The following is a 56,409-nucleotide window of genomic DNA, read 5'->3' as shown; positions in this document are numbered from 1 at the left end:
CACCACCAGCGCAAGGCCACCGCCGACGCCCCGCGCGGCCAACGCCCCACCCTCGACCGCGTCTACGGCTCCACCTGGATCACCTCCGGCGCCGGAAGCGTCCTGTTCATCGCCGGAGAAGCAGGCGACCCTGCCGTCACCCTCCACCACCTCAAGACCCCCACCGGCGAGATCGGCCCCCTCCAGCTGATCCACGACCACACACGAGGCACCACCAGGATCGACCCCGCCCTCGACCCGTCCCAGCTCCTCGCCGCCCACCCCGGCGGCATGACCACCCGCGACCTGGCCACCCTCCTCAGCGGCGAGGCCACACCCACCCGCGGCGCCGTCGAGAAGGCCCGGCGAGCCCTGGACAGGCTGGTGGCGAAGGGCAAAGCCACCAAGAGGGAAGGCACCGCCGGCGGGAGCGGAGGCGGCCAGCAGGCCCGCTACTACTCCGCACTGCGGCACATCAGCGCCGTCTCATAGGACCCGCCGACAATCCAGGCGGCCGAGGCAGAAAAACCACGCTTCGGCCGCCAGTGCACTTCCCGTGGGCGGGCCTGCGGCTGGGACCCGGAGCGTACACAGGACCGTACACGCACCCCCTCCCAACTACCCCCGGCAAAAAGCGTTCACACCGTCCACGGACAACACGAAACCCGCAGGTCAGACGATCACGGCACCGTACACGCCGTGCACGCGCCGAAGCGTTCACGCGCTTGCCCCCTCTTAAGAAGGGGGCAAGCGTGTACGCCCCCTCCGTGAACGCCCCACAGGCCCGTCTGCAACCACCAAAAACACCGGCCCCAACCACCCCCAAAACCGGTCCGCGCAGACCGCACCGGTCCGCCCGGACCAGCGGACCAGCGGACCAGCGGACCAGCGGACCAGCGGACCAGCGGACCAGCGGACCAGCGGACCAGCGGACCAGCGGACCAGCACCCAACGCGCCAAGGAGCCCACAGGCTCCCTGGTACCCCGAACCGACACGAGAGAACGATGGCGCCCGACCGAACCACCCCGGCACCCCCCGCCCCCGAATACGAAGCGGCCCAAACAGCCGGCCAGGCCACCGAGCAGAACCGCCCACAGCCCACGGGGCAGATCCCGGGCAGCAGCGACAGCGGCGAGCAAGTTATCGGCGAAGACGCTCTTCGCCGGGCCGCCCGAGGGCGAGCAAGTTGGAGCTTTGGATACTCCCCCGGTGGGGGAGCATCCAAAGTCGCCTCCGCCCCGGGGGTGGCGGAGGCAGGCCGGCGCAAGGGGCGCCGGCCCGAGCTGGGTCACCGGATGGCTGCGGCCACGTGTCGTCGCAGCCGTTCGTCGGTGAGGGCTTCCACATCGCACCAGGCCGCGTCGGTGACCTCTTCGGTCTGGAGGTTGTGGACGTCGGCCGTGGTGCGGAAGAGGAACCGGAAGTCGATGTGCTGGTGGTCGGGCTCGCCCTTGGCGCCGTTCGCCGGGATCGGGTGGACGTCGATGTGGACGGGCCGGTCAGCGGCGGCGGTGACGGCCTCGGCGGGGATGCCGGTTTCCTCGGTCAGCTCACGCAGGGCGGCGTCGAGGAGGGTGTCGTCCTGCGGTTCGAGGTGGCCACCGGGCAAGAGCCACTTGTCCAGCGCGAGGTGGTGGATGTGCAGGATGCTGCCGTCGGGGCGGGTGAGGATGGCGCCGGCGGTGGCGTGGCCGCGGAATTCCTTGCGGCTGGCCAGGTCGGCCCCGTCGTCCAGGAGGGCGAGGACTGGCGCGAGGGCGGGTTTCTCGTCGGGGTGCTCGTCGACGTAGTCGTTGATGGTGGCGCGGATGTGGTCTGCCGTGATGGCCAAGTCGATCACCTGTTGAAGTAGGAGAGCCAGGTCGCCGCAATCGCGGCTCGGTCTTCCGCGCTGACCTCGTGGAGGCCGGGGGCCAGATCGGCGCGGGTGAGCATCCTGATCGCGGCCAGGATCTCGGCCTGGACCAGGAAGATGAAGGGCCCCACGCTCGCGCCGTGCAGGAAATTGACGGCGTCGCCGCCGTTGGCGAGGTAGAAGTAGTGGCCCGTGGTCTGGTAGCGGGTGACGTGCTCGCCGACCATCGTGCGGGTGTAGACGTCCGGCAGAGCGTCTAGCTCCAGCTCGTCCTCCCGCGAGGTGACGGTGGCGACGTAGGCGCCGTTGCGCAGGTGCGGGAAATCCTCGCCCGTAAGGGACCGGGCACCGGTGGCGCAGAGCACTAGGCCGGCCGAGGCCAGGGCGGCCTCGCGGTCGCGGGCGACGGCGAAACCCTGGGAGAGGGCCTGGGTGCGGCGGACGGGGTCGATGTCGCAGACGGTGACCTGGACGCCCTTGGCGTGCAGGAGCCGGGCGATGGAGGAGCCGAGCTTGCCGAAGCCGATCACGAGGGCGGGGCGGCCGTGGAGGATGTCACCGCGGTCGCGCAGGACGGCCTCGGTGGAGAAGACGACGGACTGGCCGACCAGGAAGTCTTCGGGGTCCTTCAGTGGCGAGCGGGCGACCGAGACGGCCGGGCAGGGCAGCTTGTCGAGCTCCAGGTAGCGGCGGTGGCCGTTCTCGGTGTCCTCAATGACGCCGAGGATCTGGCCGGTGAAGCGGCTGTGCAGGTCAGCCAGTGCAGGGGCGAAGTAGCCGCCGACGTCCAGCAGCACTACCGGCTCGCCGACGGCCCGGGCTTCGAGGTAGTCGAGGGCGGTGTCGGGGCCGGTGAACAGCTCGCGGGAGAGGGTGTCACAAAGGGTGGTCTGTTCGACCTCATGCCGGGCGGCGGGGTGGATGGACTTCGGCTTGGGGAGCACCGCCCGCAGCCGGGTCATGGCCGCGACGGCGCGGACGAAGGCGGGCCGCTCGGCCAGTAGGTGAGTGATCAGGAAGGCGGTGGCCTGCTCGGTGGGGGCGAACTGGGCGGCGATCTTGGTGAAGTAGGCGTCCAGCCGGGCGCGCTCGATGGGTTCCATGGCAGTTCCCTCTCGGTTGAGTGTGGGGTCGTGCATGGGCGGCTGGGTCAGGGGGTGCGGGCGAGGCCGAACAGGAGCCGGTCGGCCTCACGGGCCGTATCGAGGTAGGTGTCGAGACGGCTGGCGGTCGTGGACTGCGGCAGTGGGTCCAGGCCGAGGATGAGGACGGCCCGGCCCCGGCGGATGATCAGGTCGGTCCAGCCGGGGCGGATCGGCAAGCGGAGGCCGTAGCGGGAGCCGCCGAACTTCAGCAGGACCCGGCTGCTGATGACGCGCAGGCAGCCGTTGAGGTCGGCGATCGCCTCATGAGCGCCGACGAGGGGGCCGAGGCTGGCGCCGACGTGCCGCATGCGGGTCTCGATCGCGGACGGGGTGTCGTGGCTGGTGCGTCCGGGCGGGTGGGCCAGCAGGATGTGGGCGATGTCCTGCCCGTCCGGACCGGGGCCGGACCACGTCCAGGTGCTGAGCGAGAACAGCAGACTGGGGCCGGGGCCGGTGGAAGGCGCGGGTGCGAGGGGGCGGGTCAGCATGGCGACTCCTGCAAGGCGGGCGCGATGAGGAACCGCGACCAGACGATCTTCCCGGAGGGGTGGAGGGCATCGACGCCCCAGCAGACGGAGAGGGCGGCGACCAAGTGCAGCCCGCGGCCGGAGGTGACGTTGCGGGTGAGGTAGCGGACTTCGGGCCAGCGGGGGTGGTCGTCGTGGACTTCGAGGTGGAGATAGCGACCGTCGATGGCCAGCCGGACCAGGAAGCGTCCGTGGGTGTTGGCGTGGACGACCGCGTTGGTCGCCAGCTCCGAGACACACAGCCGAACGTCGTCGGCGAGGGCGTCCAGGCCCCAGGCCAGGAGAGACTTGTCGGCGAAGTCACGGGCCAGTCCGACCGAGGCGGGCGCCGAAGCGAAGAACCGTTGATCGGACGGGGGCATGGAGGACTTCACGACTCGGCCTCCAGTGCCGGTGCGGACCCGTGGCCGCGCTGCCGGGCCTGGGAGCCGCCGCGGCCGGGGCGCCGACGGTGGACCGGGCCCGGAAGCTCCTTGCGGACCAGCACCAGCCGGGCACCAGTCAACGCGATGCGTTTGCTCCGTGCGGCGGCTATGGCCCTGGGGCCCAGGTGAGAGGCGGAGGGCAGCACGACGCCGTACGTGCCGGGCACTGCCAGCACGTCCATCATCCCTGTGAATGCTGCGGAGTTGACCGTAGTGACACGTTCGGTGAACACGCCGGACAACGAGAGCTCATGTTGCCGGCAGTACTCGGCCAGCGACCCTTTCAGGGCCTCCTCACGGGCTGTGGAGACGTTGACCAGCCGCAGGAAGCCATAGACGACCGGGCCACTGACAAGGCGATGCTCGGTAAGGGGTTCCATGGAGGGGGACCGTCCAAAAGATCGGGGGGGACGAAACAGGAAGGCCGCCCCGAGCAAAGCGAGGCTGTGACCCGCGTGTTGAAGCGTCCTCCTGCTCGGGCGGCGACGAAATGACGCGGTGTTGCACTTGCGTTGCACTTCCATCCCCCCGCATACGTGTTCCGTGCTTGCATGAGCTCTCGGAAGGGAGCGACGCGTGGCGACCGTGCATCACTGGACCGGTCTGGAAGCCCGTGCCCTGCGGCTCGCCCTGCGGATGAGCGTCCGCGCGTTCGCCCAGCACCTGGGCGTCGCCGTGCGGACTGTCTCCAACTGGGACAAGTACCTGTCCGCGACCGAGCCCCGGCCGGACACCCAGGCGATCTTGGACACGGCTCTCGCCCGCGCGGACGCATCCGTGCACTTGCGGTTCGAGACGTTCCTCTCCGAGGCCGGCGGGCCGCCCGCGACCACCCGTCGCGTCAGCTCGGCAGGTCCCAGGGCCTGGGAGTACGAATCGTGGACCGATGACCTGGACCGGGTCGTGGTCGCCTTAAGCCGCCAGAACTTCGCCTTCGCTGACAACCTGCTGGGCCGGTGGCTGAACAGCTTCCGCCCGCCGGAGCTGGACGACAAGGGCCTGTATCTCCTCGCCCGCTCGACCGCTCTGATGGGAGACCTCAAGCGCGACCAAGGCGCTGTGATCGGACCGCTCTCAGCCCAGCACGCGTATGCCGGAGCCCACTCGATCTTCAGCCAGCTCGACATCCCCCGCCGCGTCGCCCAGCTCGACCTCTCCCTAGCCGTCGTGGCTGAGATGTCCGGCCGTTTGGAGAGCGCCGCCCGCCACTATGAACACCTGGCCGTCGACGACCGGCTCGCCCGCCGTGACCGCGCGCGGGCGCGACTGTGGGTAGGTACCGCGCTGAGCAAGGAAGGCGAGCACGACTATGCGGGGCGCGTCATGCTGGCCGCAACCCGCGACTTCGAAGACCTCGGCGAGCCGGACGACTGGTCCGTCGCCCACCAGAAACTCGCCCTCGCCTACCGAGGCGCCGGCGACCTGAGCAAAGCCCTGCACTTCATCGGCGTCGCCCGCAGGACGGGCGTGACCGACTCGCCGATGCAGCGGGTGCGTCTGGACACCGCTCACGGACACATCCTGCTGTCCGACCCTGCCACCCGGGATGATGGCCTGACGGCCCTCGATGCAGCTGCGAAGCTGGCGGCCCAGTACGGAATGAGCCACCAGCTGGCCAGCATCGAGAGCATTCGGACGACCGCCGGGGCGACGAGTCCCGGGCGGCGGTGACCAGGGAGACGCCAGTGACGACGGACATCCAGCGGGCCATCACCGACGACCAGCGCCACCGAGCCAAGCTGATCTGGGACTACCACCAGATGGGCCACCAGCTCCGGCCGACGGACGCCGCGATCGGCCTGGGCAGCCACGACCTGGGCGTCCCCGCGTTCTGCGCCGAGCTGTACCGAGCCGGACTCTTCCCCACCCTCGTCTTCTCCGGCGGCCCCAACCCCACCCGCCCCGGCCACTTCCCTCGGGGCGAGGCCGTGCACTTCCGCGAGCACGCGCTCACCCTCGGCGTCCCGGACGAAGCGGTCTTGCTGGAACCCAAGGCCAGGAACACCGGCCAGAACATCACTTTCGCCCGCGACGTCCTGGCCGCCACCGGCCTGGACGTGAAGACCGTGCTGCTGGTTGCCATGCCTTACATGGAGCGACGCGCGTTCGCCACTGCTCGCAAGGTCTGGCCCGAGGTGGAGGTGTTCTGTGCCTCGGCCTCACTGGAGTTCGACGACTACTTGAAGACGATCGGCGACGAGAAGCTCGTCGTCGACCAGCTCGTCGGCGATCTGCAACGAGTGATCGAGTATCCGAAGCTCGGCTTCGCCATCGAGCAGGACGTCCCGGAGGACGTGCATGTCGCCTACCGATCTCTCCTCGAAGACGGCTTCGACAGCCGCCTACTCAACCCCTGAGCCGCCGCCGGGTGGGCTGTGCGCCATCCACCAGCCCAACTTCTTCCCCCGGCTCTCGACGCTGGCCAAGCTGTTCGCGGCGGACTACTGGATCGTCCTCGACGACGTCCAGTTCGCCCGCCGCGACTACCAGCACCGAGCCCGCCTCGCTCCCCTGGACAATCCGGCCGACCGCCGGTGGCTGTCCATCCCCACCCACCTGCCCCAGGGCCGGAATACGCTGATTCGGGATGCGGTGATGGCCGAGCCCACCCGATCCCGGCAAAGGTCCGCCCGCGTACTCCAACAGCACTACGGGGCCAGCCCCCACTGGCCGACCCTCCAGCAAGCCCTCGTCCCCATCCTGAACGCCTTCACGACCAGCGACCGAACCGCGGCCGTCGCTGAAGCATCCACCCGGGCCCTACTGGACCTCCTCGGCTGGAAGGGCCGCGTCTTCCGCAGCAGCGGCCTTCCGGCCCGGCAGGGACGCTCCCAGCGGCTCGCCGACCTGGCCGCCGCCATCGGAGCCCAAACGTATCTGTGCGGAACCGGAGGTATGCACTACCTGCACCCAGCCCCCTTCGCGGCCCACGGCATCACCGTCATACCGTTCACCACACCGGACACCGGCGTGTGGGAAAGCGGTCGCACGATCAGCGCAGTGCGAGCCCTGATGCAAGTCGGCCGCCACCGCCTGGCCAGCGAATTACGCATGGCAACGATCTGACGCGAGCGTACCCCTGTCCGGACCGATGGCAGGCTGACTCCCGTCATCGGCTCAGGGGCGGCTGGAGCACATCGGATGCGCGCCGAATCCGGCAATGGCTCACGAACACCATCCGGCCTGAACATGGGCACGGAGAATCGTTCCATCAGCGACCAACTCTCCCTATGTCACGGCCCGTTGTCAGTGCCGACGATTACTCTGCTTCACGGCAGGCTCGCTATGTCCAAGCAAGGCAAGGGGTGGCTCGTGCCGGGATTCGACGCGCAGCGATTCTTCGACGTGCGACAGAGACAGTTGATCTACGAACAGGCTGAGGGCCTGTGCCAACGCTGCGACATACCGCTTGGCGCTGGCTGGCACGCAGACCACCGCGTCCCCTGGGCCGAAGGCGGGCCCACGACCGTCGAGAACGGGCAGGCCCTGTGCGAGGCCTGCAATCTGATGAAGGGACAACAGATGCAGTACATGGACAACTTCGTGCCTCGCCCCTTCCAGCGGGAGGTCAGCACAGTCGTCCTCGAAAGCATCAGGGCCAATAAGGACCGCACGATCGTCCTCGCATCCCCTGGGTCAGGGAAGACACTCGCCTATCAGTCGTTGGCCACCCGACTGATCCGTGAAGGGCTGATCGACTACGTGGCTGTCTTCGTTCCCCGTGTAGCACTCGCCCAGCAGTGCGAAACCAGCTGGATGCACAAGGGGCTCGACGGTGCCGTCGGCGGTCTTTGCTTGCTGTTCGACAGCACCAAGCGCCTGGGGATGATCCGCCACAAGATCAGCGACCCCCCGCTGACACATCCGAACGAGCCGGGAAGTGGCTTCGTGGCCACCTACAGCGCGCTGGTCAGCAGCGAGCGCATGTTCATCGAATGGGCCCGCAAGCACGAGGGCCGATTCCTCCTCATCGCCGACGAAGCCCAGTTCTGCGGGGCTGCCGGCGACAAGGAGGACGGCGGCACCAAGGCCGGTGGACTCATCGAACGCGTACACGCCTTCGCACGCCACACGCTGTTGCTGACCGGCACACCCTACCGAGCCGACAATCAGCACCTCATCCTGGCGGACTACGAGCCTGATCCGACCGACCCGCGGCGGATGAGACTGGTTCGCGACGCCGAGGCAACCTACGCTGACGGCATCGCAGAAGGCTACCTGCGCCGGTTCGAGATGCATCTCACCGAGGCCCGCGTTACGCGGCGAACCGTGGGTGCCCTCGATGCCCCTACCGGAGATAACGTCCTGGAATACAACCTTTCGGACGACGGAAGCGAGCTCGTTCCCGTACTGCGGGACGAAAGGATCTGGCAGCCGCTCGTCGACCGCGTCGTCGGAGCCGTAAAGGACAAGCAGAAGTTCAATCCCGCGTATCGGGCTCTCATCTCCTGCATGGGGCAGAACGAAGCGAAGAAGGTCCAGAGGTACCTGCACGAGCGCTACCCCAACCTGCGTGTGGGGCTTGCCATCTCATCCGACACCGGCGCCCCGCAGGAACTGAAGAACTTCAAGCACAAGCCGATGGACATCCTCGTCACCGTGCGAATGGCCTTCATCGGCTATGACTGCCCGGAGATCACTGTTGTCGGAGTCCTCACCCACTACCGCGACGGCGGGCATCTGATGCAGCTCGTCGGCCGCGGGCTGCGAGTGTGGAACAAGATGCCACCGCGGGAGCAGTCCTGCGTGATCGTCGCTCCCGACGACCCCAAAATGCAGGGATTCCTCTCTCTCCTCCGCGACGAGAACGAGCAGGGTCTCAAGCTCTTGGACGAACGCGAGGACCGCGAGGCCGGATCTGAGCCGGTTCAGGAGACGTTGTCGTACGTCGAGGCGGCCGTCGCGACCACGACCAGGGCAGCAGGCAACGAGAGCGAGATGGACGCGGATGAGCTCCAACTAGTGGAGTACATCAAGGCAGCGGTCGACTCAGCCGAAACACCGCTCAAGCTCAAGGACGTCGTCGAGCTCGCTGGGATCATGCTGAAGGCAGCGCCGAGCGTTCCCGAACAGCGCGCCGAGCCGGATGGACCGCCCATCTACGAGCCGCCCAAGACAGAGAGGGAGCAGATCGCCGAGATCAAGGCCCAAACCGCAGAGGCCATCAAGCAGTACCTGTACCAGCGGGGCGTCTCACCCGACTCGCCCGGCTACCAGGAGGCGATGGTGCAGGCGACGAAGCGCGTGAACGATGCCGCCGGCTTCAACGCCCAGCAGGCCAACACGCTGGAGAAGGCCAACAAAAGGCTGCGGGCCGTTCTGAGTGCCCTCAAATAGGAGTTCCCATGTCTGTGCGCGTTGAGTCAAACAGCTATCTGACCGACGAACAACACCGCGTCTACACCCTCCGGGAGGCACTCGAACGGAATGGTGGCACGCCTTCAGGCTTCCTCGAGCTTCTCGCCGTGGTGATCGATGACGAAACCTGGCGAAAGGTCCCGACCGGTGTCAACAGCGACGAGCCATTCGAGGACTTCGCCTCCTTTGTCGAAGCGAAGCCGCCCTTCGGCCTTGGGGCCAAGGTTGCGGATGTGCGCGTCCTTCTTCAGATCAAGCACCCCCATGAGGGCGTCCGCCGCGTCCGCGAGCAGATGGACCGGATGCGAGCTGAGGTCAACAGGCTTCTCGGGATCAGCCCCAGTGAGGACCCAGTCACACGTGATGCTCGCGATTTCGGGGGGTACGCCAAGGCTGGAGGCTGGCTGTTCGGATTGAAGGTCGCCCGTTGCGTGCAGCCGGGCTCAAGCCAGAGAGAAAAGCCCGAATCGTCACCTCACGGCAGTCGCAACGAGGCGACGAAGGTGTCAGCAAATGAATTCGGGCGCCGAGCAGGCTGCTCAGCCAACCGTGTGATGCGCTTCTACCGCGCCTGGTCCCGGGCAGTCGAAGACGGCCTCGTCCCTAGCTTCGAAGACCTGCAGCCGGGAGTCGACATCGACTTGCCCGACGCGGATGCCTGGAGCCAGTACTACACCACCCGTTCCAGCGGTGGGTCCGAGCGTGGGGCGCGAATCACTGCTGCTGCAGAAGCAGAGGGCATCCGCCCCACCAAGGCCCTGGAGGTTGCGGAAAACCCCACGGCGCTGCGCGTGGCCATCCTCTCGGACTCCGGCACTGCAGAGGCAGCCAGGAACGCCCTCATGGATCGGCTGGAGGACGATCTCGATCTCCAAGTCGCGATGGCGAAGCACATCTCTGATACGACCACGCTCAGGAAGGCGGTTGCCGCGGAGACCAAGCGTGCAGGCCAGGTCGAGTACGTTCGAACTGCGCTCGAGGAAGGCGTGATCAAGTCGCCAGCCGGCCAGGTGATTCAGCTCCCCGACGATGTCAAGGCTGAAGCTGAGAAGCAGCTGACACACTCCGACCAGGCTGCGCGGAGCGGCCCCGCCGAGGCTGCTGCGGCATACGAGGTGCTACACCAGTTCGTGGCCCAGTCGGTAGCAAAGAACCCGCAAGTGAATGTCCAAGAACGTAGGGCTGCGTTGCACGGCCGTGTGCGTCAGGCATCCAAGGCATTCGAGCAGCTGAGCCTCGACGAAGTCGGGGAACTGTACGACGAGGAACTAATCGAAAGCCTGGAACAACTCAGCGGGCTCCTCGCGGAGTGCCTCCAAAGTATGAGAGCTGCGGCGCAGCGGCCCCCGCTTCGCGCCTTGAAGGGGGCGTAGCGGACCGTGCGTCGTTCGGGCGGGACGACATGACGTCTGGTGGAATCACTTCGGCGTGCATAGCTGGTCTCAGCTCTGGCCTCATTCGCCTCTGTCCAGCACTGTCCATGCGGAGGCGCCACATGCACTCGACCGCAGGTCAGGGATACTTATGACCTTCGCCAGATGTCCGTGCGAACAGCTGGAAAGCGTGTTGGGGGCGACCCCTCACGAGTTCGAATCTCGCATCCTCCGCAGCCGCCCGGCAGGGCAGGCGAAGGTCCCGACCACTCAGCGGTCGGGACCTTCGCCGTTCCGTGGTTGCCGTTCTGTTCCCGATCTACGCCCCTCGCCCCCTCGGATGGCCGAGGCCCTGCAGGCGTCACAGGCCATCGTCGCGCTTCGCCCATAGCAGCGCATCAGCTGCCGTCTTCAGCAGCCAGTTCCGGTTCATCAGGCCATGGGCAAGGAACTGCCAATCTCGCACAGCCCAAACGTGCGGGACAGGCTCGGGAGAGCCGCCGGAAATCGCCTTCTCGGGCCGCATCCATCACTCCCAGCACGGTACGCCTACACCGATTCCCGCACCGGAATTCGTCACCCGGATCTCCCGAGCCAAGAGCCGCCACCGCCCAAACGGGCATCACCCGGGCTGCCAAGTCTCACGACGAGACTCGGCTCAGGCCCCCGTCGAGAGCTCGGGACGCGCGTCGAGGGCGGTCCGACAGACGGCTTCCTGCACGTCCGTGTAGGCCAGCAGATAGACGACCCGGATGCGCGACGCCGGATGGGCTTCAAAGTAGCTCATGGTGGCCGCCAGCAGGGTGTCCACGGTGCAGTGCAGATCGCTGTTGCCTCCGCCGGTTCCCAGCAGTGGCACGACGACCGAGCGCAATGGCTCCCCAGCCTCGGCAAGCCGGTCAACCTCAGCCAGGATATTGCGGGCGCACCGCGCCAGGTCCATCACCTGACGGTAGCCCGAGCCGGGTTCCCCCTCGACCGCGGCAACATGCACGATCTTCCGAACCTGATGGCTCTCCAGCAGCTCGCCCGGCCCGGTGACCAGCACCTGGCCCGCCGACACGTACTGCCGCCCGTCCATCCGCTCGGCGAGTTCCTTAGCGATGACGTCGTCGACCATATGCCCAGCGTCATCCCGGCGCCCCCCGTGGTAGCGGATCGCAGCGGAGACAGTCGGCTCGTCGACGCGGGACATCTCCATGCGTGTGTTCTCTGGATTGACCCACACGTCGACGCCGAGCACATTCGCAAGATTTCCGGTAACCACGCCGATACGGTGCCGCCTACTGCCGCGCAGGGGGACCTCGTACCGGGTGGACTGCGCGAGCGGGCGCTGGCCTTCCCTCGTAGGATCCTCGGCTGCCAACTGCCGCCGCAGAGCCGTGTTCTCGCGCTGGGCCTTCTTCAACTGGGCAGTCAGTTCATCCCGTCGGCGGGTCTTCGCGAGCCAAGTGAAAGAGATCAACATGAAGAAGGCGGCGAAACCCGCCGCACCGCTGAGGCCGAACCCCAACGCCCTGCCCTCCGTCAGCGAAGCCGGAAAGATCGAGAACAGGAAGAGCGCCGCAGCGAGCGAGTACAGGAGGACGGAAGGGAGTTGAAGGGCGTACTGCCGTTCGGCTCGGTTCGGCGCGGACGACCAGATCTGCAGAGCGATGCCGGTGACGGTGAGGATCGCCGTGATGGCGAGCTGCAACGGACTCAATGGTGGCGTCCCCTCCGCCTCGGACCGACACGAGCCAATCATAAGTCCCTCCGCCCTCTGGGGTGTTCCGCGCACTCAAGCCGTTCAGAGGTGGCTTGAAATCATTCGTGTGGCGGAGGAGATGCACCTCCCCAGTCGCAGTGGTTGGATCGGTTCATGGGTCCTATCGACTTCGGTGATATCACCGACCTCAAGATCCGCCTCCAGGTCTTGGCCGAGGAGGCCGATCGTCGCCTTGTCACCGTGTTCGGTTCGGGGATCAGCAGCGAGGTCCTCCCCGGCGTCCCCCAGCTCACGGACATCTTCCGAGACCATGTGCCGAAGGCAGGCCTGGCCCGGTTCGACGCGACCGTCGCAGACGCCCCAGACCCCGGCGTCAGATACCAGAGCGCGGCAGCAGTTTTGACCAGGCAAGCAGGTGAGCACACAGTCATGCGGGCGATCCGGACGGCTGTGCTCCAGGCATGCCCCGACGTGCCTGAGAAGGACGTGGCGGAGGTTGCTCGGGACGAGGAGCGCTGCCGGGAGCACGCAAGGACGGGGAACTGGCTCATTCCTCGCGGGTACCAGCGGTTCGCTCAGTTCTTCGCATCGCTGAGCGGGCGGGTACGGGGCCCGATCATCACCACGAACTTCGACCCGCTGATCGAGATCGCCCTCGGCCAGGCTGGTGTTCCCGCAGTCCCCATCCCCATCCCGACCGACACCACCCCCACAATGCAGCAGCTGCAGGAAGTCAACGCCCAGCCCGTGCTGCACATCCACGGCTACTGGACCGGCTTGGCGACGAGCAACGTCCCGACGAGGATCACCTCCGACCGCCCCGGACTGGACGATCTGCTGAGGAGGCTACTCACTAACTCGGTCGTACTCGTCGTGGGCTACAGCGGGTGGCTCGACGGCTTCATGAGGGGCCTGCGCAGCCAGGTCCTCAACAACAAGGCTGACCTGCTGGAGGCCGAGGTTCTCTGGGCCGCGTATGAGACGGATGCCGCCGCTGTGACGAGCGGCGTTATCGGTGACTTCGTGGAGGCACCCGGCTTCAGCCTCTACCTCGGCGTCGACGGACACGAGCTGTTCACCGACAAGCTGGAGCGGCACGAGGCGGAAACCGAGGAGACCTCTTCTCCCTACGGGTACTCGCGAGTGCCGCGCATTTTGGCCGACTCGGCCTCGTACCAGCCAGGGGCCTTCGCAGAGGGCAGCCAGCCGGTGTGGGCGGACGCCGCGCCTGGCTGCTGGCCTGTCCTCAGCTCAACGGTCTCCCTGGAGCAGAAGGTGGTCGAGTGCCTACGGGTCGGCGGTGGCGGCGGCGCGGTGGCCATCGGCCCGCTCGGCGAGGGCAAGTCCCTGGCCCTGCGCCAAGTGGCGCACGCGGTGGCGGGCTCACGACCGGAGTGGAACGCGCTGTGGCGGGAACCGGGCGCGCCGGTGTTGACCAAAGAGTGGCTGAACGACGTTCGTGCGGCCGGGAAGACCCTGATCTGCGTCGACGAGGCCGACCTGATCATGGACGACATGGTGTCCACGAAGGACGTCTGGGCGGCGGAGGGGTCAGGCATCGCTTTTCTGCTTGCCAGTCACGACCGGCTGTGGTGGCAGGGCGCTGGTTCGACACTGCGACCGTGGATCGATGACGTTCTGTTCCACGGCATCACCGACGGCGACGCCAGGAACATCGCCCTTACCTGGCAGGAGCTTGGGCTGCTGCCAGGCGGGAGCCCAGAGGTCGAGACCGTCGCGGAGCGGCTCACGACGTCGGCCGGCGTCATGGCCGCTGAGAGCAACACGCTCTTCGGAGCGGTTCTCGACGTCCGGTACGGGGCGGATCTGGGCGCCCGTGTGGAGGATCTGGTGCGCAAGCTGCACGAGATCAAACTGACCGACTCCGTCGACCTTGGCGACGTCTTCGGGGGCATCTGCGTGATGCAGCACGCGCTAGACAAGGACGGCAACCGCGGCAAGGGGGCAAGCAGGTCGGTGATCGCGGCCATGGCGGGGCTCGACCCCGCCTTCGCCGACGGAAAGATCCTTCAGACGCTCGGTCGGGAGGCTGCAGTGACTTTTGCCGGCAACCGCGTCTACTGTCGGCACCCGTCGATTGCCGCGACGGTGGTCGACTACCTGCATCAGGAGGGAACCGCCGAGAAGGTCTACGAACTTGTGGGCCAGGCCGGCGGGATGCGCTTGGTAAGGAAGGCTGCGACGCTCGAGGGCTATCGCGACGCCTACTTGCTGTCTCGCTCCCTGTCAGCGCCCGAGTCGGTGTGGGCGGCCAGAGGGGCGGTGAAGGGCACCGGCCAGCAGGTCCTGGAGTCACGGGTGTCTCTACTGCGGGCGCTCCGCCTGGAGAGGGAGCAGCGGACTGGTGCCTTCGCCAGGGGACTCGCGCCTCGGCTGAAGACCTACGACGACTACCACGGGGCCGTCAGGGCGTTCCTGGTGGAGTTCTCGATCTCGCTCCGAGACGAAGGGGAGCCCCAGACGTCGGCCGGTCTGGCGGCGCTCGCGCTGGACGACGGGGTCGGCTATTCGCTCGTCGAGGACCGGGCGGGCTACGCGCTGGTGAGCCTCGCCAAGTCGGCTGCCGCCCTGTACGCCCAGACTGGTGACGTGGCCACCAAGGAGGCCCCCGCCCTCTGCGCCATCCTGTTGGAACGCGTCCGCGGCAAGGAGAACGCTTCTAAGTACCTCAGTCGGTACCGCCCCCCAGCACACCACGAGCTACGGCAGCTGTCGACGGGCAAGCTGTGCGGCCGGCTCGCTACGACATTCGACAAGGCCGCTGCGCAGGCTATCCGCGCGACCAAGGTCGATTTGGAGACACATGGGGTACTGTCCTTCGACACCCTGCGCCGCCTAGCGGACCACTCCCGCTGGTCGGCCAGCTGGTAACCCGCACGCGCTCCTAAACGCGGCCGAAGTTGGCGCCTCGGGCGCGACGCAATTGCACCTGAGCGTCGCCCCAGACAGCCCCCAAAGGAGCGGAACCGAGCGGCCCAGGACCACGTTGCTCGGTCGGAGGCTGGCAGGGGCCGAAACTGGTCTGGTTGCATTTCTGGTTGCATTCGGCTCCGTACAGGGCCAGCCGAACGAAGGCCGTCAAAACGCTCCGCCGCAGGTCAGGTCACACATGACCCCAGACGGACAGCCGTACGAACATTTGGAAAGCGTGTTGGGGGCAACCCCTCACGAGTTCGAATCTCGTATCCTCCGCCAGTGCCTCACCGGGCACTAACCGAAGGCCCCGACCGGGAAACCGGCCGGGGCCTTCGGCGTTCCCCGGTCGCGGTTTGTGTTGCGGTTGCGCTCACGCGGGAGTCGGCGGATGTGAACCAGCCCCTAGCGATACGGGCCGGGGGTATGGTCCGATCGCAGAGCCGAGGCCGTCTCGCCGGTCCCGGCAACTGAGCGATCGCGAAGGAAGAGACCACAGCGGTGATGAGCACGGGACAGTCGCGCAGACGGGCACTCGCCCGGCTGCCGGCCGTGTGCGCCGTCCTGCTCGGGCTCTTCCTCATGCACGGGGCCCCGGCCTCGGCGGCCACCGGCTGCCACGCGGCCATGGAGGAGCAGCACGTCACCGCTCCCGCCGAGCACGCTGCACACGGTGAGCACAGGACGGTTGCCGGAATGGCCCCGGCCGCGTCCCGCTCTTCCACACACATGGACTCGCAGGCCGTCACCGGCGAACACGGAACCCTGTGCGTGGCGACAGCGGCACGTGACCGCTTCCCGCTGCCGACGATCTGGCTCCTGGCCGCCGCGGCTTTCGCGGGCCTGGCCGCCTGGGGCCTCGTGCGGCGGCGGATGGCGGCAGGGGGCGCGGGACGCCGCGGTCCGCCCGATGGCGGGCGCGCCCTCCTGCTGAGGAAGTGCGTAGCGCGGAACTGACAGGCACCTCGCCCACGCCCGTGATGCGGGCATCGGGCCACGTGTCCTGATCAACCGCGCGCTCATACGGCGCGCACGCCCCGAAAGATTCGTGTGATGTCGTTCACTTCTCGTCTCTCTCCCCGTCGTCTCTCCTCCCGTCGTCGCACCCTGGCGGCGGCCAGTACGGCCGTCGTTCTCGCGGTGACGCTGGCGGCCTGCGGATCGTCCAAGGACTCCGACTCGTCCATGCCCGGCATGGACCACGGCTCCAAGCCCTCCGCCTCGGCCTCCTCGGCCGGCATGAACCACGACCACGGTTCGATGCCCGGCATGGACCACGGCAGCATGGGCGACGGCCTGGCCGACACCAAGGACGGCTACAAGCTGACCTCCACCGCCACCGAGCTGCCCGCCGGCAAGGAAACCGCGTACAAGTTCCGGATCGCCGGTCCGGACGGCAAGCCGGTGACCGCCTTCGCGGTCGACCAGACCAAGCGGATGCACTTCTACGCCGTCCGCGCGGACCTCACCGGCTTCCAGCACCTGCACCCGTCCATGGCCGACGACGGCACCTGGACCGCCGACCTCGCGGCCCTCGAGCCGGGCACCTGGCGCACCTACGCCTCGTTCACCCCGGACAACGGCCCTGGCAAGGGCGCGGACTTCGTCCTCAGCCGCACGGTCACCGTCCCCGGTGACGCCGAGAAGACCCCGCTGCCACAGGCCACCACCAGCACCGAGGTCGACGGCTACACGGTCACGGTCAAGGGCGTGCTGATGGCCGGGATGGCGCACCCCGCGACGGTGAGCATCGGCAAGGACGGCAAGCCCGTCACCGATCTCCAGCCCTACCTGGACACCTACGCGCACCTGACCGCCTTCCACGAGGGCGACCAGGCGTTCGCGCACCTGCACCCGGAGACGAAGGTCGAGGGTGATCACGGCGGGCCGGACCTGTCGTTCCAGGCCATGCTGCCCAAGGCGGGCAACTGGCGGATGTTCCTGCAGTTCCAGACCGGCGGCAAGCTCCACACCGCCGCGCTGACCCTGAACGTCAGCTGACGTACCCATGGGGCGGCACCACGGTGCCGCCCCATACCGGGGTCAGGGCGTGGCCGTCGCGGACGGCGAACCGGTGCCCAGCATCTTGCGCATCCGGGCGATCTCGGCGGTCTGCGAGGTGACGATGCTGCCGGCCATCTCCTTGGCCGGGCCGTAAGCGCCTTGCCGCTTCTCCGTGTTCGCCATGTCGACCGCGCCCTCGTGGTGCTTGATCATCATGGTCAGGAACATGGTGTCGAAGGCGTTGCCGGTGGCACCCTTGAGCTGGTCCATGTCGTGGTCGCTCATCATGCCCATGCCGGGCGTCGCGGACGCGTTCCCGTGGCCCATGCCGCCCATGCCCTGGGGGACCTGTTCGCCCCAGGACTTCAGCCAGGTCGTCATGGTCTCGATCTCCGGCGTCTGCGCCTTCTTGATTTTCTGCGCGAGGGCTTTCACGTCGCTGGACGAGGCGTGTTCTTGCGCCATATCGGCCATGACGATGGCCTGACGGTGGTGCGGGATCATCCCTTGCGCGAAGGCGACGTCGGCCTGGTTGTGCTGCCCTGCCGGCACTGAGGCCGACGCGGACGCGGTGGGGCCGGCCTTGGTGACCGACGTGCTGGGCGAGCCGCCGCCCTTACTGCCGTCGCCGCCGCAGCCGGTCACGACGAGGGCTGCCGTGGCTACAGCGGCGAGCATGGCCACACGGTGGGACGGGCAGCGGCGGATGCTCATGACGCGGACTCCTGAAGCCTGAGAGTGGGGCCGGCCCACTGATTGAGAGCGGCTGGCGGGCAGCGGCGTGCTTCAGGCCGCTCCCGTGATCGTGTCGTCAGTCGTAGCGGCGTGGGGTGACGATGGAGGGGTCTTTGTAGGTTTTCGGGATGCCCAGCTTCTCGGGGTCGCACCAGGGGCGGATCAGGTTTTCCTGCCCGGTGACTTCGTTGAGCGTGTGCCCTGTCGACCACGGCTCGATATTGGCGTTGAGTTCCGGGTCCGCTTCGAGGCTGCCGTAGACGTGGTCGGGCTGGAGCCGTTCGGGGTGATCTGGCTGCAGCTGCCACAAGGCGAACAACCGGTCCACGTTTGAGTGCAGCAGGAAGACGAACGGGTCGCGGAAGGCGATGTGCTGGTTGCCCATGTTCACGAAGCCGTGCATCTTGTTGTGGCTGTCCTCGAGCAGGACCGCCATCTGGGCGAAGTCCCCGGCGGCCAGCACAGCCTGATCCCGGGCCGCGGTGATGGGCGAACCGTTGACCTGTCTGTTGACCGCCCGTGGCTTGTCCGCAGGGTTGTTGTTCGGGTCGAAGGCGTTGTCGGAGCGGAACGGGTTCGCCTGCGGGTCGTAGAACCCCGCAGCTTGCCACGGCTGACCGATGGGCTGGAGGACTTGCCCGCCGTAGCCCATGAAGTCGGGAGTGAAGAGATTCAAGGTCCCGGCCTGGCCGTTGCCGAGGTTGGCGTTCGGGATGTTCCGGGGGTCCTGCGCCCAGTCCCAGTAATGCAGGGACAGCCGCGGGTCGATCACGCGCAGCTGGTCTTCACACCGGTTGACGATCTCCCGGTGCCACGGCAGGAACTCGGGGCCGCCATGGACGTGCGTGACCTTATGGATCTCGTCCTGTTTGAACCACCAGGTCACGCCCCCAGGAACAGCGTCGTCTCGTTTGCCGTCCCACCGCGGCGTGTTCATCTTCAAAAAGGCGTTGCGCAGCAGGGTGCGTTCTTCGGGGGCGACGGTGGCGATGTTCCGGCGAATGCCGTCTCCCAGGGGCATGGCCACTCCTCACGTGCCGCCGGTCCCCCTGCTGTCTCTTCTGCAGTGCCGCAGGCTGTCTCAGCCCACTGTGGCCGCAGGAGGTCGCAGTGGCGACTTCGACGGGCCGAATGGGGGCGGAGCACGAGCGTCCGCTCAGGCGCTCGATTCCGCATCTTCCGGAATACCCCCTGGGGGTATATCGTTGCGGTCAGCAGGAGGCGCCGGGAACCCGACCCGGCCCCTCTCGGAAGACCTGCGCATTCGCGCACCCGACGACGTGAAGGAAGCAGCCATGACCTCGCAGACGAACTCCGGCTCCTGCTGCACCCCCGGCGGCTCCTGCGGCAGCTCCGCGGCCGCCGACGTGCAGGTCGGCGTCACCACCGTCTACAAGGTGACCGGCATGACCTGCGGCCACTGCGAGGGCTCGATCTCGCAGGAGGTTTCCGCCCTGGCCGGCGTGACCTCCGTCAAGGCCGTGGCCGCCACCGGGCTGGTGACCGTCACCTCCACCGGCCCGCTGGACGACGAGGCCGTGCGCGCCGCCGTGGACGAGGCGGGCTACGAGCTCGCCGGCCGCGCCTGAGGCACCCCGGATACCCCCACCCCGTACACAGTTCCCGGTACCGCCGGATCGTGCCGCTCCACTGATATGGACGCCCGCAGCTCCGGCCCTCCTCCAGGAGACTCCGTATGACCAGCACCGCTCTCGAGAAGGCCCCGGCAACCGCCGCGCCCGCCGCCTCCGAAGTCGAACTTTCCATCGGTGGCATGACCTGCGCGTCCTGCGCGGCGCGCATCGAGAAGAAGCTCAACCGCATGGAAGGCGTCACGGCCACGGTCAACTTCGCCACCGAGAAGGCGAAGGTCTCCTACGGGCCGGAGACCGGGATAGCCGACCTCATCGCCACCGTGGAGAAGACCGGCTACACGGCGCAGGAGCCGCCGAAGCCGGTGGCGGCGACGGAGACGGGCCGGCCGGAAGCCGCCGAGGCGGCCGACGGTGGGGAGACCGGAGCCCTGCGGCAGCGGCTGCTGGTGTCGCTGGTGCTGTCAGTGCCGGTGGTGCTGATGGCGATGGTGCCGGCCCTGCAGTTCGACAACTGGCAGTGGCTGTCCCTGACACTGGCCGCGCCGGTGGTGGTGTGGGGCGCGCTGCCCTTCCACAAGGCGGCGTGGACCAACGCCCGGCACGGGGCCGCCACCATGGACACCCTCGTGTCGATCGGTACGCTCGCCGCGCTCGGCTGGTCGCTGTGGGCGCTGTTCTTCGGCCACGCGGGGATGCCGGGCATGCGCCACGGCTTCGACTTCGCCGTTTCCCGCACGGACGGCTCCTCCTCCATCTACCTGGAGGCCGCCGCCGGTGTCACCGCCTTCATCCTGGCCGGGCGTTATCTGGAGGCGAAGTCCAAGCGCAAGGCCGGCGCGGCCCTGCGGGCGCTGCTGGAGCTGGGCGCCAAGGACGTGGCCGTCCTGCGCGACGGACGCGAAGTCCGCATCCCTGTAGCGGAACTGGCGGCCGGCGACCTGTTCGTCGTACGCCCCGGCGAGAAGATCGCCACCGACGGCACGGTCACCGAGGGCGGTTCGGCCGTCGACGCCTCCATGCTGACCGGCGAGTCCGTGCCCGTGGACGTCACCGTGGGCGACGCCGTCACCGGCGCCACCGTCAACGTCTCCGGCCGCCTGGTCGTCCGGGCCACCCGCGTCGGCGCCGACACCCAGCTCGCCCGTATGGCCCGGCTCGTGGAGGACGCGCAGAACGGCAAGGCCGCCGTCCAGCGCCTGGCCGACCGCATCTCCGGGATCTTCGTCCCCGTCGTCCTGCTGATCGCCCTCGGCACGCTGCTGACGTGGCTGTTCGTGACCGGCGACGCCACCGCCGCATTCACCGCCGCCGTGGCCGTGCTGATCATCGCCTGCCCCTGCGCCCTGGGCCTGGCCACCCCGACCGCCCTCATGGTCGGCACCGGCCGCGGCGCCCAGCTCGGCATCCTCATCAAGGGCCCCGAAGTCCTGGAGTCCACGCGCCGCGTCGACACCGTCGTCCTGGACAAGACCGGCACCGTCACCACCGGCCGCATGGCCCTGCACGAGGTCATCACCGCCCCCGGCGTCTCCGAGCAGGACCTGCTCCGCCTGGCCGGCGCCCTGGAGCACGCCTCCGAGCACCCCATCGCCCGCGCCATCGCCGACGGCGCCGCCGAGCGCACCGGCAGCCTGCCCGTACCGGAGAGCTTCGAGAACATCGCCGGGCTGGGCGTGCAGGGAGTCGTGGAGGGTCACGCGGTCCTCGTCGGGCGGGAGAAGCTGCTCTCGGAGTGGGTGATCGAGCTGCCCGCCGAGCTGGCAGCGGCCAAGGCGACCGCCGAGGCCGAGGGCCGTACCGCCGTCGCCGTCGCCTGGGACGGCAAGGCCCGCGGCGTCCTCACCGTGGCCGACGCCATCAAGGACACCAGCGCCCGGGCCGTCGCCGAGCTGCGCCGCCTCGGCCTGACCCCGGTCCTGCTGACCGGTGACAACAAGGCCGTCGCCGAGAGCGTCGCCCGCGAGGTCGGCATCGACGAGGTCATCGCCGAGGTCCTCCCCCAGGACAAGGTCGACGTCGTCAAGCGCCTCCAGGCCGAGGGCCGTTCGGTCGCCATGGTCGGCGACGGCGTCAACGACGCGGCCGCCCTGGCCACCGCCGACCTCGGCCTGGCCATGGGCACCGGCACCGACGCGGCCATCGAGGCCGGCGACCTCACCCTCGTACGGGGCGACCTGCTGGTGGCCGCCGATGCGATCCGGCTCTCCCGCCGCACCCTCGGCACCATCAAGGGCAACCTCTTCTGGGCCTTCGGCTACAACATCGCCGCCCTCCCCCTCGCGGCCGCCGGCATGCTCAACCCGATGATCGCCGGAGCGGCCATGGCCTTCTCCTCCGTCTTCGTCGTCACCAACAGCCTCCGGCTCCGCCGCTTCAGCTGAGCCATACGACGCGAGACTTCATGAACCGGCCAGGGGCCGGGTCCGGTGATCGCCGGACCCGGCCCCTGGCCGACTTGGCGCCTCAATGGCTATGCCGCAGCGCCGTCCCCGTACCTCTCAGGGCACCGGGCACGGTCCGCCGTCTGCGCACACGCTTCCGCGAAGGCCGCCGTCACAGCGTCCCGAACACTTCCATCTTGGTAATGGTTTCCGTTTTCAGATAGCGTGACGGCACGTACCGACGACGGAGGTCCCGTTCCCATGGCCGTGCCCAAGCGGAAGATGTCCCGCTCCAACACCCGACACCGCCGCGCCCAGTGGAAGGCGAGCACGCCCCAGCTGGTGCCCGTCACCGTGGAAGGCGCCGTGCACCTGGTGCCGCAGCGCCTGGTGAAGGCGTACGAGCGCGGGCTGCTGCACCCGGAGGGCTGACGGCCATGGCTGATCGACGGCTGCCGGTGACCGTCCTGTCCGGCTTCCTCGGAGCGGGCAAGACGACCTTGCTCAACCACGTCCTCGCCAACCGCGACGGGCTGCGCGTCGCCGTGATCGTCAACGACATGAGCGAGATCAACATCGACGCCGCGCTGGTGCGGGGCGGAGAAGGCGCCTTGTCGCGGACCGAGGAGCGGCTGGTCGAGATGACCAACGGCTGCATCTGCTGCACGCTGCGGGACGATCTCCTCGAAGAAGTGGACCGGCTGGCCCGCGAAGGCCGCTTCGACTACCTGCTCATCGAGTCGAGCGGGATCTCCGAACCGATGCCCGTCGCCGCCACCTTCGCCTTCCCCCGGGACGACGGCGCGACGCTGAGCGACCTCGCCCGGCTCGACACCATGGTCACCGTCGTGGACGCCGCGAACTTCCTCCCCGAGCTCGGGGGCGGCGACGGCCTGGTGGAGCGCGGCCTCGACCAGTACGAGGACGACGAGCGGACGGTGAGCGATCTTCTGATGGACCAGGTCGAGTTCGCCGATGTCATCGTGGTCAACAAGCTCGATCTGGTGGACGCGGCGGATGCCGAACGGCTCCGGGCGGCGCTCGCCCGTCTCAATCCGGCCGCCCGCATCGTGCCGGCCGAGCACGGCCGGGTGGACGCGGCAGCAATCCTCGGCACCGGTCTCTTCGACCTGGAGCGTGCCCAGCAGGCGCCCGGGTGGGTCATGGAGCTCAACGGCGACCACACCCCCGAGACCGAGGAGTACGGCATCTCCTCGGTGGTCTTCCGCGCCGAGCGGGCCTTCCACCCGGAACGGCTGTGGAGGTTCGTCACCGAGGAGCTCGACTCCGGGGCGTACGGCCACGTGCTGCGCTCCAAGGGGTTCTTCTGGCTGGCCGGGCGTGACCGGGTGACAGGGCTGTGGTCGCAGGCCGGAGCCGTGGCCCGGTTCGAGCCCGCCGGCGTCCGAGAGCACGGCGGTCAGGGGCAGGAGCTCGCCTTCATCGGCACGGAGCTGCGCCCGGAGACGCTGCGGCAGGCGCTGTCCGCCTGCCTTGTACGGCCGGACGAGGCGGGGACGTCCTGGGCCGACCCCTTCCCCGCCTGGGACGCTCACGGGCTGGACGACGCCGCGTGCGAGCACGCCCACGGCCTGGCGGAAGCCCGGGCGTGAGTGCCCGAGCATGAGTGCCCGGGCGTGAGGCCGGACGTCAGCCGTCCCGCCGGGGGTGACCCGGCGGGGCGGCACTCTGCGAGGCGGCGCCGGCATCCGTCCCGTCATCGTTCATAGGCGCAGGAGGACCACACCGACTACGTCCACGACGGGCACTGGGACGACCACTGACCTTCAGGGTCTTCGTTCCTGATCCGCCTTCCGGCCGCAGTCCGGGCAGACGCCGGAGAGCTCGACGGCGTGCCGGACGTCGGCGAACCCGGAGGTCCGGGCGATCCGGTCCGCCCATTTCTCCACCGGGCCCGACTCGACGGGCAGGCTGACTCCGCACTCGGTGCAGATCAGGTAGTGGCGGTGGTCGGGGCCGGGGCGGTGACGGAAGAGCCGCTCGCCGTTGGTGTCGCGGACGACGTCCGCACGGCCGGCCCCGGCCAGCGCGGTGAGGGTGCGGTAGACCGTGGAGAGACCGACGGGCGAGCCTCCGGCCACAAGCCGCTTGTGCAGGGCCTGCGCGCTGATGAAACCTTCCGCCACAACAAGGGCCCCCAGCACGACGGCGCGTTGTTGTGTGGCGCGGCCGATCGGCGCCATGTCGTGCACGGTTGCCCGCTGTCGGTCGTCTGCCATCGCGGTGCTCCTCCGCTAGTACCTCTCGTACCTCTCGTGGCTCAGCAAGTACGCGGGACAGGGCGCCGTATGAGGAAAGTCGCGGCGTAGACGGTAGTGGCTGTGGCCATGATGGCGAAGCTCGGCGGCATCTGCGGCACCGTGTACGAGGCGAACAATCCCGCCCACATCTCCGTCACCCCGAGGCCGACGGAGAGGGCGAGCGCCCGGTAGGGGCGGTCGGTCAGCCGGATCGCGGCTCCGGCGGGGGCGGCGAGCAGGCCGAGCAGCAGCAGGGAGCCGACCGCCTGGGTGGCCTCGGCGGCGCTGGCCCCGGCCACGGCGAGGAACCCGTAACCGAGCAGCCGGACCGGGACGCCACGGGCCGCGGCCACGGCTTCGTCCACCGTGGCGAACAGCAGCGGGCGGGCGGCGACCAGCATCACCAGGCAGACACCGGCGGCCAGCAGGGCAGCAGTCGCCGCGTGTGCCGCGGAAATGCCGAAGATCGAACCGAACAGGACGCTGACCCCGGCCGAGCCGTCGGCCGTGCTGCGGGAGGTCGTGTAGAGGGTGACGAAGAACGCGCCCAGGCCCAGCACCCAGGAGAAGACACTCCCTATGACCACGTCGTCCGGGCGGGCCCGGCGGCCGAGCGCGCCGAAGAGCAGCGCGCCGGCGACCGTCGCGGCCAGCAGCCCCAGGCGCAGGTCGCCGCCGAAGGCGAGCGCGGCCATGGCGCCGGTGAAGGCGACGTGGCTGAGCGCGTCGGCGGTGAAGACCTGGGCCCGCAGCACGAGGAAGTAGCCGACCAACCCGCAGGCGGCCGCTATCAACGTTCCGGCCAGCACGGCGTGTTGGAAGAACGGCTGAGACAACGGCGAGGAGGACAACAGGGCGGTCATGCGGCGACTCCCCTGGACGACAGGGACCCGTGCAGTGCGCGCACGCCCAAGGTGAGGACGTATCCGGAGAAGGCGAACGAGGTCACGAAGAAGCCCAGCGGGTAGGGCGCGTAATAGGCGGCGATCAGCCCCATCCAGATGGCCGTGAGCGAGAACAGCACGGCCAGGGCGAGGCTCACGGCCGGGCGGGCGGTAACGGCTCGGGCGGTGGCGGCGGGCATCACCATCAGGGCGAAGACCAGCAGAGTCCCGGTGATCTGGCTCGCCTCGGCGGTCGCCGCCCCGAGCAGCACCAGGAAGACGACCGAAAGCGCCCGCACCGGAACACCACGCGCCGCGGCGACCCGCGGATCGACGGAGGCGAACAGCAACGGCCGGCCGATGAGCGCCAGCACCGCGAGTACGGCGATGCCCACGCAGAGCAGGACGGTCACCTGGGTGGTGGTGATGCCGAGGAAGGTGCCGAACAGAATCGCCTGCGGCCCCTCCAGCAATCCCCTGTACAGGGCGATGAAGAGAAAACCGCAGGCGAGGAGGAACGCCTGGACGGTCCCGGTCAACGCGGACTCCTCGCCGTCGCCACCGCCCCGGACGGCCGCGATGACCAGGGCCGCGGCGACGCAGAGCGTGAAGTACCCGTAGGCCGCGCCGAATCCGAGCAGCACGGCCCCGGCGGCACCCGGGAACGCGACGGCGGAGACGGTGTGGGCCGCGAACGTCTGCCGCCGCAGGACCACGAACCACCCGGTGACCGCCGCGACCACGGCCACGATCGCCCCGGCGCGGAAGGCGTTGACCATGAACGGGTACGACCACATCTGCTGAAAGTCCGCCACGATGTTCCACGACCAGGACGGCGGGATGACGTCAGCCGACAGCGGCATGACCACCTCCGGTCGTCTCCGGCCGGCCGACCACGACCAGCCGCCCGTCGGAGGCCCGCAGCACCTCCACGCGTGCTCCGTAGAGCCGCGTCAGAGTGGTGGAGGTGATGACCTCCTCCGGCGTTCCGGTGGCAGACCCGCCCTCGGCCAGGTACAGCACCGTGTCGAGGTGGTGCAGTATCGGGTTCACGTCGTGGGCCACCATCACCACGGCCACACTCTCCCGATGGCAGATGCGCCCTATCAGCGCGGCCACCCCGCCCTGGTGGGACAGGTCCAGGCTGTCCAACGGCTCGTCCAACAGCAGCAATTGCGGACGGCGGACAAGGGCCTGGGCGATGAGCAGGCGCTGCTGCTCGCCGCCGGAGCACTGCCCGATGGGCCGGTGCGCGTACGTACTCGCCCCGACCAGCTCGACGACCTCGTCCACGCGTGCGCGGGCGGCCCGGCGACGCGGGCCCGGGAGCGGCAGCGGAACGCCCCAGCGGTCGCCGTCCAGACCCATGCGGACGACGTCGATGCCGCGAATGCGCATCGAGGCGTCGAAGCTGCGACGCTGCGGCAGATATCCGATGCGGTGATTGGCCTGGCCGGGACGGGATCCGAGGATCCGTACCTCGCCCGCGGCGACGGGCGCGGCGCCGAGCAGCATCTTGACGAGGGTGGACTTGCCGGCCCCGTTCGGGCCGAGGACGGCGGTGAACTCCCCCGCCCGGACCGTGAGGTCGACTCCGGACCACAAGGTGCGGCCGCCCGCCCGCGCGGCGGCGCCGCGCAGTTCGAGCACGGGGCCGCGTTCCCCCTTCGGGGCGGGCAGACGCGGCCCGCCCAGCGCAGTCGCCCGGTCCATGACCCGGCTCATCGCCCGGTGGCCTTGGCCAGCGCCTGTTCGATGCCCTGGAGTTGGCTGGTCTGCCACTGCTGGAAGGTGGCGTCGGCCGGGGCGAGGGTCTCGGTGACGGTGGCGACGGGGATGCCGGCGTCCTTGGCCTCCTTGACCTGTGCCTGCACGTCCGGGGTCGAGTTCTGGGAGTTGTAGACGTAGATCTTGATCTGCTTGTTCTTGATCTGGTCGTCGATGACGGCCTTGTCCTTGGCCGTGGGGTCGGTGCCCTCGCTCATCGCCCCGAGGAACGTCTCGGGGGTGAGCATCTTCAGTCCCAGGCCCTCGGCGAGCGGGGTGACGATGGACTCCGAGGCACCGATGGGCGTGCCCTGATACCTGCCCTTGATATCCGATATGAGCTTGTCGTAGGCGGCCAGGTCCTTGGCTTCGAAGTCCTTCTTGCGCTGGTCGAAGTAGGCGGCATCGGCCGGGTCGGCCTTCTTGAAGTCCTCGGTGATCTTGTCGATCACCTTGTGGACGTCGGCCGGCGCGTACCAGCGGTGCGGGTTGCCGCCGGGTTTGACGCCGACCAGGTCGCCGACCTTGAGCTCGGCGCGTCCGCTGCCCGGGTTGGCGGCGAGGAGCTTGTCGGCCCACGTGTCGTAGCCGACGCCGTTGACGATCGCGTACTGGGCGCCGGCGACCGCACGGGCGTCGGCGGCGGTCGGCTCGTAGTCGTGCGGGTCGGCGTCGGGGTTCGCGATGATGCTGGTGACGTGGACGTGATCGCCGCCGAGTTGCGCGGCGATGCTCCCCCAGAAGTTCTCGGCCGCCACCACCTGGATCGCCTTGCCCGAACCGTGGCCGCTCGAGTCCGACGCGCCACCGCTCGCCTTCGAGCCGGAGGGAGACGAGGTCGAACAGGCGGTGGCGGTCACGGCCGTCAGGGCCGCCACCGCTGCGACGAGGGCGGTTCGTGTGGATGGTCGCGGAAATCGGGACGGGGCGGCGGTGGGCATGGGGGGCTCCTTCGGACGGTGCCGGTGTCGCTGGGGCCCGCTCCGGCGTGCGGGACTCACTCACGAACGTAGATGGGAATGATTTTCATATCAACTACAGATGAAAACCGTTGCCATCCTTTGACCGGAGTACAACCATCCGGGCTAGCGCCAGAAAGCCCCCTCCGCCCGCGTTGCGGCGGGGCGGAGGGGGCTTTCACGGGCGGTGGCCGGAGAGACGGGGGTGCCCGGTCATCAGTGGGCTCTCTCCGGGGGCACCGCCTGGGGTGGTGGATCAGGGGTTCGTGGATCAGGAATCTGTGATCAGGGGTTTGTGATCAGGGGTTTGTGATCAGGGGTTCGTCGTGGCGGGCGGGGTCGGGGCGTGGGTCTGCGGCGGGGTCGCCGGTGGGGTCGAGCGCATGTTGCGGGCGCGTTCCAGGGAGCAGATCTGCATGCCGAAGGAGCGGAGCCGCCACATCTTTCCCGACGTGCCCTTGATCTCGTCGACGCTCGGGTAGCCCTTCTCGTCGTGGGCGACGTTGTTGAGGGCGTAGATCTTGCCGTCGGGCGCCGTGAAGGTGATGGCGAAGCCGCTGTACGGCGTCGTGTTGCAGGCCACCTTGCCCTTGTCGGGCTTGAGCGGCCACGCGGCGCCGAACTGGTCGGAGGTGACCGCCTGCGGGTTGCTCTCGGCGCCCGGCCACTTCAGGACGGCGTCGCGCTCCTCGGAGCAGCCCGTGACGAGTACGGCGCCGGCCAGCACCCCGGCCGCCAGGGCCAGCGCGCGGACCCTCGTCCCGCGAGTACGAGTGATCATGAGTTTCCCGCCGCCTTTCGTGCCGCGTGAGTGATGCCGAAGGTGAGGAGAGCGATGGCCGCGACGCTGATGGGGACGGTGACGAACATGCGGTGCAGGTCGAGGTAGTTCGCCCAGGAGTAGGGGATCACCGGCCACAGCGTCTGCTGCATGGTGGTGCCGCCGACCAGCACGCCGACGAGGATCCCGATGATCCCGACCACCACGGCCACCGCCTGCGACGTGCGCATGGCCAGCCACAGGCTGAACGAGGTGAGCATGCCGCCGACCGCCGCGCCGGTGACCGCGAGGGGCCAGGCGTGACCGGCCGGGATGCCCGCCACCAGATAGACGAGGGCGATGACCAGGGACATCGCGACCGCGATGCCGACCGTTATGCCCGTGAGCGCGAGGGCCGGCCTGGCCGCGCCGGTGGAGCGGGCGGCGACCGCCCGCCAGCCCTGGCCGACGGCGCTCCACGCCACCAGGCCCAGCACCAGCGTGCCGATGGGCAGGATCAGCAGCGTGAACAGCTGGATGCTCACGTTCGGGTCGTGCCAGGACAGCCACAGGGCGATCAGCCCGACCGCGGCCGGGCACATCCACGTCAGCGACGTGCCGCGCAGCATGCCGGCCACGGCCGGCAGGACGCGGGGAGCACCCGGGCGGATGTCCGGTGCGGCGGCAGCCGCGGACGGTGCCGCACCGGCGGCCCGCGTCGGCGTCGTACGGTGCTTGGCGGTCTGCGTAGCGGTACGAGGCAGGTGCAGCTGCGGCAGCAAGAGGAACGGTACGGCCAGCAGCGCGCCCAGGATCGTGGGCGGCCACGGGGAGGCTTCGGCGAGCGCGGAGTGGGCCTCCAGGGCCACGCCGTTGGCGTGGGTGCCGATCAGCGGCAGCGCGCCGCGGTCCAGCCAGGTGAACGGCAGGGCCGCCCAGGACGCGGACTCGGCGTTCACGACGGCCAGCATCGTCCAGGCGAAGCCCACGCCGAGCACGACCGACCACGGCGTCTGCCGGGCCACCCAAAGGAGCAGTGCCAGCATGCCGAGTTGCGACAGCCAGGGCACCACGACGGCCTCGACCGCACGGTCCAGGGGGACCCGTTGCGCGGAGTTCATCAGCCCGACGATCAGCAGCGGGGTGACGCCGCCCAGCACGTTGAGCAGGAGTGACCGCAGGGCCAGGACGCCGAACCGGCTCATGTGCCGGTAGAGCGGGTTCACGGGCCGGTACCAGGTGGATCCGCCACGGGCGGTGTCGTCGACGCGGGTGGCGGTGGCCACCAGCAGCGCGGTGAGCATGGGGCCGACGAACATCGCCCACAGGTTCTGGTAGCCGAGGACGTCGTGCCAGGTCTTGCCCGTCCCGGCCTGGGCGGACCCGGTCGAGACGTACAACGCGGTGTTCACCAGCCCGAACGCCAGCCCGCCCAGGGGCAGATACGTCACGGCGCTGCGCCGCCAGATGGCGAATTCCGCGCGGAGCGTGGCGGGCAGGCCCGGTACGGGGGACGGGGGCAGGGCGGTGGTCATGACGTCATCGCCCCTGCCCCGTGCCCGGCGCCGGTCAGGGTGAAGTAGGCGCGCTCCAGGTCGCCGTCGGGCGCGAGGTCGGCGAGCGGGCCCTGGTAGCGGAGGCGGCCCTGGGCGATGAGGCCGATGTCGTCGGCGACGGAGGCGACCTCGCCCAGCAGGTGGCTGGAGAGCACGATGGTGCGGCCGGTGTCGGTGAAGCGGCGCAGCGTCGTGCGCAGCGCGGCGATGCCTTCCGGGTCGAGGCCGTTCTGCGGTTCGTCGAGGATGAGGACGTCCGGGTTGCCCAGCATGGCGATGGCCAGGGCGAGGCGGCCCTTCATGCCGGTGGAGAAGCTCTTGGCCTTCTTGCGGTCCGAGGCGTTCAGCTCGACCGAGGCCAGCACCCGGTCGACCTCGGCCTCCGGGACGCCGAGGAGGTGGCCGTGGACCATGAGGTTCTGGCGGGCGGACAGATGGCCGTAGAAGCTGGGGCCGTTGATGCTCGCCCCGATGCGGGACAGCGCGGGCCTGTTCCACGACTGCCCGAACAGCCGTACTTCCCCGGCGCTGGGGGGTAACAGGCCCAGGATCATCTTCAGGGTGGTGGACTTGCCGGCACCGTTGGGGCCGAGCAGGCCGTAGATCCGGCCCGGTCGCACGGTGAGGTCGACGGAGTCGACCGCTGTCGAGCGCCGGAACGCCTTGGACAGGCCCCTGGTCTCGATCACCGGTGTGCCCCCGGTGGGCATCTCCGGAATCGCCGCCGAGTACATGATCTCTCCCTTCTGCTACATGGCGTAGCACTTGTGAGTGTGGGGATGCCCCACCACACACGTGATTTCTTTTACGACAAGCTCAAGTCTTCGGAGGAATCAGCGGAAATCGCCGCCACAATCGCCGTCACAGCAGGATGCTCACTGCGCTCACCAGCACCCCCGTCGCTATCCGCACCGGCCACGCCTGCCACGCCGGCATCACCCGCGGCGGCGCCGCCAACGCCCGCGCGCGGTGGGCGAGTTCGATCCCGGGGTCGAGGAATCCGGTGCTGGCACCCGTGGCCGACAGATCCGGGCGGCCCGGCCGGGCCTTGGCCTCTATCTGCGCGCACAGCGCCTTCGCCACAGCAGCGGCGCCGTCGGCCTCACGGGCGTTCTGGTCGGCCCACAGCTCGGCGGTGAGCCGCACTTCGGCGAGGACCGCCTTCCGGCCGGGAATCCACCACCACGACCGCAGGGCACAGGTGGCCAGGAAGATCCACAGGGGGTGATACGCCCCCGCGTGGGCGCGCTCGTGCTCGATGATCGCGGAGGCGTCCGAGGAGTCCGCCACCGCGGAGCCGAGGATGATCCGGGGCCGTACCAGGCCGACCGTGCTCGCCAGGCCCTGCTCGGCCTGGCCCTCGCCGTGCACGATCCACACATCGCCGCACTGCTGCGGCGCGAGCAACGCGACCGTACGCCCCGTGCGCGCCACCTGGATCGCCCCGGCGACGAACGACACGGCGATCGAGGCCAGCGGCACGACCGACGCGGCGAGCATCAGCTGCGCCCCCAGGGCCTGCAGCACATGCTGTCCGTCGATGCCCGTGATGCCATTGCTGATGCCCCAGGCCATCGGCGCCCGCCACGGCAGCGCGTCGCGCAGCGGACTGTGCGGCATATAGGGAACGGCCGTCGCCAGCAAGGGCGTCACCGCGAGCCCCACCGCGAGGGCGAAACGCTCCCGGGCCGGTAACCGCGCCGACAGCCGCCGCAGCGCGTGCCACAGCCCGACGGCGACCAGGGGGCACCACCAGGCGAGCAGCACCTGTGGGTAGCCCAGCCAGCTCATATTCACGCGGATACCCCCGCCGTGCCCTCGGATTCGTCCTTGCCGGAACCGGTTCCGGAACCCATTCCGGAACCGGTGCCGGACGGATCGGCGATGCCGGCCAGCAGCGCGCGTACCTGCGCGAGCTGATCGGCATCGCCGCTCACCGTCCGGACGAAGTTCGCCACGGCGAGGTCCCCGAAGCCGTCGACCACCTGGCGCACCTGCTCGGCCGCCACGCGCTGCTCGACCTCGCGCCGGGTGGAGCTCGGCCAGTACACGTACTGGCGGCCCTCCTTGCGGCGGGCCAGCAGCTCCTTGACCACCAGGCGCTCCATCACCGTCTTGACGGTGGTGTACGCCTGGCCGCCGTCGAGCCGCCGGGCGCAGGCGCTCACATCCAGCTCGCCCGACGACCACATGACATCCAGGATCGCCAGCTCAAGCGGCCCGAAGTGCCCTGCCAGGCCCTGGCCCCGAGAACCTCTCCACGCTGACATGCTACGCACCATAGCAGTTCATGGCACGCGTAGGCGATCAGTATTCGCCGATCGAACCCGCCTGTCTGGCACGGGACATGCCCACCGAGAAGGTGATCAGCCCGATGGGCAGCATCACCGCCGACCAGATCGCCATGTGCAGCAGCGACGGCGCCACCTGCGACAGATCCGCGTCCACCAGCAGCGACTTGCGGATCCCGTCCAGCGCCTGCGTGGTGGGCAGCGCCCACGCCACGGACTGGAGCCACCCGGGGAGGATCGAGATCGGGTACATGACCCCCGACAGCAGCGTCGTCAGCGTGGTGATGCCCCAACGCACCGGATCACCGCGCTTGGTGATGAGCAGAACCCCGCAGCCCGCCAGCCCGAAACTGCCCAACGTGACGACCACCAGCGCCAGAACGGCGATCGTGGCGAGCAGGTTCACCGAGATCGGAATGTCGAAGAAGGCCCCGAACACACCGAACATGACCACGGAACCGACCGTGGTGCCGATCAGCCCCACGACGCCGGAGTACAGCATGACCCGCGTCAGCGGCACCGGCATCACCACCACGGATTCTAGCGTGCCCGTCCGCTGCTCCGTCTGGAGATGGTTGCTGAACGAGCCGAGACTGACCGCGACGAAGCCGGTGAACACCGATCCGGACATCAGGAAACTGATGATGTTGCCGCCGTATCCCTGAATTCCGGCGAACGTGTTTCCGTCCTGGAGGAACTTGCCCATGAGGAGGAACTGCACGAAGGAGATCAGGGACGTGACGGTGCCCAGAGCGATGGCGGTCCTGTACGAGCGGCGCTCCCAATAGATCTGGAGTACGTGGACCCCGAACTGCCGCGCGGTGTTCACTGCGCTCACTGCCCCGCCTCCTGAAGGGTCTTCGGTTCCACGATGGGCCCCGCTTCCCGCCCCGCTTCCGGTTTCGGCTCCGCTTCCGGCTCCGGTTTCGGCTCCGGTTTCGGCAGCGACAGGACGCGGCTGTCCGCGATCCGCAGGAACTGTTCCGTGGCCTTTTCCAGATCCCCCTCGGTGTGTGTGGAGAACAGCACCGAGCCACCGCCCTCGGCGTGTTCCGCGATGATCTCGTGGAAGCGGGCGACGTTCTCGGTGTCGAGGTTCGCCGTCGGCTCGTCGAGCAGGAGCAGGGACGGGCTCCCCAGCAACGCCCGGGCCATCCCGAGGCGTTTGCGCTGGCCCAGCGAGAGCCGCATGAACTGCGTGTCGGCGTACTCCGCCAGCCCCACCCGCTCCAGCAGCCCGGCGATCTCCTGCTTGGCCCGCGCGCCGTAGAGGTCGCGCAGCGAGGCGTAGTACCGCAGGTTCTGCGTGCAGGTCAGCCGGAAGGAGAAGCTGCGCTCCGGGTAGAGGGAGACGCCCAGATGCGCCCGCGCGGCCACGGGCCGGCGCACGATGTCCTCGCCCTGGACGGTCACCGAGCCCGCGTTGGGCGTGATCAGCCCGCACAGGATCTTCAGGAGCGTGGTCTTGCCGGCACCGTTCGATCCGAGCACGGGTACGAGACGGCCGGCGGGAACGGTGAAGTCCACCTCGCTGAACACCGGAGTGGTGGTTTTGCGGTAGGACATCGACATACCGGTGACGGTCAACACGGGACACCTCCGCACAGCATGTACTCCGCGCCGGTGATCCGCTCGGCACCCAAGGACACCAGGGCCACGGCCGTGCCGCCGGAACCGGTCAGGAAGCCGGGAGAGTCCGTCCGCGCGCCCGGAACGTTGTCGTTCCGCATCCCGAAGGCGGCGGCCGGGTCGGCCATGGCCAGCAGCCGGTCCAGCGTCTCCTGGCCCGGTCCCGCCCACCGACGGCCGTGCTTGGCGGCCACCGCGGCGATGTAGCGCTGGATGGTGATCTGGCCGGCTATGCCATGGCACAGGGAGGGGTTGTCGATGTGCCGCAGCTCGACCGGCCGCCGCTCGACGGACTCCAGCAGCCGGATCGCGGTGTCGAGGAAACGCGGGTCCACGCTCGCGCAGTTGGCCAGCGCGACCGCCCCGCCGAGATTCCCGTAGCACCACGCCGACCGCGCCAGCCCCCCTTGTTCGCCCTGCCGCTCCGGAGGGAGCTTGAAATAGGGCAGGTCGGGGCCGTAGTCGGTCTCCACCAGACAGTCCGTGATCAGCTCGCCCAGGGCGCTCACCGCCTCCGGCAGCCCGGGTACGGCCGAGCCGCGCGCCGCCGCCACGCCGAGGACGGAGGCGACGCCCGGGACGCCGTGGGCGAACCCCAGGTTGAGGTAGCCGTCGTGGAGATGCGGGGAGCGGTTCCGCTCGATCTCCGTGATCCTGGCCGGGGGCGTCCACAGCCCCAGCGGCGGGGGCACGACGACGAGGCGGCAGAACTGCTCCACGATGCGGTCGGCCGCGTCCCGCCGCCGCTCGTCGGCGTCCCCGGCGGCCAGCAGATACATCGCGGCCCCGGACAGCCCCGAGATCACGTCGTAGGCGTCGCTGGCCAGCCCGCCGGAGGGCGGCAGCGCGGCCAACTGCTCGTCGACGCGGGTGATCAGAGTGGCTTCCACGTCGTGCAGGGCGCGCCGGTAGCGCTCACCGCCGCGCGAGAGGGCGCGCAGCGCGTACGCCACGCCCGCCGTGCCGTTGAACAGCCCCACTCCGAGGTCCACCGCGTGGGTGTAGGCCTCGATCAGGCGCTTGGCGTGCTCGAAGGCCAGCCTGTCCCAGCCGTCGTCCGGGCGCAGCTCGTCGGCGGCGGAGTAGGCCAGGGCCATGCCGAGGTCGCCCGGGTCCGTGCCGAGCGGGTGCCACGCCTTGAGGGGCTCCGCCGTGAACGGGTCGGGGACGGTCAGCTCGGTCCAGTCGCCGGTGTGGTCGCGCATCCGGTGGAGGATCTCCCAGCCGGTGTCCGCGGCCGCGCTCCGGGCCCTTTCACCGATCGGAGAAAGGGTGTCGTCGATCGGCGAAAGGGTGAGTGAGGGGGGCGTTGAGAGGGTCACCGTTGCTTGGTCGTTCACGGCCGGGCTCCTTCCCTGTGGGCCTGGGATCGTCTGAGGGCGCTGAGCAGGAACAACGCCTGGTATTCGCGGTTCCGGGGAAGGCCCATCCGGTTGGCGAACATGTGCAGGAGGCTCTGCAGGGTCATCGCCCGCAGCCGCCACGGCCTGTCGTCCTTGGCGAGCAGCCGGTTCAGCGCCCGGGTGTCCGCCGACAGCGCGTCGCGGAGCAACGGGCCCGCCGCGATCGCCGCCTCGGACGGCCGCTGTCGTACCAGAGGTCGTACCGCCTTGCGGAGTCCCGGGTCGGCCGAGGCGAACTCGGACCGGTAGCCGCCTGCGACGATCTCCAGCAGGTCGGCGGTCTCCTCGTCGGTGAGCTCCAGGGCCGCGAGGTAGTGGTCCATCAGGTGGGCGGCGTCCCGGAGGATCCGGCCCAGCGTGCCGTCGAGCTTCTCGTCCTCCTCCAGCCGGTAGGCCGCCGGCATCGCCTCCGGTGCCAGGCACAGCTCCGGGTGGGCGGCGAGGAAACGGGACTCGGTGCAGAAGATCCGTTCGGCGACCGGCATCGCGTCGACGCCGCCGTACCGCTCCAGCTCCCGGACGTAGGTGTCGACGGAGAAACGATGCGCCAGACCGTCGCGGACACAGCCGCCGATCACCTCGCGCACCCGGTCGAGCGGCACCGCCGAGGAACGCACCCGGATGCGCAGATGGTCGTCCGGGTCCGCGTAGCGGATGTGGAACCACTGGTCGGGGACGTCCGCGAAGGCCGCCGCCATCCGGGTCAGGACCTCCTGTTGGTTCTCCCGGTCTCCGTAAACCCGCAGATACCACCACTCGGTGCCCGGCGGCAGGGTGCGCACGGCGTCGGCCGTGACATCGAAGCGCGGCACGGGCGGGGGCGCCGGTACGGGCACGGGGCGCAGGGCGACGGCCGAGAACACCCCTTCGCTGGCGTAGCGGTGGCCGTCGCGGTCGCGGACGATGCCCATCCGGCCGGGGACGGGCGCCTCCGTGACGCTCTCGTGCCCGTCGGCGACCTCCCGCCGCAGCAGGTCACGGTGGATCCGGTCGGACAGGTTCAGCAGGAGACGGTTGTCCAGCATGCCGATGTACACGTACTGCGGCAGCCCCGCCTCCGCGGCCCAGCGCCGCAGCCGTTCGTCCTGCTCGTCGGGCGTCCCGGACAGCGGCGGGACGCGCCACGTCGGCAGCGACAGGGTCACCCCGCCGAACTCCACCCCGGGCAGGAAGTCCACCAGGGGTTCCATCTCGCCCCAGGTCCAGGCCGGCCGGACGGAGCCGTCGAGGGCGAGCTCCTGGAGGAACCGGATGACGCCGGTGGCTATCTCCGGGTTGACGAGGTTGGCCGTGCGGATGGCCACCGGCTTCCCGGTGGGCGCGTGGACCAGATGGAACCGGCCCCCGTCGGCCCCGACCAGCAGATCCGCGAACGCGATCTGCTCGGGAGCGGGAGCCGAGGGGTCGTCCTCGAACACACCCGTCGTGACCTTGAGTTGGTAGTCGTACACGCTGGGCGCGACGACCACGTTGTTCACCCGCGAACGGTTGCTGACGTAATCGAGCTCGCACAGGATCGCGTCGGGGTGGGCCGCCTTCTCGGCGGCGGTCAGATCACGGACGTGCGCGTCGACGGAGGGGTCGCCGTACGCGAACCTGCCGCTCGCCTTGCCCGCCGGGATGGCCACGCCGATCGGGGAGAGGGTGATACGGACGTCACTCCCCACTCCCTCGTCGAGCTCATCGAGCTGGAAGAACACGTCGTAGCTCGTCGGCGGCGTCCCGGGGGCGGGCGGGAACGCGGCGAGGTCGTCCTCGGTGATCCGCACCGTGCGCTCCCCCGTGCGGCGGGCACGGTCGATCAGCTCGGCCCGCAGCCGGCGGCCGTAGAGGAACACCTCGTCCTCCCCGTACGAGCTCTCGCTCATCCGGTGCGACGAACCCGGATACCCGGCCGGGGCGCCGATGCCCCGCACAGGGTCGAACACACGGTGCAGCGGGACGAGGGTCTGGCCGAACGCCTCGGCGAACCGGTCGGTGTGGCGCTGGAGCTCCGGGAAGCGCGCCGACAGCAGCGACATGCGGATCATCGCGCTCACGGCGGCCTCCACCTTGGGCGCCACCCCGGCGGGTACCTGTCCGGACAGCGCCAGGGTCAGATCGACCTGGAGCTGCTCCTGCGTGGCGTTGGCGTCGGTGCGCAACGCCGCGTACACGGCGTTCAGTTCGTCGATTCCCTCGCCGACGCGGGTCGCCCGGTAGCCGGCGATGGCCTCCCGTGCCGTGCGCAGCCGCCCGGCCACCTCGCCGTTCTCATCCAGGTCGGCGCGGTTCCAGCGGGCGGCGGGGTCGATGTCGAACGCCGAGGGGGTCAACTCCCGGATCAGGATGCCGCGTTCGACGAGTTCGCCGACGAAACGGACCAGGACCTCGCCGGGCGCGTCCGGGAACGCCTCGCCGAGGCTCTCCCGGATCGCCGTGAGCGTCACGGGCCGCCCCGCCATCCCCATGACGTGCCGCACCGGGGGCGTGTACCGGACGTTGGACGTCTCGTGCACCTTCCCGTCCGCCGCCTGGGGGTTCACCATGACCGCGATCCGGTCCCCGGCCAGATACACGGTCGGGTTGGCCACCACCCGCATCCTGCCGCCGAGTTCGGCGACGGCGCGATCGGTGAGCTGTTTGAGCCAGGGGAATCCGACGCGCGCGTGTTTGCGGTGCTCGCCGGGCCGACCCAGGACCAGCGGTTCGTCCCCGAACCCGGCGAGCGCGCTGCCGCCGAAGACCCCGAACGGCGTGGTGCGCGTGGCGATGCGGATCGCGTACTTCAGCAGGGCCCGGTGAATCGACCGGACCTTTTTGTCCGCCTCTTTTCGGCCTTTGCCGCCCGGCTCCTTCCGGTCGGTGTCCCCGGAGCCGTCTGCGGCGGAAAGCAGCGTATCCACCTGATCGGCCAGCACCGAACTGGCCACCCGGACGGATTCCCGGAAGATATCGTCCGCCCAGAGCGCGCGAATTCCATCGAGCGGGTTTTCGTCAGCGGGCCGGTCCGGATAGAAGCCGGTGGAGCGAATGGGGGTTCGGATCAGCACGCGATCCGACACCCGGTATTCAGAACTTGCCATGAATGAGTACCCCGTCACCAATGTGCAGAGACCGTCGCGGCCAGAATGTCGTTGAGGTCCAGCAGCGTTTCGTCCGTGCCGTACCAGGAATGCACGCCGGTCAGATTAAGAATCACTTCGTCCACCCCGGCCGCCGCATAGCCGGCCAGCCCGGCGGCGATGTCGGACGGACTTCCGTAGAGGAATCCACCGCCGGAGATCAGGGCCCGCGCGGCGGAGACCGGGTCGTTCGCCGGTACATCCACCCCGGCCCGCGCCAGCATGTCGGCGTAGTGCGGCAGGACCAGATGCCCGCCCGCCGACAGATGGGCCAGCTCGACGGGGTGGCGCCCGCGCCGCTCCACGGCCACCGGTACGGCGGCGACGACGGAGGGGCGGGGCCGGCCCGCGGACTCCGCGCCCTTGTCCACCGCCGGCAGCACGGTGTCCCGGATGTAGCCGGCCGGCGCCAGCCAGGTGATCGCGGCGTCGGCGACCTCGCCCGCCACCCGGGCCATCGCGGGCCGCAGCACGCCCAGCCCCAGCCGCACCCGTGGATGGGGCACCGGCGTCAACGCCTCGCCCGGGTGGAAATACCCGGGCGCCCCCGCCGGCCGTTCCGCGCCCTGGCCCGGGCCCCCGGCCGGGGGGTCCCAGCGCTGCGCGAGACAGCTCCGGGTGGCGCGGATGAACTCGGCGGCCGCGTCGACGGGCCTGTCGTAGGCGGCGCCGAGCCGCGCCGTCTGCGTCGCCCGGCTGCCCGGCCCGTATCCCATGACGGCCGGCTGCCCGGTGACCGCCGCCACGGTGCGCGCCTCCAGCGCGGCCTGGGCCGGATGGCGCAGCGGGGTGACCAGGACGCAGGTCCCGGCCGGGACCGGATATCCGGCGCCGGCGAGATAGGCGAAGGTCGCGGCGGGCTCGAGCCCGTAACTCTGGCCCTGCCACAGGCGGGAGAGCTGGGAGTCGTGGGCCACGTAGCGCGCGAACGGCACCGCCTGCTCGGCGGTGGCGGGCACGGTGGGGATCAGCAGTGACAGTCTCATCACTGGTCCACCGAGGCCAGGCCGATGCTCCGGAGGTAGGAGCCGGACAGTACGGCGCAGAACGGGTCGTCCCCGGTGGCGGTCGGCTCCGCCAGCTCCCACCGGTCGATCAGCCGGCTCGCGGCCTTGATCAGCTCCTGGTCGCCGGAGTCGAGGACGCTCCGGACCAATTGGTCCTCCAGCGTCTGCCGCAACGAGACCGCGAACGGACTGTCGCACTCCGGCAGACACGGCCCGTGATACAGCGTCAGCGCGTCCCTCACCCGGCCCGCCTTGAGCAGGCCGAGCACCAGGAGCGCGTCGACCATGACGGGCGCGGCCAGGACGTAGCGGCGCCCCAGGGCCTCGTAGCGCACGTCGACCCCGAGCTTCCGGGCCCGGTACGCCAGGGTGGGCAGTGTCGACGCGGAGACGTCCCGTTCGTAGATGCGATGGTGCAGTCCGTCGCGGCTCATCGAGCCGCCCGCCACGGCCAGCGCCGTGATGAATTCCATCGCCCTGCTGCTGGTGACCGGCCGGCCGTCCACTTCGTAGCGGCCCAGGACACTGACCCGCAGCCGGGCCGGAATGTCCACCGTTAATTGCGCATCCAGATCGAAGTGCGGCAATGCCGTGGATGCGGAGGTCTCAGATTCTTTCCATGGCGCTTTGTAATCCGATGCCAATTCTGGCACTCGTCCCCCAAACCCCGTTTATGTTGCGAAAGAACACCCCTTAGAGCGGCCGGTGCACCAAAATCGACCAGACCTGATCAAATGGGGCGGTCACATGCACGTTACACGCTATTCACATGGCGCTTCTTGGGTCAACGGGGTATCGCCCACGTCACACCGAGACATGAGCCAACAACTGTGTGTAGGTGGCACGTTTATTCACGAACCGGACGAGCGTCACCCCATTTGCGGTGCATTCAGGGTCCATTTTTGGCCAACCCCACCCACGTGAAAGCCGTGTGATCGAGGCGTGAATTCCCCCTGGCAGGTTGTGTCTCGGCGAACGGACCGGCCGTTCGCACCGACCCGGTACGGGTACCTCACGAAAGGACACGAAGATGTCTGACTTCGACCTCGACGCCAAGGTTCTGAACGACGAGCAGGCTGCCAACGGCCCGATGATCACCAGCATCTCGCTGTGCACCCCCGGCTGCCCCTCGGCCGCCGGCTGCACCACGAGCGTCTGCACCCAGGGCTGCCACATCAGCAAGTAAGCACATGGGCGCGGGTGTTCGACTGTGCATCACTGCGGTTGAACGCCTACGCGTCTGCAAGTCCGCTTCAGGCGAGACTAGTCCGGGCGTTCCTGTTGCACACGGGAGCGCCCGGCTCTTCGCGTGAAGGCCGCCAACTCGCCCCGGAATCACCTATCGTGAGCATTCACCTGTACGACACCGGCGCCCGGCAGATCCGTGACTTCTCCCCGCTGATCCCGGGCCGCGTCTCGATCTACCTGTGCGGGGCGACCGTACAGGCAGCGCCGCACATCGGGCACATCCGCTCGGGCCTGAACTTCGACATCATGCGCCGCTGGTTCGCCTACCGCGGCTACGACGTGACGTTCGTACGCAACGTCACGGACATCGACGACAAGATCCTGGCGAAGGCCGCCGAGCAGGGCCGCCCCTGGTGGGCGATCGGCTACGCCAATGAGCACGCGTTCAACGACGGCTACGCCGCCCTGGGCTGCCTGCCGCCGACGGTGGAGCCGCGGGCGACCGGGCATGTCACCGAGATGGTCGAGATGATGCGCGGCCTGATCGAGCGCGGCCACGCCTACGCGGCTGACGGCGATGTCTACTTCGACGTGCGGTCCTTCCCCGGGTACCTGGAGCTGTCCAACCAGGACCTGGACCATCTGCTCCAACCCTCCGGCGAGGGCGAGACCGGCAAACGGGATCCGCGCGACTTCGCCATGTGGAAGGCCGCGAAAGAGGGCGAGCCGAGCTGGGAGACGCCGTGGGGGCGGGGCCGTCCGGGCTGGCACCTGGAGTGCTCCGCCATGGCGCACAAATATCTGGGCGCCGCGTTCGACATCCACGGTGGCGGCCTGGACCTGATCTTCCCGCACCACGAGAACGAGATCGCGCAGGCCAAGGCCTTCGGCGACGACTTCGCCTCGTACTGGCTCCACAACGCGTGGGTGACCATCAGCGGCGAGAAGATGGCGAAGTCGCTGGGCAACTCGGTGCTCGTCTCCGAGATGGTCAAGCAGTGGCGCCCGATCGTGCTGCGCTACTACCTGGGCACCCCCCACTACCGGTCGATGATCGAGTACAGCGAGGAGGCCCTGCACGAGGCCGAGGCGGCGTTCGCCCGCATCGAGGGCTTTATGCAGCGCGTCGTGGAGCTGGCCGGATCCGTCGAGCCCGCCGCCGAGGTGCCGCCGGCGTTCGCGGAGGCGATGGACGACGATTTCGGGGTGCCGCAGGCGCTGGCGATCGTCCACACCACCGTCCGCCAGGGCAACTCCGCGCTGACCGCCGGCGACAAGGAGGCCGCCGTCGCCCGGCTGGCCGAGGTCCGCGCCATGCTCGGCGTCCTGGGCCTGGACCCGCTGGACGATCACTGGGCGGGCACCGGAACCCGTCGCGGAGATGATCTCCACGCCGTGGTGGACTCCCTGGTCAGGATGGTGCTGGAGCAGCGCGAGAGCGCCCGGGGCCGCAAGGACTACGCGGCCGCCGACGCCATCCGCGATCAGCTCCAGCAGTCCGGCCTCGCCATCGAGGACACCCCCTCCGGGCCTCGCTGGACCCCGCCATCGAACTGACGGCCGGATTCCGGATGGGGTGAGACCGGCCCCCAAGCCAGCCCTATGTCCGTATTGTGCGGATATTCTATGGACTATGAGCCAGCCAGGTCGGCCGCTGTTCCGTCGTTCCCCCCACGGCGGATGGTCCCCTGTCCAGCTCTCCCCGGTGATCCTCACCGTGGTCATCGCCGCCCTGGCGTACAACACGCCCAGGCGCATGGCCTTCAGCCGCCTCCTGCCCGCCGCGCCCGCCCTCGCCGCCGCCATGTGGCCCGTGCTCCCCACCGTCCTGCTGGGCACGGTCTGCCTGTTTCTCATGATCGGCCTCAGCATCGTGTTCCCCGGCCTGGGGACGTGGTGGACGGCGGGCGGGATCGTCGCGGTCACCGTGGCGGCCGCGTACGGCAGCCATGTCCGGCTCCAGCGGGAACGGATCCTCTTTCAAGTGCGACTCGTCGCCGACGCCGCCCAGACGGTGGTCCTGGGGGCCATGCCACGCTGCTTCGGGGGCATCCAGATCGACTCGCTGTATCTCGCGGCCGCGGCGGAGGCCCGCATCGGCGGCGACTTCTACGAGGCGGCCGACACCCGGTACGGGGTCCGGCTGCTCATCGGCGACGTACGGGGCAAGGGCCTGCCGGCGGTGGGGGCGGCCGCGGCGGTGGTCAACTCCTTCCGGGAGGCCGCCCACGACGAGGCGGACCTGAGCGGCGTCGCGCGCCGCCTGGAGGCCAGCAGCAACCGCTACAGCGCCGCGTTTCCACCGGAAGACCTGGTGGAACGCTTCACAACCGCCCTGCTCGTCGAGATCCCGCACGAGATGGACAGCCTCAGAGTCCTCAATTGCGGCCATCCACCGCCGCTCCTCCTCAACCACGGCGAGCTCCGCACCCTCCAGCCCAGCGACCCCTCACCGCTGCTCAACCTCGCGGAGCTCATCGGCGGCCAGTACACCGTCGACACCTTCGACATCGCCGCCGGCGGTCAACTGCTCCTCTACACGGACGGCGTCACCGAGGCCCGCGGCCACGACGGCGCGTTCTTCCCCCTGGCCGACTGGATGCGGCGGCAGGACGCCGCCCATCCCCGCGAACTCCTCGACAGCCTCCACCGCGATCTCCTCAGCTACAGCGACGGAGGCCTCAACGACGACATCGCCGCCCTGGCGGTACGGATCGGCTGACGGCCGTACGGCGTGCGCCCCGCGCCCCGCGGAGGGACCATCGCCCCATGGACCGTGACCCTGGCCGTCCCCTCCGGCTGGCACAGCAGGAGGACGCCGACGCGCTGCTCTCGCGCAGCCCGCTCGCCGCCCTCGTCGGCATGCTGCTGGACCAGCAGATCCCCATGGAGTGGGCCTTCACCGGCCCGTACACCATCGCCCGGCGGCTCGGGCGCGACGATCTGGACGCGCACGAGATCGCGGCGTACGACCCCGAGGCGTTCGCGGCGCTGTGCGCCGAGAAACCGGCCGTGCACCGGTACCCGGGGTCGATGGCGGGACGGGTGCAGCAGCTGTGCCGGTACCTGGTCGAGCACTACGACGGGGACGCGAGCGCGGTGTGGACCGGGTCGGGATCGGGGCGCGAGCTGCTGGAGCGGCTCCAGGCGCTGCCGGGGTTCGGCCGGCAGAAGGCACAGATCTTCCTGGCGCTGCTGGGCAAGCGGCTGGAGGTGACGCCGGAGGGCTGGCGGGAGGCGGCCGGGAGCTATGGGGAGGCGGGGTCGTACCGCTCGGTCGCCGACATCACCGGGCCGGAGTCCCTGGAGAAGGTCCGGGCCTACAAGCAGGAAATGAAACGAGCCGCCAAGAAGGCAGCGGTCAAGAAGACGTGAGACCACCCCCTCGACCTGCGGCGCGTCGCGCCGCGTGTCGGGAGGGGAGCGCCGGAAGACTGTCCCCATGAGCAGCGCCAAAGCATTCCTCGAAGGCGGCCCGGACGATCTGCCGGAGCGGGTCGTGCCGATCACACCTCCCGGGGTCGAGCTGAAGGTCCCGTTCAAGGGTGGTTACGAGCACTTCAAGGCCACCCCGCGGCATCAGGACACCGCCGAAGGCCGGCTGCGCGTCTTCGAGTGGTGGGAGCGGACCGAGATCGCCGAGTGAGCCGGTGACCAGCGGGTGATCGCGGTGGCCCGGACCGGCCGGGAGATCGGATTCCATAGCCGGGAGTCCGGAATGCGGACTCCCGGGGAAAGAATTCTCGCTCAGGAGTTCCATGCATCACTCCCGGTATGCGGCTGATTGTCGCCATCGCACTCCCGCGCCATGGCTGCGCCGGGAGCCGCTCGCCCGGTAGGCTTTCCGTGTGATCTTCAAGCGCATCGGCAACGGGCGGCCGTACCCCGACCACGGCAGGGAAAGCACCCGCCAGTGGGCGGACGTTGCCCCCCGCCCGGTACGCCTGGACCAGTTGGTGACCACCAAGCAGCAGCTCGACCTCGAGACGCTGCTCGCGGAGGACTCGACGTTCTACGGCGACCTCTTCGCGCACGTCGTGAAGTGGCGTGGCGACCTCTACCTGGAGGACGGGCTGCACCGGGCGGTACGGGCCGCTCTTCAGCAGCGCCAGGTGCTGCACGCGCGCGTGCTCGAGCTCGACTGACCCGTCGAAATTCATATCGAACTCCGCACTCGCATTCGAGTCGAGTGGGTTTCGAAAACGGTCGCATGGGCGGCTATTGGCCCTTTTGGGTAGGGGTCCGGGCAAACCGTTGATCATCTAGTAGGCAGCGGCTCCGCCCGGCACTACGCTGCGCTCATGAGCATGCTCACCCCTCCTGGCATGGGTGGTAAGTACCGCATCACGGGCCATCGGTTCCCGCATACGCGCCGCGCCCGCAACCGCCGAAGGATCGTGCTCGCCGGCACCGCCACGGCCGTCGCGCTGGGGCTGGCCGGGTGGGGAACGATCCAGCTCGTCGACGTCTTCTCGGGCGGGCCGACCACGACACGGGCGGCGGCCCCGGCGAAACGCAACGGCGACTGCAAGAGCGGCTCCGAAGCGGCCGGGGCGGCCGGAGCCGCCGGACGGAAGCTGCCCCGGGACGTGCCCCGGCCCGGCGACATCACCGTCAACGTCTACAACGCCACGCCGCGCGGCGGGCTCGCCAAGATCACGGCGGATGAGCTGGAACGGCGCGGCTTCAGGATCGGCAAGGTGGGCAACGCCCAGGAGGACTACGACAAAAAGGTGAACGGCACCGGGGTGCTGCTGGGGTCCAAGGATTCCCTGGAAGGCGCGCTCCGGGTGCTGGGCACCCAGCTCGCCGGGGCGGAGGCCAAGGGCGACCAGCGCGAGGGGCAGGACGTGGACCTCGTGCTGGGGGCGGCCTATCAGGGGCTGACGCCGCAGGAGGAGGCGGAGAAGGGGTTGGCGGCGCTGGAGCGGGGTGAGGTGCCGCCTTCGCCTTCGGCGCCTTCACAGGCGCCGTCCTCGGCGGCTCCGGCCGCCCCGGCTGCACCGAAGGCCGGCCCGCCCGCCAAGTGCTGACGCCCTTGGCGGGGGGCGCGGTGAGCCCGTGCGGGCCGGTGGGCCGTTTGTGCCCACCCGTTCCGCCCTGCGGAACGACTGCCCACAAACGGGGGTGTCAGCCCGCCGTGCCGTACATTCGGTCGCCCGCGTCGCCGAGGCCCGGGACGATGTAGCCGTGCTCGTTGAGGCGCTCGTCCACGGAGGCGGTGACGACGGTCACCGGGGCGCCCTCGAGCTCGCGCTCCATGATCTCGACGCCCTCCGGCGCGGCCAGCAGGCAGATCGCGGTGACGTCGTCCGCGCCACGGGCGATCAGCTCGTTGATCGCGGCGACCAGCGTGCCGCCGGTGGCGAGCATCGGGTCCAGCACGTAGACCTGGCGACCGGAGAGGTCCTCGGGCATCCGCGTCGCGTACGTCTCCGCCTTGAGGGTCTCCTCATTGCGGATCATGCCGAGGAAGCCGACCTCGGCCGTCGGCAGCAGCCGGACCATGCCGTCGAGCATGCCCAGGCCGGCCCGGAGGATCGGCACCACCAGCGGGCGCGGGTGGGAGAGCCGGACGCCGGTGGTGGCCGTCACGGGGGACTCGATGCTGACCTGCTCGGTGCGCACGTCGCGCGTGGCCTCGTACGCGAGCAGGGTGACCAGCTCGTCGCAGAGGCGCCGGAAGGTGGGGGAATCGGTGCGCTTGTCGCGCAGGGTGGTGAGCTTGTGAGCCACCAGGGGGTGGTCGACGACGTGGATCCGCATGACATCGACATTAACCGAGCTTTAATGCCCGAGCGCCCGCCCGGGCGCCACAGCGGGGCCACGAGGGACCTTCCACAGTCTGTCGCAGCCCTGGCATCAAACCACCACTTAGGGGGAAAGTGGGCACGTACGCCCGGTCTGTCGCCGGGCGAGGACCTCGGCACGAGGTGGTGCTGCCCATGGCTGGCCGTGACAGGCGGGGATCCGGGTCGGCTGCCCGGACGCCCCAGGAGGCGACGGAAGCGGACCCCCGGAAACCGGACTCCATAGACCCGGCGCGCCGGACGCCCGGCGAGCGGAGGGACCCCAGACGGCCCCGGGAGGCCGCCGGCCCCGCCCCGGACGACGGGACGGAGAGCGCCGAGGACCGCAGACGACGACGCGCCCAGTTCCTCCGTGAGCTGAACGAGGCCAAGGAGCTGCGCGACCGCGTACAGCCGCGCCGGGCCCGGGCGGCCCGGATGCGTCAGCAGATGCGGATGCGCACCTTCCGCTGGTGACCGGCGGACCCGCCCGCGCCACGCCCGTACGGCGCCCTCACGGGCCCCACGTGAGCGACATCTCTCGGACTGCTGCACGACGCAGCGCGGAAGACCTCTCGCAACGCCCAGGTTTCTGCCACGATTCCGAGTGGGCGGGGTGGTCCCCGTCCGACCCGGCACCGCCTATGACCAGTGGGAGAGTCACGGTGTACTTCGCCGCAATGCTCGCGCGCACCGAAGACGGGTGGGTAGCGAGCGACACAGAACTCGACAACGTGGAGACCCTGTCCGACATCGCCGACATCGCCCGCGAGGCCTCGGAGGACGACGACACGGTCCTGGTGCTCATCGAGCAGGAGGACGCCTGGTTCGGCGTCGTCCGGGTGGACGGCGAGGACGACCCCCGGGTCTTTCTCTCGAACGCCGCCGTCGCCAACCGCAGCTCGTACGGGACGATGCTCGTCGACGAGCTCCTGGGGCACGAGGACGACGAGGGTGACGATCTGGACACCCTCGACCTCGACGGCACCGAGGACGGCGAACCCGAGGCCGGGGAGGACGACGGCGACGACGGGGCGGCCGGCTCCGTCGCGCCCAGCGGCCCGCTGGGCGACGGCAGGCTGCTGGAGGACCTGGGGGTGAGCGAGAAGGAGCTCCTGGCTCTGGACGGGGACGCCCTCGGCACGATCGCCGAGGCCCTCGGCTGCACGGACGTCCTGGAGGCCGTCCGCTGACGTCCGCCCGGACGGGTGCGCTCACACTGGTGCCATGAACGAAGCCGTCCACGACTCAGCCGTCCCGGTCCACGACCCGGTGCGCGACCCCTGGCTCGCCCCCATGCGGGCCGCCCTGGCGGAGGCCGCGGCGGCCCCCGCCACGGGCGACGTGCCGGTGGGCGCCGTCGTGCTGGACCGGGACGGCTCCGTCATCGGCCGCGGCCGCAACGAGCGCGAGGCCACCGGCGACCCCACCGGCCACGCGGAGGTCCTCGCGATCCGCGAGGCCGCGCGGGCCGTCGGTGAGTGGCGGCTTTCGGGCTGCACCCTCGTCGTCACCCTCGAACCCTGCACGATGTGCGCGGGAGCGATCGTCCTCTCCCGGGTGGACCGCGTCGTCTACGGCGCCGCCGACGAGAAGGCCGGTGCGGCCGGCTCCCTCTGGGACGTGGTCCGCGACCGCCGCCTCAACCACCGTCCCGAGGTGATTTCCGGGGTCCTCGCCGACGAGTGCGCCGAGCTGCTCACCCGCTTCTTCCGCGACAGGTGACCAGGACCACACCCGTACGACCCGGAACGGATTTCAGGGCACGGCCCACCGTCCGCTAAGCTCTCTCTCGGTAGCGTGTCCGAGCGGCCTAAGGAGCACGCCTCGAAAGCGTGTGTGGGGGCAACTCCACCGTGGGTTCAAATCCCACCGCTACCGCTTATGGGAACCGCCCCGATCCGGACACCGGATCGGGGCGGTTCTTTGCTTCCCTGCCGCCCCGACAGCGATTTCACGCTGCCCCGCCGGCGCGACGCGCCCGGGCGGACGGGGCTCGCGGATCGATTCCGGTCATCTCATGGTCCGGACCAAGCGGACGCCCGGCGGCGGAGCCCTTGCCCCCGATCGGTGGCCGCGGCATCACGCTCCGTCAGTCGATCAATTCCGGACCGTGTCGGAATCTCCCGTCTTGTGGCATGGACCCACCGACCGGACGATCGGTCTGCGCTCCCGCGCGGGCACCGCGCGGGCTCTTCGAGGAGGACCGCATGAACGATCGACTCAGTCTCGCGCCCGATGCCGCACGGCAGTTGGCCACGACCACCAAGACCACCCCGCAGATGCGCGGGATCACGCCCCGCTACCTGCTGCGCGCGCTGCCCTGGGTCGACGTCGAGTCCGGCGTCTACCGGGTCAACCGCCGCCGGACGTTCATCCTCGGCGACGACCGCATCAGCTGCTACTCCGAGGGCGGCACCAACCGCGTCGTCCCCGAGGACCTGCGCGAACTGCCCTTCCTGCGCGACGCCGACGCGGCACTGCTGGCCGAACTCGCGGGCTCCTTCGAGCAGATGACCTTCGAGCCCGGGCAGATCATCGGCGCCGAGGGCGAGACCTGCGACAAGCTGACCGTGATCGTCAGCGGTCGCGCCGAGAAGCGGGTCACCGGCCGGTACGGCGAGGACGCGCTGCTGGAGGTCATAGGCGACGGCCAGTTCTTCTGTCTGGACTCCTGGACCCGATGTCAGCCCTTGCCGTTCCGGGTCAAGGCGGTCACCTCCGGTGTCGCCCTGACCGTCGGGCTCGACGCGCTCAACGCGCTGGCCGACCGCGACGCGGGCCTGCGGGCCGCGCTCGACGCCCACATCGCGGGCGAGGCCCCCCTGCCCGGCTCCGAGGTGCCCGTCGACCTCGCCTCCGGCCACACCGGCGAACCCGAACTGCCGGGCACGTACGTGGAGTACGAGGACACGCCCCGCGAGTACCACATGACCCTCGCCCAGACCGTGCTGCGCGTCCACACCCGCGTCTCCGACCTCTACAACGCGCCCATGGACCAGACCCGGGTCCAGGCCGACCTCACCATCCAGGCGCTCCGCGAGCGCCAGGAGGCGATGATCCTCAACCACCCCGAGTTCGGCCTGTTCAACAATGTCGCCCCGGGCCAGCGCGTCCAGCCGCGCACCGGCGCGCCGACCCCCGACGACCTCGACGAGCTGCTCTCCCGGGTGTGGAAGCAGCCCAGCTTCTTCCTCGCCCACCCCAAGGCCATCGCCGCCTTCGGCCGCGAGTGCACCCGCCGGGGCGTCCCGCCGGTGATCGACACCCGCTTCGGCAGCCCGCTGATCACCTGGCGCGGGGTGCCGCTGCTCCCCTCCGACAAGGTGCGCTTCCAGGGCGCCGGCGGCGCCGCGACCACCGAGATCCTGCTGATGCGGGTGGGCGAGGCCGAGCAGGGCGTCATCGGGCTGCGCCCGGCCGGGGTGCCGGACGAGGTCGAGCCGGGCCTGTCGATGCGGAACATGGGCACGGACCAGAAGGCCATCACCTCGTACCTGCTGTCGGCGTACTTCAACGCCGCGGTGCTGGTGGAGGACGCGCTCGCGGTCCTCCAGAACGTCGAGGTGTCGAAGTACCATGACTATTCCTGACGTCGGGACGTACCGGGGGATGCCGACCGACCGGTCGTGGGCCCAAGTGCCTTCCGTAGCCCCTTCCGCGGCACCGCAGTCCGTGCCGCAGTCCACCCCGCCGCGCGGGCGCGGCTTCGACCCGATGGAGGCCCGGGCGGACGTCCCCGTCCTCCACCGCACCGTCAACGGCCATCCGCTCGTCTGGCTGGACAACGGCGCGACCACCCAGAAGCCGCGTCAGGTCATCGAGGCGCTCACCGCCTACTACAGCGCGGCCAACTCCAACATCCACCGCGGCGCGCACACCATGGCCCGCGAGGCCACGGACACGTACGAGGCGGGCCGGCAGGCCGTCGCGGACCTGCTGGGCGCGGCCTCCCCCGACAGCGTCGTCTTCACCCGGGGCACCACCGAGGCCATCAACCTCGTGGCCCAGACCTGGGGACGCGCGAACATCGGCCCCGGCGACGAGATCCTCGTCGCCACGCTGGAGCACCACTCCAACATCGTGCCCTGGCAGTTGCTCGCCAAGGAGAAGCGGGCCCGGCTCGTGCCCATCCCGCTCCTCCCGGACGGCAGCATCGACCAGGCCGCCTTCGCGGACCTGCTCTCCTTCCGCACCCAGCTCGTCGCCGTCAGCCAGGCGTCGAACGTGCTGGGCACCGTGCCACCGGTGAAGGAGATGACCGCACTGGCGCACCGCTACGGGGCGAAGGTGCTGATCGACGGGGCCCAGGCGGTGGCGCACTTCCCCGTCGACGTCCAGGACCTGGACGCGGACTTCTACGTCTTCTCCGGGCACAAGCTGTTCGCCCCGACGGGCATCGGCGCGCTCTACGGCAAGCCGGAACTGCTCGCCGCCATGCCGCCCTGGCAGGGCGGCGGCAACATGATCGACCAGGTCGACTTCGCGGGCAGCACCTACGCGCCGGTGCCGCACCGCTTCGAGGCCGGCACCGGGCACATCTCCGGGGTCGCCGGGCTGCTGGCGGCGATCAACTGGCTGACCGGCTTCGACCGTGAGGCCGTCGCCGCCTACGAGAACGGGCTGCTGGCCTACGCCGAGCAAGCCATGTCCCAGGTGCCGGGGATCGCCGTCCTGGGCTCGGCGCCGGAGAAGATCGCGACACTGACGTTCACCCTGGCCGGGCACGACCCGGTCGCCATCGCCCGCTCGCTCGACCAGGACGGCATCGCCGTCCGCGCGGGGCACCACTGCGCCCAGCCCTCGCTGCGCCACTACGGCGTGGAGAGCGCGGCGCGGGCCTCGCTGGCGCTCTACAACACACGGGAGGACGTCGACCGGCTGGTCGCGTCCCTGCTGCGGCTGACGTCCGGAAGCTGATGTCGGGAAGCTGATGTCCGGAGGCTGATGTCCGGAGGCTGACAGCCCCGAGCCCGTACCCCCTCATGGGGGTACGGGCTCGGGCCGTCCCGGGGATCAGCCGAGCACGGCGGCGAACATGCCGGGCTCGTAGGAGCCTCCCCGCTGGTGCACGATCACGGCGAGCCTGTTGGCCGCGTTGACCAGGGCGACCAGGGAGACCAGCGCGGCGATCTGGTCGTCGTCGAAGTGCTCGCGCACCCGGTCCCAGGTCCCGTCGGACACGCCCTCATGGGCGTCGGCGAGCCGGGTGCCCTCCTCGGCGAGCGCCAGCGCCGCCCGCTCGGCCTCGGTGAACACGGTGGTCTCGCGCCAGACGGCGACCAGGCCGAGCCGCACCGCGGTCTCACCGGCGGCCGCGGCCTCCTGGATGTGCATGTCGACGCACCAGCCGCAACCGTTGATCTGGCTGACGCGCAGCGCCACCAGCTCCTGCGTGGACTGCGGCAGCGACGACTGCTGAATCGCCATGCCGGCGTTGGCGAACCGCTTGGCGAACTTCACGCCGATCTCGTTCCCGAGCATGTTGAACCGGGCGTCCATGGTTTCGTCCTCACTCGTGATGTCGTAACTCGTGGTGTGGCTTCGACGAACACGAGATGCCGGCGCGCCGCTCCCTGTAACGGGGCGGCCGTGTGACGTGCGCCATCGCTCACCGGTGTCACAAAGCCGCGTCCGGCGGCGTCTTGTGCGCGTGAATATCGTGAATACGGAGAACCCCGCCACCGAGGCGTTCGTCGCCCATCGCAACCTGCTGTTCACCGTCGCCTACGAGATGCTCGGCTCGGCCGCCGACGCGGAGGACGTCCTCCAGGAGACCTGGCTGCGCTGGTCGGGCGTCGACCTCGGCGTGGTGCGGGACCGGCGCGCCTACCTGGTCCGGATCACCACCCGACAGGCGCTGGGCCGGCTGCGGACGCTCGGCCGCCGCAAGGAGTCCTACGTCGGCACCTGGCTGCCCGAACCGCTGCTCACCGCCCCGGACGTGGCCGAGGACGTCGAGCTCGCCGACAGCGTCTCGACGGCGATGCTGCTGGTGCTGGAGACGCTCGCGCCGACCGAGCGGGCGGTGTTCGTACTGCGCGAGGTGTTCGACCTCGGGTACGACGAGATCGCCGAAGCCGTCGGCAAGTCCCCGGCCGCGGTCCGCCAGATCGCGCACCGGGCACGGGCGCACGTCGCGGCGCGCCGCCCGCGCGGGTCCGTCTCCCCGGCCGAGACCCAGGACGCGCTCGACGCGTTCCGGAGGGCCACCGAGACGGGCGACATCCAGGGCCTGCTCGACATCCTCGCGCCGGACGTCGTCTTCCTGGGCGACGGCGGCGGAGTCAAACAGGCCGTCCTGCGGCCGATCGTGGGCGCCGACAAGGTGGGCCGGCTGCTGGCCGCCGGGCTGGGCAGGATCGCCGCCACGGGGTCGCTGCGGCCGACCCTCGTCAACGGCCACCCGGCGCTGATCCTCCAGCTCGACGGCGAGCTCGACACCGTCCTGACGGTGCGCGTCGAGGACGGCCTCATCACCGGGTTCTACGCGGTGCGCAACCCCGAGAAGCTGTCGCGCATGGGGCGGGAGACCGCGCTGCGCCGCTGAGCCCTGGTCTTCCCGCTGAGCCTTCGTCTTCCCGCTGTCTTCCCGTGCCGGACAGGAGCACCACGAGTACTGTCTATTTACGCACTATTTCGTACGATTCGAGGAGCGGATCGCCCGTGCCCGGTGACGAGGAGCCCCAGCCCCAGCCGGAACAGCACCGCCTCCGGTTCCATGTGCTCGGCCCCGTACGGGCCGACCGCGACGGCCAGCCGCTGCCGCTCGGCTCCCCACAGGAGCGCGCCACCCTCGCGGTCCTGCTGCTGCGCGACGGCCGCTCCCTCACCGCCTCCGAACTCGTCGACGCCCTCTGGGGCGACGACCCGCCCCACCGCGCCATGGACACCCTGCGCGCCTACGTCACCCGGCTGCGCGCCGTCCTGGAGCCCGGCCGGCCCTTCCGGGGCCGCGCGAAGGTCCTCGTCTCCACCGGCGGCGGCTACGCCGTGCGGGTGCCGCCCGGAAGCCTGGACGCGACCGTGTTCGAGGAACACCTCGCGGCCGCCGCCGGCGCCCGCGCGGCCGGCGACCCCGCCGGGGCGTACACGCGGCTGACCACCGCCCTGGCCCTGTGGGAGGGCACCGCGCTGGCCGGGCTGACCGGCCCGTACGCCGAACGGGAGCGCGAGCGGCTCACCGAACTGCGCGCCACCGCCCGCGAGGACCACTTCGACTGCGCCCTCGCGCTGGGCCGGCACTCCGAATCGGTGGCCGGGCTGCGCGCCCTGACCGCCGAACAGCCCCTGCGCGAGAAGCCGCGCGCCCTGCTGATGCTGGCCCTCCACCGCGCCGGGCGGCAGTCCGAGGCCCTCGCGGTGTTCAGCGAGACCGGGCGCCTGCTCCCCGAGGGGCCCGGCCCCGAACTCGTCCGGCTGCGCGAACGGATCCTCGCGGGCGACCCCGCCCTCGCGGCCCCGGGCGCGGCGCCGGCCGCGGACGTACGGGGGGCGGGGGCGGGTGCGCCTGTACTTGTGTCCGCCGTACCCGACCGTCTGCCGCCGGAACCCGCCGGTTTCACCGGCCGCGAGACCCTCACCACCGAGGTACGCGAGGCCCTCGCCGCCGGGGACGTCGTCGTCCTCACCGGGCCCGGCGGCGCCGGCAAGACCGCGCTGGCCGTGCACACCGCCCGTGCCGTTCGCGCCGCGTACCCCGACGGCCTGCTCTACGCGGACTTGCGCGGCACGGACACGGCCCTGGTGGACCTGCTGTACGCGCTCGGCGTCACCGACGCCGCCCTCCCGGGCGGCGTGGAGCGCCGGGCCGCGCTCTACCGCTCCCTGCTCGCCGACCGGCGCGTGCTCGTCGTCCTCGACGACGCCCACGACCCCGCGCAGGTGCTCCCCCTGCTGCCCTGCGCGCCCGGCTGCGCGGCGCTCGTCACCACCCGCTCCCGGGACCTCGGCCCCGGCCTCGACCTGCCGGGCGTCCGGACGGTCGACGTGGGCGCCATGGAGGAGAAGGAGGCGCTGGCCCTGCTGACGGCGGCCGGCGGCGGCCGCGCCGTCGCCTCGGCCGTCGCCGGGGGCGACGCCGCCCGCGCCGTCGTCGGCGCCTGCGCACGGCTGCCGCTGGCCCTGCGGATCGCGGGCGCGCTCCTCACCACGCCCCCGGCTTGGCCCCCGTCCGACCTCGCCGCCCGGCTCGCCGAGGAGCGGCAACGGCTCGACACGCTGCACGCCGACGCGTCCTGCACCGATGCGCGGCCCGACGCCGACCGCCCCGGCGACCCGCAGGCCGGCGCCGACCTCGCCCTGGAGACCGTCTGCCGGGTCGCGCACGACGCGCTGGAGCCCGAGGCGGCCCGTGCCTTCCGGCTGCTGGCCCTTCCCGACGCCGGGCCGCTCGACGACGACTCGGCCGCCGCCGTCCTCGACCTCCCGGAGAACGCTCGGGCCGAAGCCGTCACCGGCGGGCTCACCCGCGCCGGGCTGCTGGAGTCACCCGCCCCGGGCCGCCACGGCCACCACGCCCTGGTGCGGCTGTTCGCCCGGCGGCAGAGCGAACGTACCGACAGCCCGCCCGTTCGCGACGCGGCGCTGCTGCGCCTCCTCGACCACCAACTGGCCACCGCCGTCACCGCGCTCCTGCGCCTGAACCCCGACAGCCCCCTGCCCCGCCACCTCCTCCACCACCTCGCCACCGCGGGCCGCCCCCTCGCCGACGGCGGCGCCGCCCGCGCCTGGACGCACGACGCCCACGCGCGCGTGCTCGCCACCGTGCGGCAGGTCCTGGCGCAGGACGTCCCCGGCGCCCTGCGCCCCGCCGTCGACCTGCTGACCGTCTGGGCCGACCTGACCGCGGACACCGCCCGCCGCCAGGACCTGGAGCCGCCCGCCCGGCAGGCCCTGGACCGGGCCCGGGAACAGGGCGACGACACCGCCGCCGCCCGTACGCTGCGCCTGCTCGCCGCGCCCCGCCCCGGGCCGGACGGTCTTGACCGCGCCGCGCACGACCTGCGGGAAGCCCTGCGCCTGGCCGAAGGGGCCCACGATCCGCTCACGCCCCTCCTCGCCGGGTACGAACTCGGCGTCGTCCTGCTGGAGCTGGACCGCGCCGACGAGGCGCTGCCCCTGCTCGTACGGGCCGAGGAGGGCCTCGGCCGGGAGGGCTCGACGGGCGCCGCCGCGGAGGCGCTGGCCCACGCGGCGCGCGCGTACATCGCGCTGGGCCGGCCCGAGGAGTCCCTCGCCGCCGCCGACACGGCGGCCGAGCGTGCCCGGGAGCTCGGCCACGGCCGGACCCTCGCGCTGGTGCTCCTCCAGACGGGCCGCGCCCATCTGCGGGCCGACCGGACGTCGGCGGCGGCCGACCGGCTGCGGGAGGCCCTGGCCGTCGAACCGGAAGGGACCGCGCCGCGCCGGGAGGCCCTGGTGTGGGCGTGGCTGGCGCGCTGCCGGCTCGCGCAGCTCCGGCACCGCGAGGCCGTCGCGGCCGCGGACCGCGCGCTGGCGCTGGAGGCCGGGCCGGGGGACGACCGCGTCCGGGGCCTGGCTCTGGCCGCCCGCGGCCGGGCCCAGCTGGCGCTCGGCGAACCCCGGCTCGCGCTGGGCGCGCTGCGGGAGGCGTACGAGGTGCTGGCGCGGGGCGGGGCGGCGGAGGCGGCGGAGGTCGCTTCGCTGCTGGACGAGGTGTTCCCGGTGGGTGGTCGGGGGCGGGGTGGGGCGGACGGGCCCTTCCGGGGCTGACCTCTTCGCGGTGCCTGCTATTGCGGTGCGGGATGCCCGGAATTTGGCCCCAGCGC

Annotated in this window: 54 protein-coding genes and 1 tRNA gene (1 of these 55 only partly in view); 28 read left to right on the top strand and 27 right to left on the bottom strand. The window is 70.2% G+C overall.

Annotated elements, in window-relative coordinates; translation table 11 throughout:
* Positions 1–471, top strand: the 3' end of a protein-coding gene (locus RM609_RS30690) for a DnaB-like helicase N-terminal domain-containing protein (RefSeq protein WP_438828574.1). It extends 1,068 nt beyond the left edge of the window; the window shows 471 of its 1,539 coding nt (coding positions 1,069–1,539); its start codon lies off the left edge, out of view; it ends in the stop codon at positions 469–471.
* A 797-nt stretch (positions 472–1,268) separates the two neighbouring features.
* Here RM609_RS30690 and RM609_RS30685 read toward each other — a convergent pair.
* Genes RM609_RS30685 through RM609_RS30665 form a run of 5 tightly spaced genes read right to left on the bottom strand, consistent with a single transcriptional unit; the run spans position 1,269 to position 4,312 of the window.
* Positions 1,269–1,820: an NUDIX hydrolase gene (locus RM609_RS30685; RefSeq protein ID WP_311615269.1), complete on the bottom strand. Its 552-nt coding sequence runs from the start codon at positions 1,818–1,820 to the stop codon at positions 1,269–1,271.
* The gene (locus RM609_RS30680) at positions 1,817–2,938 is read right to left on the bottom strand and encodes an adenosylhomocysteinase (protein WP_311615267.1); all 1,122 of its coding nucleotides are present in this window, start codon (positions 2,936–2,938) and stop codon (positions 1,817–1,819) included. Before RM609_RS30680 ends, RM609_RS30685 begins: the two co-directional genes overlap by 4 nt.
* Before the next feature lie 47 nt (positions 2,939–2,985).
* Positions 2,986–3,468 carry a hypothetical protein gene (locus tag RM609_RS30675; protein WP_311615265.1) on the bottom strand — a complete coding sequence of 161 codons (483 nt, stop codon included), beginning with the start codon at positions 3,466–3,468 and terminating at the stop codon, positions 2,986–2,988.
* Positions 3,462–3,869, bottom strand: coding sequence for an ATP-binding protein (locus RM609_RS30670; protein WP_311615263.1), 408 nt, complete (start codon positions 3,867–3,869; stop codon positions 3,462–3,464). Before RM609_RS30670 ends, RM609_RS30675 begins: the two co-directional genes overlap by 7 nt.
* A gap of 8 nt (positions 3,870–3,877) precedes the next feature.
* On the bottom strand, positions 3,878–4,312 hold the full coding sequence (locus RM609_RS30665) for a hypothetical protein (RefSeq protein ID WP_311615261.1): 435 nt from the start codon (positions 4,310–4,312) through the stop codon (positions 3,878–3,880).
* A 196-nt stretch (positions 4,313–4,508) separates the two neighbouring features.
* Here RM609_RS30665 and RM609_RS30660 point away from each other — a divergent pair, with 196 nt between their 5' ends.
* The 5 genes from RM609_RS30660 (at position 4,509) to RM609_RS30640 (ending at position 10,663) form a co-directional block, all read left to right on the top strand.
* Positions 4,509–5,603, top strand: a complete 1,095-nt coding sequence (locus RM609_RS30660) for a helix-turn-helix domain-containing protein (RefSeq protein WP_311615259.1) — start codon at positions 4,509–4,511, stop codon at positions 5,601–5,603.
* Between the two features lie 14 nt (positions 5,604–5,617).
* Positions 5,618–6,289 carry a YdcF family protein gene (locus RM609_RS30655; RefSeq protein ID WP_311615257.1) on the top strand — a complete coding sequence of 224 codons (672 nt, stop codon included), beginning with the start codon at positions 5,618–5,620 and terminating at the stop codon, positions 6,287–6,289.
* The gene (locus RM609_RS30650) at positions 6,231–6,998 is read left to right on the top strand and encodes a WbqC family protein (RefSeq protein ID WP_311615255.1); all 768 of its coding nucleotides are present in this window, start codon (positions 6,231–6,233) and stop codon (positions 6,996–6,998) included. The genes RM609_RS30655 and RM609_RS30650 overlap by 59 nt, the downstream gene beginning before the upstream one ends.
* Before the next feature lie 75 nt (positions 6,999–7,073).
* Complete coding sequence (locus tag RM609_RS30645) at positions 7,074–9,269, top strand: HNH endonuclease (RefSeq protein ID WP_311615253.1); 2,196 nt, start codon at positions 7,074–7,076, stop codon at positions 9,267–9,269.
* Positions 9,270–9,277: 8 nt separating this feature from the next.
* Positions 9,278–10,663, top strand: coding sequence for a hypothetical protein (locus RM609_RS30640; RefSeq protein ID WP_311615251.1), 1,386 nt, complete (start codon positions 9,278–9,280; stop codon positions 10,661–10,663).
* 361 nt (positions 10,664–11,024) lie between these two features.
* Here the strand turns inward: RM609_RS30640 and RM609_RS30635 are convergent, their stop codons facing one another.
* Both RM609_RS30635 and RM609_RS30630 read right to left on the bottom strand, forming a co-directional pair.
* The gene (locus tag RM609_RS30635) at positions 11,025–11,189 is read right to left on the bottom strand and encodes a hypothetical protein (protein ID WP_311615249.1); all 165 of its coding nucleotides are present in this window, start codon (positions 11,187–11,189) and stop codon (positions 11,025–11,027) included.
* Between the two features lie 132 nt (positions 11,190–11,321).
* A complete protein-coding gene (locus RM609_RS30630) occupies positions 11,322–12,359 on the bottom strand; it encodes a macro domain-containing protein (protein WP_311615247.1) in 1,038 nt (345 codons plus the stop codon).
* A 165-nt stretch (positions 12,360–12,524) separates the two neighbouring features.
* Here RM609_RS30630 and RM609_RS30625 point away from each other — a divergent pair, with 165 nt between their 5' ends.
* The 3 genes from RM609_RS30625 to RM609_RS30615 all read left to right on the top strand — a co-directional run bounded on the left by RM609_RS30625 (position 12,525) and on the right by RM609_RS30615 (position 17,306).
* Entirely contained in the window at positions 12,525–15,263 is a 2,739-nt protein-coding gene (locus RM609_RS30625; protein WP_311615245.1) for a P-loop NTPase, read from the top strand.
* 546 nt (positions 15,264–15,809) lie between these two features.
* Complete coding sequence (locus RM609_RS30620) at positions 15,810–16,262, top strand: DUF6153 family protein (RefSeq protein ID WP_311615243.1); 453 nt, start codon at positions 15,810–15,812, stop codon at positions 16,260–16,262.
* 96 nt (positions 16,263–16,358) lie between these two features.
* Positions 16,359–17,306 (top strand): DUF8832 domain-containing protein, encoded by a 948-nt coding sequence (locus RM609_RS30615; protein WP_311615241.1) that lies wholly within the window; start codon positions 16,359–16,361, stop codon positions 17,304–17,306.
* Between the two features lie 42 nt (positions 17,307–17,348).
* Here the strand turns inward: RM609_RS30615 and RM609_RS30610 are convergent, their stop codons facing one another.
* Entirely contained in the window at positions 17,349–18,023 is a 675-nt protein-coding gene (locus RM609_RS30610; protein ID WP_311615239.1) for a DUF305 domain-containing protein, read from the bottom strand.
* Positions 18,024–18,120: 97 nt separating this feature from the next.
* Complete coding sequence (locus RM609_RS30605) at positions 18,121–19,065, bottom strand: tyrosinase family protein (protein WP_311615236.1); 945 nt, start codon at positions 19,063–19,065, stop codon at positions 18,121–18,123.
* A 274-nt stretch (positions 19,066–19,339) separates the two neighbouring features.
* Here RM609_RS30605 and RM609_RS30600 point away from each other — a divergent pair, with 274 nt between their 5' ends.
* The 4 genes from RM609_RS30600 (at position 19,340) to RM609_RS30585 (ending at position 23,633) form a co-directional block, all read left to right on the top strand.
* Entirely contained in the window at positions 19,340–19,633 is a 294-nt protein-coding gene (locus tag RM609_RS30600) for a heavy-metal-associated domain-containing protein (protein ID WP_311615234.1), read from the top strand.
* 107 nt (positions 19,634–19,740) lie between these two features.
* Complete coding sequence (locus tag RM609_RS30595) at positions 19,741–22,020, top strand: heavy metal translocating P-type ATPase (protein WP_311615232.1); 2,280 nt, start codon at positions 19,741–19,743, stop codon at positions 22,018–22,020.
* Between the two features lie 261 nt (positions 22,021–22,281).
* Positions 22,282–22,452, top strand: coding sequence for a 50S ribosomal protein L32 (gene rpmF / locus RM609_RS30590; protein WP_311615230.1), 171 nt, complete (start codon positions 22,282–22,284; stop codon positions 22,450–22,452).
* 5 nt (positions 22,453–22,457) lie between these two features.
* Positions 22,458–23,633, top strand: coding sequence for a GTP-binding protein (locus RM609_RS30585; protein WP_311615228.1), 1,176 nt, complete (start codon positions 22,458–22,460; stop codon positions 23,631–23,633).
* Between the two features lie 174 nt (positions 23,634–23,807).
* On the opposite strand, the gene RM609_RS30580 is transcribed toward RM609_RS30585, so the two are convergent.
* The 16 genes from RM609_RS30580 to RM609_RS30505 form a co-directional block, all read right to left on the bottom strand.
* Positions 23,808–24,260 (bottom strand): Fur family transcriptional regulator, encoded by a 453-nt coding sequence (locus RM609_RS30580; RefSeq protein ID WP_311615226.1) that lies wholly within the window; start codon positions 24,258–24,260, stop codon positions 23,808–23,810.
* 41 nt (positions 24,261–24,301) lie between these two features.
* Positions 24,302–25,144, bottom strand: a complete 843-nt coding sequence (locus RM609_RS30575; protein ID WP_311615225.1) for a metal ABC transporter permease — start codon at positions 25,142–25,144, stop codon at positions 24,302–24,304.
* Positions 25,141–26,028: a metal ABC transporter permease gene (locus RM609_RS30570; RefSeq protein WP_311615224.1), complete on the bottom strand. Its 888-nt coding sequence runs from the start codon at positions 26,026–26,028 to the stop codon at positions 25,141–25,143. The genes RM609_RS30575 and RM609_RS30570 overlap by 4 nt, the downstream gene beginning before the upstream one ends.
* Entirely contained in the window at positions 26,012–26,878 is an 867-nt protein-coding gene (locus RM609_RS30565; protein ID WP_311615222.1) for a metal ABC transporter ATP-binding protein, read from the bottom strand. Before RM609_RS30565 ends, RM609_RS30570 begins: the two co-directional genes overlap by 17 nt.
* 8 nt (positions 26,879–26,886) lie before the next feature.
* Positions 26,887–27,873, bottom strand: coding sequence for a metal ABC transporter solute-binding protein, Zn/Mn family (locus RM609_RS30560; protein WP_311615221.1), 987 nt, complete (start codon positions 27,871–27,873; stop codon positions 26,887–26,889).
* Positions 27,874–28,204: 331 nt separating this feature from the next.
* Complete coding sequence (locus tag RM609_RS30555) at positions 28,205–28,672, bottom strand: hypothetical protein (RefSeq protein WP_311615219.1); 468 nt, start codon at positions 28,670–28,672, stop codon at positions 28,205–28,207.
* Positions 28,669–30,186, bottom strand: a complete 1,518-nt coding sequence (locus tag RM609_RS30550; RefSeq protein ID WP_311615218.1) for an ABC-2 family transporter permease — start codon at positions 30,184–30,186, stop codon at positions 28,669–28,671. The genes RM609_RS30555 and RM609_RS30550 overlap by 4 nt, the downstream gene beginning before the upstream one ends.
* Positions 30,183–30,941, bottom strand: a complete 759-nt coding sequence (locus RM609_RS30545; RefSeq protein ID WP_311615216.1) for an ABC transporter ATP-binding protein — start codon at positions 30,939–30,941, stop codon at positions 30,183–30,185. Before RM609_RS30545 ends, RM609_RS30550 begins: the two co-directional genes overlap by 4 nt.
* Before the next feature lie 127 nt (positions 30,942–31,068).
* Positions 31,069–31,998: a M48 family metalloprotease gene (locus RM609_RS30540; RefSeq protein ID WP_311615214.1), complete on the bottom strand. Its 930-nt coding sequence runs from the start codon at positions 31,996–31,998 to the stop codon at positions 31,069–31,071.
* A 2-nt stretch (positions 31,999–32,000) separates the two neighbouring features.
* Positions 32,001–32,477 (bottom strand): BlaI/MecI/CopY family transcriptional regulator, encoded by a 477-nt coding sequence (locus RM609_RS30535; protein WP_311615212.1) that lies wholly within the window; start codon positions 32,475–32,477, stop codon positions 32,001–32,003.
* A gap of 37 nt (positions 32,478–32,514) precedes the next feature.
* Positions 32,515–33,336: an ABC transporter permease gene (locus RM609_RS30530; RefSeq protein ID WP_311615209.1), complete on the bottom strand. Its 822-nt coding sequence runs from the start codon at positions 33,334–33,336 to the stop codon at positions 32,515–32,517.
* Complete coding sequence (ccmA, locus tag RM609_RS30525) at positions 33,333–34,085, bottom strand: heme ABC exporter ATP-binding protein CcmA (protein ID WP_311615208.1); 753 nt, start codon at positions 34,083–34,085, stop codon at positions 33,333–33,335. Before ccmA ends, RM609_RS30530 begins: the two co-directional genes overlap by 4 nt.
* Positions 34,082–35,467 (bottom strand): lanthionine synthetase C family protein, encoded by a 1,386-nt coding sequence (locus tag RM609_RS30520; protein ID WP_311615206.1) that lies wholly within the window; start codon positions 35,465–35,467, stop codon positions 34,082–34,084. The genes ccmA and RM609_RS30520 overlap by 4 nt, the downstream gene beginning before the upstream one ends.
* On the bottom strand, positions 35,464–38,562 hold the full coding sequence (locus RM609_RS30515) for a lantibiotic dehydratase (protein ID WP_311615204.1): 3,099 nt from the start codon (positions 38,560–38,562) through the stop codon (positions 35,464–35,466). Before RM609_RS30515 ends, RM609_RS30520 begins: the two co-directional genes overlap by 4 nt.
* Positions 38,563–38,609: 47 nt before the next feature.
* Complete coding sequence (locus RM609_RS30510; RefSeq protein ID WP_311615202.1) at positions 38,610–39,620, bottom strand: LLM class flavin-dependent oxidoreductase; 1,011 nt, start codon at positions 39,618–39,620, stop codon at positions 38,610–38,612.
* Entirely contained in the window at positions 39,620–40,195 is a 576-nt protein-coding gene (locus tag RM609_RS30505) for a hypothetical protein (protein WP_311615200.1), read from the bottom strand. The genes RM609_RS30510 and RM609_RS30505 overlap by 1 nt, the downstream gene beginning before the upstream one ends.
* A gap of 476 nt (positions 40,196–40,671) precedes the next feature.
* Between RM609_RS30505 and RM609_RS30500 the strand changes: the two genes are divergently transcribed.
* From RM609_RS30500 to RM609_RS30470, 7 genes are all read left to right on the top strand, one after another.
* Positions 40,672–40,827 (top strand): gallidermin family lantibiotic, encoded by a 156-nt coding sequence (locus RM609_RS30500; protein ID WP_311615198.1) that lies wholly within the window; start codon positions 40,672–40,674, stop codon positions 40,825–40,827.
* A 158-nt stretch (positions 40,828–40,985) separates the two neighbouring features.
* On the top strand, positions 40,986–42,386 hold the full coding sequence (cysS, locus tag RM609_RS30495; RefSeq protein WP_311615196.1) for a cysteine--tRNA ligase: 1,401 nt from the start codon (positions 40,986–40,988) through the stop codon (positions 42,384–42,386).
* Positions 42,387–42,462: 76 nt separating this feature from the next.
* The gene (locus RM609_RS30490; RefSeq protein WP_311615194.1) at positions 42,463–43,551 is read left to right on the top strand and encodes a PP2C family protein-serine/threonine phosphatase; all 1,089 of its coding nucleotides are present in this window, start codon (positions 42,463–42,465) and stop codon (positions 43,549–43,551) included.
* Positions 43,552–43,598: 47 nt separating this feature from the next.
* On the top strand, positions 43,599–44,204 hold the full coding sequence (locus RM609_RS30485) for an HhH-GPD-type base excision DNA repair protein (protein WP_311615192.1): 606 nt from the start codon (positions 43,599–43,601) through the stop codon (positions 44,202–44,204).
* 67 nt (positions 44,205–44,271) lie between these two features.
* On the top strand, positions 44,272–44,475 hold the full coding sequence (locus RM609_RS30480; RefSeq protein WP_311615190.1) for a DUF5988 family protein: 204 nt from the start codon (positions 44,272–44,274) through the stop codon (positions 44,473–44,475).
* A 202-nt stretch (positions 44,476–44,677) separates the two neighbouring features.
* Positions 44,678–44,974 (top strand): type II toxin-antitoxin system VapB family antitoxin, encoded by a 297-nt coding sequence (locus tag RM609_RS30475; protein WP_004929488.1) that lies wholly within the window; start codon positions 44,678–44,680, stop codon positions 44,972–44,974.
* A 156-nt stretch (positions 44,975–45,130) separates the two neighbouring features.
* The gene (locus RM609_RS30470) at positions 45,131–45,862 is read left to right on the top strand and encodes a LytR C-terminal domain-containing protein (RefSeq protein WP_311615187.1); all 732 of its coding nucleotides are present in this window, start codon (positions 45,131–45,133) and stop codon (positions 45,860–45,862) included.
* A 97-nt stretch (positions 45,863–45,959) separates the two neighbouring features.
* On the opposite strand, the gene upp is transcribed toward RM609_RS30470, so the two are convergent.
* The gene (gene upp / locus RM609_RS30465; RefSeq protein WP_311615185.1) at positions 45,960–46,595 is read right to left on the bottom strand and encodes a uracil phosphoribosyltransferase; all 636 of its coding nucleotides are present in this window, start codon (positions 46,593–46,595) and stop codon (positions 45,960–45,962) included.
* 266 nt (positions 46,596–46,861) lie between these two features.
* Between upp and RM609_RS30460 the strand changes: the two genes are divergently transcribed.
* From RM609_RS30460 to RM609_RS30435, 6 genes are all read left to right on the top strand, one after another.
* Complete coding sequence (locus RM609_RS30460) at positions 46,862–47,095, top strand: hypothetical protein (protein WP_438828576.1); 234 nt, start codon at positions 46,862–46,864, stop codon at positions 47,093–47,095.
* 188 nt (positions 47,096–47,283) lie between these two features.
* Positions 47,284–47,811, top strand: a complete 528-nt coding sequence (locus tag RM609_RS30455; RefSeq protein WP_311615181.1) for a tRNA adenosine deaminase-associated protein — start codon at positions 47,284–47,286, stop codon at positions 47,809–47,811.
* A gap of 34 nt (positions 47,812–47,845) precedes the next feature.
* Positions 47,846–48,343 (top strand): tRNA adenosine(34) deaminase TadA, encoded by a 498-nt coding sequence (tadA, locus tag RM609_RS30450; protein WP_229355692.1) that lies wholly within the window; start codon positions 47,846–47,848, stop codon positions 48,341–48,343.
* Between the two features lie 69 nt (positions 48,344–48,412).
* Positions 48,413–48,499: transfer RNA gene (locus tag RM609_RS30445), tRNA-Ser, on the top strand.
* Positions 48,500–48,828: 329 nt separating this feature from the next.
* Positions 48,829–50,211: a family 2B encapsulin nanocompartment shell protein gene (locus RM609_RS30440; RefSeq protein WP_311615177.1), complete on the top strand. Its 1,383-nt coding sequence runs from the start codon at positions 48,829–48,831 to the stop codon at positions 50,209–50,211.
* Positions 50,198–51,538 (top strand): SufS family cysteine desulfurase, encoded by a 1,341-nt coding sequence (locus tag RM609_RS30435; protein ID WP_311615175.1) that lies wholly within the window; start codon positions 50,198–50,200, stop codon positions 51,536–51,538. Before RM609_RS30440 ends, RM609_RS30435 begins: the two co-directional genes overlap by 14 nt.
* A 96-nt stretch (positions 51,539–51,634) precedes the next feature.
* Here the strand turns inward: RM609_RS30435 and RM609_RS30430 are convergent, their stop codons facing one another.
* Positions 51,635–52,120, bottom strand: a complete 486-nt coding sequence (locus RM609_RS30430; protein WP_311615173.1) for a carboxymuconolactone decarboxylase family protein — start codon at positions 52,118–52,120, stop codon at positions 51,635–51,637.
* 151 nt (positions 52,121–52,271) lie between these two features.
* Between RM609_RS30430 and RM609_RS30425 the strand changes: the two genes are divergently transcribed.
* Positions 52,272–53,168 carry an RNA polymerase sigma-70 factor gene (locus RM609_RS30425; RefSeq protein ID WP_311615171.1) on the top strand — a complete coding sequence of 299 codons (897 nt, stop codon included), beginning with the start codon at positions 52,272–52,274 and terminating at the stop codon, positions 53,166–53,168.
* Between the two features lie 116 nt (positions 53,169–53,284).
* A complete protein-coding gene (locus tag RM609_RS30420; protein WP_311615169.1) occupies positions 53,285–56,353 on the top strand; it encodes an AfsR/SARP family transcriptional regulator in 3,069 nt (1,022 codons plus the stop codon).
* Positions 56,354–56,409 lie beyond the last annotated feature (56 nt).

Source organism: Streptomyces hesseae (assembly GCF_031845785.1).
GTDB classification, from domain to species: Bacteria; Actinomycetota; Actinomycetes; order Streptomycetales; family Streptomycetaceae; genus Streptomyces; species Streptomyces hesseae.
This window is presented reverse-complemented; position numbering and strand designations above follow the sequence as displayed.

What these genes read in the sequence shown, in the direction of transcription:
- RM609_RS30680 (WP_311615267.1), bottom strand. Translation starts at nt 2,938, where the DNA reads ATGGAACCCATCGAGCGCGCCCGGCTGGACGCCTACTTCACCAAGATC.
- RM609_RS30675 (WP_311615265.1), bottom strand. Translation starts at nt 3,468, where the DNA reads ATGCTGACCCGCCCCCTCGCACCCGCGCCTTCCACCGGCCCCGGCCCC.
- RM609_RS30670 (WP_311615263.1), bottom strand. Translation starts at nt 3,869, where the DNA reads ATGCCCCCGTCCGATCAACGGTTCTTCGCTTCGGCGCCCGCCTCGGTC.
- RM609_RS30665 (WP_311615261.1), bottom strand. Translation starts at nt 4,312, where the DNA reads ATGGAACCCCTTACCGAGCATCGCCTTGTCAGTGGCCCGGTCGTCTAT.
- RM609_RS30650 (WP_311615255.1), top strand. Translation starts at nt 6,231, where the DNA reads ATGTCGCCTACCGATCTCTCCTCGAAGACGGCTTCGACAGCCGCCTAC.
- RM609_RS30645 (WP_311615253.1), top strand. Translation starts at nt 7,074, where the DNA reads ATGCGCGCCGAATCCGGCAATGGCTCACGAACACCATCCGGCCTGAAC.
- RM609_RS30640 (WP_311615251.1), top strand. Translation starts at nt 9,278, where the DNA reads ATGTCTGTGCGCGTTGAGTCAAACAGCTATCTGACCGACGAACAACAC.
- RM609_RS30635 (WP_311615249.1), bottom strand. Translation starts at nt 11,189, where the DNA reads ATGCGGCCCGAGAAGGCGATTTCCGGCGGCTCTCCCGAGCCTGTCCCG.
- RM609_RS30625 (WP_311615245.1), top strand. Translation starts at nt 12,525, where the DNA reads ATGGGTCCTATCGACTTCGGTGATATCACCGACCTCAAGATCCGCCTC.
- RM609_RS30620 (WP_311615243.1), top strand. Translation starts at nt 15,810, where the DNA reads ATGAGCACGGGACAGTCGCGCAGACGGGCACTCGCCCGGCTGCCGGCC.
- RM609_RS30615 (WP_311615241.1), top strand. Translation starts at nt 16,359, where the DNA reads ATGTCGTTCACTTCTCGTCTCTCTCCCCGTCGTCTCTCCTCCCGTCGT.
- RM609_RS30610 (WP_311615239.1), bottom strand. Translation starts at nt 18,023, where the DNA reads ATGAGCATCCGCCGCTGCCCGTCCCACCGTGTGGCCATGCTCGCCGCT.
- RM609_RS30605 (WP_311615236.1), bottom strand. Translation starts at nt 19,065, where the DNA reads ATGCCCCTGGGAGACGGCATTCGCCGGAACATCGCCACCGTCGCCCCC.
- RM609_RS30600 (WP_311615234.1), top strand. Translation starts at nt 19,340, where the DNA reads ATGACCTCGCAGACGAACTCCGGCTCCTGCTGCACCCCCGGCGGCTCC.
- RM609_RS30595 (WP_311615232.1), top strand. Translation starts at nt 19,741, where the DNA reads ATGACCAGCACCGCTCTCGAGAAGGCCCCGGCAACCGCCGCGCCCGCC.
- rpmF (WP_311615230.1), top strand. Translation starts at nt 22,282, where the DNA reads ATGGCCGTGCCCAAGCGGAAGATGTCCCGCTCCAACACCCGACACCGC.
- RM609_RS30585 (WP_311615228.1), top strand. Translation starts at nt 22,458, where the DNA reads ATGGCTGATCGACGGCTGCCGGTGACCGTCCTGTCCGGCTTCCTCGGA.
- RM609_RS30580 (WP_311615226.1), bottom strand. Translation starts at nt 24,260, where the DNA reads ATGGCAGACGACCGACAGCGGGCAACCGTGCACGACATGGCGCCGATC.
- RM609_RS30575 (WP_311615225.1), bottom strand. Translation starts at nt 25,144, where the DNA reads ATGACCGCCCTGTTGTCCTCCTCGCCGTTGTCTCAGCCGTTCTTCCAA.
- RM609_RS30570 (WP_311615224.1), bottom strand. Translation starts at nt 26,028, where the DNA reads ATGCCGCTGTCGGCTGACGTCATCCCGCCGTCCTGGTCGTGGAACATC.
- RM609_RS30565 (WP_311615222.1), bottom strand. Translation starts at nt 26,878, where the DNA reads ATGGACCGGGCGACTGCGCTGGGCGGGCCGCGTCTGCCCGCCCCGAAG.
- RM609_RS30560 (WP_311615221.1), bottom strand. Translation starts at nt 27,873, where the DNA reads ATGCCCACCGCCGCCCCGTCCCGATTTCCGCGACCATCCACACGAACC.
- RM609_RS30555 (WP_311615219.1), bottom strand. Translation starts at nt 28,672, where the DNA reads ATGATCACTCGTACTCGCGGGACGAGGGTCCGCGCGCTGGCCCTGGCG.
- RM609_RS30550 (WP_311615218.1), bottom strand. Translation starts at nt 30,186, where the DNA reads ATGACCACCGCCCTGCCCCCGTCCCCCGTACCGGGCCTGCCCGCCACG.
- RM609_RS30545 (WP_311615216.1), bottom strand. Translation starts at nt 30,941, where the DNA reads ATGTACTCGGCGGCGATTCCGGAGATGCCCACCGGGGGCACACCGGTG.
- RM609_RS30540 (WP_311615214.1), bottom strand. Translation starts at nt 31,998, where the DNA reads ATGAGCTGGCTGGGCTACCCACAGGTGCTGCTCGCCTGGTGGTGCCCC.
- RM609_RS30535 (WP_311615212.1), bottom strand. Translation starts at nt 32,477, where the DNA reads ATGTCAGCGTGGAGAGGTTCTCGGGGCCAGGGCCTGGCAGGGCACTTC.
- RM609_RS30510 (WP_311615202.1), bottom strand. Translation starts at nt 39,620, where the DNA reads ATGAGACTGTCACTGCTGATCCCCACCGTGCCCGCCACCGCCGAGCAG.
- RM609_RS30500 (WP_311615198.1), top strand. Translation starts at nt 40,672, where the DNA reads ATGTCTGACTTCGACCTCGACGCCAAGGTTCTGAACGACGAGCAGGCT.
- RM609_RS30490 (WP_311615194.1), top strand. Translation starts at nt 42,463, where the DNA reads ATGAGCCAGCCAGGTCGGCCGCTGTTCCGTCGTTCCCCCCACGGCGGA.
- RM609_RS30485 (WP_311615192.1), top strand. Translation starts at nt 43,599, where the DNA reads ATGGACCGTGACCCTGGCCGTCCCCTCCGGCTGGCACAGCAGGAGGAC.
- RM609_RS30480 (WP_311615190.1), top strand. Translation starts at nt 44,272, where the DNA reads ATGAGCAGCGCCAAAGCATTCCTCGAAGGCGGCCCGGACGATCTGCCG.
- RM609_RS30470 (WP_311615187.1), top strand. Translation starts at nt 45,131, where the DNA reads ATGAGCATGCTCACCCCTCCTGGCATGGGTGGTAAGTACCGCATCACG.
- upp (WP_311615185.1), bottom strand. Translation starts at nt 46,595, where the DNA reads ATGCGGATCCACGTCGTCGACCACCCCCTGGTGGCTCACAAGCTCACC.
- tadA (WP_229355692.1), top strand. Translation starts at nt 47,846, where the DNA reads ATGAACGAAGCCGTCCACGACTCAGCCGTCCCGGTCCACGACCCGGTG.
- RM609_RS30440 (WP_311615177.1), top strand. Translation starts at nt 48,829, where the DNA reads ATGAACGATCGACTCAGTCTCGCGCCCGATGCCGCACGGCAGTTGGCC.
- RM609_RS30435 (WP_311615175.1), top strand. Translation starts at nt 50,198, where the DNA reads ATGACTATTCCTGACGTCGGGACGTACCGGGGGATGCCGACCGACCGG.
- RM609_RS30430 (WP_311615173.1), bottom strand. Translation starts at nt 52,120, where the DNA reads ATGGACGCCCGGTTCAACATGCTCGGGAACGAGATCGGCGTGAAGTTC.